At 68.2% G+C, this 56,587-nt stretch carries 47 protein-coding genes, 1 tRNA gene and 1 riboswitch (1 of these 49 running past the window's edge); of the genes, 21 read left to right on the top strand and 27 right to left on the bottom strand.

Translation table 11 applies throughout. The features are described 5' to 3' along the window. The 8 genes from R5O87_RS10200 to R5O87_RS10165 all read right to left on the bottom strand — a co-directional run. On the bottom strand, positions 1-1,026 hold the 5' portion of the coding sequence (locus R5O87_RS10200) for a hypothetical protein (RefSeq protein ID WP_410555199.1). Its footprint begins 390 nt before the window's first position; only the first 1,026 of its 1,416 coding nucleotides appear in the window; it begins with the start codon at positions 1,024-1,026; its stop codon lies off the left edge, out of view. After that, complete coding sequence (locus R5O87_RS10195) at positions 1,023-1,676, bottom strand: DUF6084 family protein (protein WP_410555198.1); 654 nt, start codon at positions 1,674-1,676, stop codon at positions 1,023-1,025. The genes R5O87_RS10200 and R5O87_RS10195 overlap by 4 nt, the downstream gene beginning before the upstream one ends. Next, positions 1,673-2,317, bottom strand: a complete 645-nt coding sequence (locus R5O87_RS10190; RefSeq protein WP_410555197.1) for a DUF5947 family protein — start codon at positions 2,315-2,317, stop codon at positions 1,673-1,675. The genes R5O87_RS10195 and R5O87_RS10190 overlap by 4 nt, the downstream gene beginning before the upstream one ends. Positions 2,318-2,450: 133 nt before the next feature. Next, positions 2,451-3,710: a NifU family protein gene (locus R5O87_RS10185; RefSeq protein ID WP_410555196.1), complete on the bottom strand. Its 1,260-nt coding sequence runs from the start codon at positions 3,708-3,710 to the stop codon at positions 2,451-2,453. A gap of 3 nt (positions 3,711-3,713) precedes the next feature. After that, a complete protein-coding gene (locus R5O87_RS10180; protein WP_410555195.1) occupies positions 3,714-5,507 on the bottom strand; it encodes a nickel-dependent hydrogenase large subunit in 1,794 nt (597 codons plus the stop codon). A gap of 28 nt (positions 5,508-5,535) precedes the next feature. Continuing rightward, positions 5,536-6,594 carry an NADH-quinone oxidoreductase subunit B family protein gene (locus tag R5O87_RS10175; protein WP_307025352.1) on the bottom strand — a complete coding sequence of 353 codons (1,059 nt, stop codon included), beginning with the start codon at positions 6,592-6,594 and terminating at the stop codon, positions 5,536-5,538. Positions 6,595-6,624: 30 nt separating this feature from the next. Then, entirely contained in the window at positions 6,625-7,536 is a 912-nt protein-coding gene (hypB, locus tag R5O87_RS10170) for a hydrogenase nickel incorporation protein HypB (RefSeq protein ID WP_410555194.1), read from the bottom strand. A 3-nt stretch (positions 7,537-7,539) separates the two neighbouring features. Then, on the bottom strand, positions 7,540-7,869 hold the full coding sequence (locus R5O87_RS10165) for a hydrogenase maturation nickel metallochaperone HypA/HybF (protein WP_410555193.1): 330 nt from the start codon (positions 7,867-7,869) through the stop codon (positions 7,540-7,542). Positions 7,870-8,040: 171 nt separating this feature from the next. On the opposite strand from R5O87_RS10165, the gene R5O87_RS10160 reads away from it, so the two are divergent. Next, entirely contained in the window at positions 8,041-8,346 is a 306-nt protein-coding gene (locus R5O87_RS10160; protein ID WP_410555192.1) for a hypothetical protein, read from the top strand. Positions 8,347-8,363: 17 nt separating this feature from the next. On the opposite strand, the gene R5O87_RS10155 is transcribed toward R5O87_RS10160, so the two are convergent. Beyond that, entirely contained in the window at positions 8,364-9,008 is a 645-nt protein-coding gene (locus R5O87_RS10155; protein ID WP_410555191.1) for a DedA family protein, read from the bottom strand. Between the two features lie 74 nt (positions 9,009-9,082). Here R5O87_RS10155 and R5O87_RS10150 point away from each other — a divergent pair, with 74 nt between their 5' ends. Continuing rightward, positions 9,083-9,613: an O-acetyl-ADP-ribose deacetylase gene (locus R5O87_RS10150; protein ID WP_410555190.1), complete on the top strand. Its 531-nt coding sequence runs from the start codon at positions 9,083-9,085 to the stop codon at positions 9,611-9,613. On the opposite strand, the gene R5O87_RS10145 is transcribed toward R5O87_RS10150, so the two are convergent. After that, entirely contained in the window at positions 9,610-10,560 is a 951-nt protein-coding gene (locus R5O87_RS10145) for an RluA family pseudouridine synthase (protein ID WP_410555253.1), read from the bottom strand. The genes R5O87_RS10150 and R5O87_RS10145 overlap by 4 nt on opposite strands. Positions 10,561-10,747: 187 nt before the next feature. Here R5O87_RS10145 and R5O87_RS10140 point away from each other — a divergent pair, with 187 nt between their 5' ends. Together R5O87_RS10140 and R5O87_RS10135 are read left to right on the top strand one after the other, a co-directional pair. Beyond that, positions 10,748-11,377: a helix-turn-helix domain-containing protein gene (locus R5O87_RS10140; protein ID WP_410555189.1), complete on the top strand. Its 630-nt coding sequence runs from the start codon at positions 10,748-10,750 to the stop codon at positions 11,375-11,377. Next, positions 11,370-12,062: an SRPBCC family protein gene (locus R5O87_RS10135; RefSeq protein ID WP_410555188.1), complete on the top strand. Its 693-nt coding sequence runs from the start codon at positions 11,370-11,372 to the stop codon at positions 12,060-12,062. Before R5O87_RS10140 ends, R5O87_RS10135 begins: the two co-directional genes overlap by 8 nt. A gap of 24 nt (positions 12,063-12,086) precedes the next feature. Here the strand turns inward: R5O87_RS10135 and R5O87_RS10130 are convergent, their stop codons facing one another. Beyond that, positions 12,087-12,662, bottom strand: a complete 576-nt coding sequence (locus R5O87_RS10130; RefSeq protein ID WP_410555187.1) for a WHG domain-containing protein — start codon at positions 12,660-12,662, stop codon at positions 12,087-12,089. Positions 12,663-12,770: 108 nt separating this feature from the next. On the opposite strand from R5O87_RS10130, the gene R5O87_RS10125 reads away from it, so the two are divergent. Then, positions 12,771-13,289, top strand: a complete 519-nt coding sequence (locus R5O87_RS10125; RefSeq protein WP_410555186.1) for a DUF4188 domain-containing protein — start codon at positions 12,771-12,773, stop codon at positions 13,287-13,289. Between the two features lie 200 nt (positions 13,290-13,489). Here R5O87_RS10125 and yczR read toward each other — a convergent pair whose 3' ends face one another. Beyond that, positions 13,490-14,971 (bottom strand): MocR-like transcription factor YczR, encoded by a 1,482-nt coding sequence (gene yczR, locus R5O87_RS10120; protein ID WP_410555185.1) that lies wholly within the window; start codon positions 14,969-14,971, stop codon positions 13,490-13,492. A gap of 60 nt (positions 14,972-15,031) precedes the next feature. Here yczR and yczE point away from each other — a divergent pair, with 60 nt between their 5' ends. Next, entirely contained in the window at positions 15,032-15,715 is a 684-nt protein-coding gene (yczE, locus tag R5O87_RS10115) for a membrane protein YczE (protein ID WP_410555184.1), read from the top strand. Between the two features lie 117 nt (positions 15,716-15,832). On the opposite strand, the gene R5O87_RS10110 is transcribed toward yczE, so the two are convergent. The 4 genes from R5O87_RS10110 to R5O87_RS10095 all read right to left on the bottom strand — a co-directional run bounded on the left by R5O87_RS10110 (position 15,833) and on the right by R5O87_RS10095 (position 24,250). Continuing rightward, a complete protein-coding gene (locus tag R5O87_RS10110) occupies positions 15,833-16,750 on the bottom strand; it encodes an Fpg/Nei family DNA glycosylase (protein ID WP_410555183.1) in 918 nt (305 codons plus the stop codon). Then, a complete protein-coding gene (locus R5O87_RS10105; protein ID WP_410555182.1) occupies positions 16,743-21,875 on the bottom strand; it encodes an Lhr family ATP-dependent helicase in 5,133 nt (1,710 codons plus the stop codon). Before R5O87_RS10105 ends, R5O87_RS10110 begins: the two co-directional genes overlap by 8 nt. A gap of 50 nt (positions 21,876-21,925) precedes the next feature. Next, positions 21,926-23,416: an FAD-dependent oxidoreductase gene (locus R5O87_RS10100; protein WP_410555181.1), complete on the bottom strand. Its 1,491-nt coding sequence runs from the start codon at positions 23,414-23,416 to the stop codon at positions 21,926-21,928. Positions 23,417-23,575: 159 nt separating this feature from the next. After that, positions 23,576-24,250 (bottom strand): DUF4232 domain-containing protein, encoded by a 675-nt coding sequence (locus R5O87_RS10095; protein WP_410555180.1) that lies wholly within the window; start codon positions 24,248-24,250, stop codon positions 23,576-23,578. Between the two features lie 456 nt (positions 24,251-24,706). Between R5O87_RS10095 and R5O87_RS10090 the strand changes: the two genes are divergently transcribed. From R5O87_RS10090 to R5O87_RS10080, 3 genes are read left to right on the top strand one after another with little or no spacing between them, the layout of a single operon-like run. Then, the gene (locus R5O87_RS10090; protein ID WP_410555179.1) at positions 24,707-27,880 is read left to right on the top strand and encodes an efflux RND transporter permease subunit; all 3,174 of its coding nucleotides are present in this window, start codon (positions 24,707-24,709) and stop codon (positions 27,878-27,880) included. Further along, positions 27,877-28,329, top strand: coding sequence for an efflux RND transporter periplasmic adaptor subunit (locus R5O87_RS10085; RefSeq protein WP_410555178.1), 453 nt, complete (start codon positions 27,877-27,879; stop codon positions 28,327-28,329). Before R5O87_RS10090 ends, R5O87_RS10085 begins: the two co-directional genes overlap by 4 nt. 1 nt (position 28,330) lies before the next feature. After that, on the top strand, positions 28,331-31,468 hold the full coding sequence (locus R5O87_RS10080; RefSeq protein WP_410555177.1) for an efflux RND transporter permease subunit: 3,138 nt from the start codon (positions 28,331-28,333) through the stop codon (positions 31,466-31,468). Here the strand turns inward: R5O87_RS10080 and R5O87_RS10075 are convergent. After that, positions 31,458-32,045 (bottom strand): SRPBCC family protein, encoded by a 588-nt coding sequence (locus tag R5O87_RS10075; RefSeq protein WP_410555176.1) that lies wholly within the window; start codon positions 32,043-32,045, stop codon positions 31,458-31,460. The genes R5O87_RS10080 and R5O87_RS10075 overlap by 11 nt on opposite strands. 124 nt (positions 32,046-32,169) lie before the next feature. On the opposite strand from R5O87_RS10075, the gene R5O87_RS10070 reads away from it, so the two are divergent. Continuing rightward, on the top strand, positions 32,170-32,535 hold the full coding sequence (locus R5O87_RS10070; RefSeq protein WP_410555175.1) for a hypothetical protein: 366 nt from the start codon (positions 32,170-32,172) through the stop codon (positions 32,533-32,535). A 191-nt stretch (positions 32,536-32,726) separates the two neighbouring features. Here R5O87_RS10070 and R5O87_RS10065 read toward each other — a convergent pair whose 3' ends face one another. Beyond that, positions 32,727-34,118, bottom strand: a complete 1,392-nt coding sequence (locus R5O87_RS10065) for an MFS transporter (RefSeq protein ID WP_410555174.1) — start codon at positions 34,116-34,118, stop codon at positions 32,727-32,729. 172 nt (positions 34,119-34,290) lie between these two features. Beyond that, a complete protein-coding gene (locus tag R5O87_RS10060) occupies positions 34,291-35,496 on the bottom strand; it encodes a PucR family transcriptional regulator (protein WP_410555173.1) in 1,206 nt (401 codons plus the stop codon). A 233-nt stretch (positions 35,497-35,729) separates the two neighbouring features. Between R5O87_RS10060 and R5O87_RS10055 the strand changes: the two genes are divergently transcribed. Both R5O87_RS10055 and R5O87_RS10050 read left to right on the top strand, forming a co-directional pair. Next, positions 35,730-36,668: an NAD(P)-dependent oxidoreductase gene (locus R5O87_RS10055; protein WP_410555172.1), complete on the top strand. Its 939-nt coding sequence runs from the start codon at positions 35,730-35,732 to the stop codon at positions 36,666-36,668. Between the two features lie 4 nt (positions 36,669-36,672). After that, positions 36,673-38,187, top strand: coding sequence for an aldehyde dehydrogenase family protein (locus R5O87_RS10050; protein WP_410555171.1), 1,515 nt, complete (start codon positions 36,673-36,675; stop codon positions 38,185-38,187). 218 nt (positions 38,188-38,405) lie between these two features. Here R5O87_RS10050 and R5O87_RS10045 read toward each other — a convergent pair. Next, positions 38,406-38,495: transfer RNA gene (locus R5O87_RS10045), tRNA-Ser, on the bottom strand. 137 nt (positions 38,496-38,632) lie between these two features. Here R5O87_RS10045 and R5O87_RS10040 point away from each other — a divergent pair. Genes R5O87_RS10040 through R5O87_RS10025 form a run of 4 tightly spaced genes read left to right on the top strand, consistent with a single transcriptional unit; the run spans position 38,633 to position 42,458 of the window. Then, complete coding sequence (locus tag R5O87_RS10040; protein ID WP_410555170.1) at positions 38,633-39,691, top strand: zinc-dependent alcohol dehydrogenase; 1,059 nt, start codon at positions 38,633-38,635, stop codon at positions 39,689-39,691. Positions 39,692-39,694: 3 nt separating this feature from the next. Continuing rightward, on the top strand, positions 39,695-40,093 hold the full coding sequence (locus R5O87_RS10035) for a 6-pyruvoyl trahydropterin synthase family protein (protein WP_410555169.1): 399 nt from the start codon (positions 39,695-39,697) through the stop codon (positions 40,091-40,093). Between the two features lie 7 nt (positions 40,094-40,100). Then, entirely contained in the window at positions 40,101-41,231 is a 1,131-nt protein-coding gene (locus R5O87_RS10030; RefSeq protein WP_410555168.1) for a glycosyltransferase family 4 protein, read from the top strand. 3 nt (positions 41,232-41,234) lie between these two features. Beyond that, a complete protein-coding gene (locus tag R5O87_RS10025; protein WP_410555167.1) occupies positions 41,235-42,458 on the top strand; it encodes a DNA glycosylase AlkZ-like family protein in 1,224 nt (407 codons plus the stop codon). A gap of 9 nt (positions 42,459-42,467) precedes the next feature. On the opposite strand, the gene R5O87_RS10020 is transcribed toward R5O87_RS10025, so the two are convergent. Continuing rightward, entirely contained in the window at positions 42,468-42,983 is a 516-nt protein-coding gene (locus tag R5O87_RS10020; RefSeq protein ID WP_410555166.1) for a nucleoside deaminase, read from the bottom strand. Between the two features lie 60 nt (positions 42,984-43,043). Between R5O87_RS10020 and R5O87_RS10015 the strand changes: the two genes are divergently transcribed. The 4 genes from R5O87_RS10015 to R5O87_RS10000 all read left to right on the top strand — a co-directional run bounded on the left by R5O87_RS10015 (position 43,044) and on the right by R5O87_RS10000 (position 45,727). Next, positions 43,044-43,877: a phosphatase PAP2 family protein gene (locus R5O87_RS10015; protein ID WP_410555165.1), complete on the top strand. Its 834-nt coding sequence runs from the start codon at positions 43,044-43,046 to the stop codon at positions 43,875-43,877. 12 nt (positions 43,878-43,889) lie between these two features. Further along, positions 43,890-44,525, top strand: a complete 636-nt coding sequence (gene upp, locus R5O87_RS10010; protein ID WP_377991127.1) for a uracil phosphoribosyltransferase — start codon at positions 43,890-43,892, stop codon at positions 44,523-44,525. 98 nt (positions 44,526-44,623) lie between these two features. Continuing rightward, positions 44,624-45,001, top strand: a complete 378-nt coding sequence (locus R5O87_RS10005; protein ID WP_410555164.1) for a VOC family protein — start codon at positions 44,624-44,626, stop codon at positions 44,999-45,001. A gap of 45 nt (positions 45,002-45,046) precedes the next feature. Further along, complete coding sequence (locus R5O87_RS10000; protein WP_410555163.1) at positions 45,047-45,727, top strand: HAD-IA family hydrolase; 681 nt, start codon at positions 45,047-45,049, stop codon at positions 45,725-45,727. A gap of 73 nt (positions 45,728-45,800) precedes the next feature. Here R5O87_RS10000 and R5O87_RS09995 read toward each other — a convergent pair whose 3' ends face one another. From R5O87_RS09995 to R5O87_RS09970, 6 genes are all read right to left on the bottom strand, one after another. After that, positions 45,801-47,867 (bottom strand): ArnT family glycosyltransferase, encoded by a 2,067-nt coding sequence (locus tag R5O87_RS09995; protein ID WP_410555162.1) that lies wholly within the window; start codon positions 47,865-47,867, stop codon positions 45,801-45,803. 6 nt (positions 47,868-47,873) lie between these two features. Beyond that, a complete protein-coding gene (locus R5O87_RS09990) occupies positions 47,874-50,006 on the bottom strand; it encodes an ArnT family glycosyltransferase (protein WP_410555161.1) in 2,133 nt (710 codons plus the stop codon). Continuing rightward, the gene (locus tag R5O87_RS09985) at positions 50,003-51,475 is read right to left on the bottom strand and encodes a bifunctional glycosyltransferase family 2/GtrA family protein (protein ID WP_410555160.1); all 1,473 of its coding nucleotides are present in this window, start codon (positions 51,473-51,475) and stop codon (positions 50,003-50,005) included. Before R5O87_RS09985 ends, R5O87_RS09990 begins: the two co-directional genes overlap by 4 nt. A 236-nt stretch (positions 51,476-51,711) precedes the next feature. Further along, positions 51,712-52,545, bottom strand: a complete 834-nt coding sequence (locus tag R5O87_RS09980; protein ID WP_410555159.1) for an aggregation-promoting factor C-terminal-like domain-containing protein — start codon at positions 52,543-52,545, stop codon at positions 51,712-51,714. Between the two features lie 5 nt (positions 52,546-52,550). Next, positions 52,551-52,714: riboswitch (cyclic di-AMP (ydaO/yuaA leader) on the bottom strand. A gap of 94 nt (positions 52,715-52,808) precedes the next feature. After that, positions 52,809-54,431, bottom strand: a complete 1,623-nt coding sequence (locus tag R5O87_RS09975; protein ID WP_410555158.1) for a HAMP domain-containing sensor histidine kinase — start codon at positions 54,429-54,431, stop codon at positions 52,809-52,811. A 3-nt stretch (positions 54,432-54,434) separates the two neighbouring features. Then, on the bottom strand, positions 54,435-55,175 hold the full coding sequence (locus R5O87_RS09970; RefSeq protein ID WP_410555157.1) for a response regulator transcription factor: 741 nt from the start codon (positions 55,173-55,175) through the stop codon (positions 54,435-54,437). A 683-nt stretch (positions 55,176-55,858) separates the two neighbouring features. Here R5O87_RS09970 and R5O87_RS09965 point away from each other — a divergent pair. After that, complete coding sequence (locus R5O87_RS09965; RefSeq protein ID WP_410555156.1) at positions 55,859-56,524, top strand: hypothetical protein; 666 nt, start codon at positions 55,859-55,861, stop codon at positions 56,522-56,524. Positions 56,525-56,587: the final 63 nt, after the last annotated feature.

Below are 56,587 nucleotides of genomic sequence, written 5' to 3'. Positions count from 1 at the left end.
CTGCCGGAGGTCCTCCGGCGACATTGCCTCGCAGCGGTCGATAACGGCGGCAGCCCGCGGGTCCGTCGCCCGCGCCTCGGTCTTTTCCTCGTCGGTCAGCGTCAGCACCCGCAGCGTGAGGATCTCGTCGATCTCGGTGGAGTCGTAGAGCGCCACCGAACTTTCCGGGGCCACGGCGGGGTGGTCGTAGAGAATGATGGGCGAGATCAGCAGCACGTCGGTTTGGCCTTCGGGGCCGGCCAGCACGGGCCAGCAGCGGTGCTGGGAACACAGTCCGGCTGCCGTCTGCGCCCACGGCGGCGGGTCCAGCAGGGAGATGAAATCCCCGTCCCGCACACCGAGCAGCAGGTGCGCCCCGATGAAGGAGGCCGCAATCGCGTCCTGCCGGTTCCCGGCCGGCAGGGCATTGGCAGGCCGGCCACCGGACGGCACGGGATTGGCTGGCACGGGACCGGCCGTGTTGGCAGCGGTGACGCTGAGCCGCAGCAGCCCGCCGGTAGCTTCGGCGGCGTTGAGCCGCAGTTCACCGCGAAGAGCACGACGGCGGCGCACCAGTCGGCCGGCCGGACGCCCGCCGCCGTCCTTGAGTTCCTCGACGTCGACACCCTCCGGAACGTCCACGGTCAGGACCAGTCCGGCCCGGAGCTGGGCCGCGGAGAACGGGCCGAAGACCTTTTCCTGCTCGACTGCCTCGTCCCAGCTCAGCCAGTTCGCCCCGCCAACGGCGAGGCTGTCCACGGGAGTGAACCCGCCGCCGTCGTCCGCTATTTCTGCCGTGCGCGTCTGCAGCTGCAGGAAGCGGAAGTGGATGTCCAGCCCGACCCGGGCTCCGGGGGCGAGCAGGCAGTCGGCGGACATGGACGGTTCCTCCCCGCTGCCGTCCGCCGCGGCGCCCGGGGGACCCAGGATCCCGAACTGCCAGCGGGCCTGGTTCTTCTGGGAGGAGGCGCGGTAGGGGTAGAGCAGGTAGCCCTCGTAAAGGACGGCGTCGGCGACTGCGCGGGCTAGGGCCAGACCGGTGTTCATGGCCGATCCCCGGATACATCGGCGGCGGCCTGGGCGAGCAGTTTCTCCATCGTGGCTTCCCAGGACGTGAGGCCCCGTGAGGACTTGTACCGGGCGAGGGCGGCCAGGACGTCGCGGTCCAGGCGGATCCATCCCGCATTGGGGAAATACTGGTCCATCAGGCTGCGCCAGGCGGCGACAGGCAGCCGGTAGGACGCCTCGAGGTCCCACGGCACCTGTTCCACCGTGAACCCGGTCTGCCCCTTGGTGAAGACGGTGCCGGAGAACAGCAGCTCCAGCGGTATCTCGCCGTCGTGCAGGGCGTGCAGGTATTTGGCGGCGGCCACGTCGAAATCGAAGGTGCAGGGCAGCGGCAGGTCCACCTCCGTGCTGCCCGTGAAGCCCTGCACCATGGTGCTGCACTGCAACCAGACGAACGACTTGAGCGTGGTGGGCCAGCGGCCGCGGTCTCCGAAGAGGTCCAGGAGGCCGGTCTCCTCCCCGGGCGCGTAGCCGCGGCGCTGGGGCAGGATCCGCACCTGGCAGCGCAGCGCCACGGCGTGCACCACCGCACCGGTGCCTTCCGTCACCTGCAGCCTGGCCGTCAGCTGCGGGGCGGCGGCGTAGGGCTCGGGCCGGATCTCCAGGACGGCGAAGGAAAGTTCGGTCACCTGTAGCCTCCAGTGCCGGGTGATGCCTCGTTGCCGGAAGCAGTACTGCCGGAAGCCGCTGCGCCGGAAGCGGGTGCGCCGTCGGAGTCTGCCGGGGCCGGAACACTGCGGCGGCCAATCCTGTCGAAGAAGGCGGCGAGCTCATCACGTGCCTCCTGGCCGCCGTCGAACCCCCGCCAGAGGCGGCGCAGCCGGCCCACCAACTCGTAGCAGGCATCCACCGGAACGAGGTGGCAGTCCGCTGCGGACCTGCCCGGACCCGGACCGCGGATCAGCAGCGCCTCGGTGTCCGGCGCCGCCAGGCCGAGGGCCGGGCTGCAGGCCAGCACCGCGTCCCACGCCGCGAGAGGCAGTTCCGATTCCGTGGCCCCCGCCGGACCAGGGTAGAACGCCACCGTGCGGCCGAGTTTGGAACTGCGGAAGAAGAAGGCAAGGCCCACCGGAATTTCCAGTTCGTCCCACTGCCCCGGGCCGAGATCGAAGTCGGGGAAGGAGAGGTACCTATCAGGCACCGAGCGGTAGCGCATGTGCGCGGTGGCGTCTGTGAAGAGGAGGTAGCAGGGCCGGCAGGTGCACATCATCGCGTGGCTCTCCAGGTCCACCACGTGCTGGTGCGCGTCGGGAATCGGTTCGCCGCACATTTCGCAGCATTCCCCGGCCGCGGGAGCGGGCCGGTTCGCGGAAATCCGCCGCAACAGGGCCACCGGCAAGGCGCCGCTCGCCTGGCCGGTTCCCGCACCGCGACCTGTACCTCCTCCGTTCCCCACGCTCATCTCAGCGGTCCTGTCCCGCGGCTGCGTGCGGTGCCGGAGCTACGGCGGCCGACTCTGAGGCCGCTTCCGGCGGCGCAGAGTCTGCCGCGACCGCTCCCACAACGGACGCTCCCACAACGGACGCTGCCACGACTGACGCAGCCGCGACGGAGGCTGCGGCCACAGATACTGCAGCAGGCTCCCTGGCCGGCGGTCCGGGCTCTGCAGGTTCGGGCTTCGGCGGACTGTCCAGTCCGGCCGGTGTCACCACCGGGAGTGCCTGCACCGGGGTCACGGCCGCCGGCGTCAACGGGACCGGTGGAACCGGCAGCGGCACGGACTGCACGGACGCCGTCGGGACCGCCACGGACATCACGCCGTTCCGGACCAGCAGCGGAAGCGGCTCCAGGTGCAGGCCCTTGTCCTCGAGGCACATCCCCGCCCGCCGCACATCAAAGTGGCCGCGGCAGGTGGGGCAGGTGAGCAGGCCGCCGCCAACCGGCGCCGCGAGGGCGCGCTGCAGCACAGCGCCGGCCATCGAGCCGGTGCAGCGCGGGCAATAGTCCCGGTACGCGTAGATGTCCTGACCTGTCCGGCAGGCCAGCACGGCGTAGCCGCCGACGAGGAAACCTGCCACCTCGCCGGGTTCGAGCCCGGCGATCTCCGGAACGGGTTCCCACGTGCCGCCGGACATGTCGTGCCACGATTCCGCGGGCGTGCCGCCCGCCGGATTATTCACCCGGACCAGCAGCGAGTCCACCGGAATCAATGCCGGCGCACCCGGCTGCTTTTCCGCCTCGACGACGTCGATCGCCGTCACTTCCGGGGCGGCGTTCTGGATGGCCTCCTCGACGGCGTACTTGAGGGTGACGGACGACGACGGGCAGCCCTGGCAGGTGCCCAGCAGCTTGAGCCGCACCACGCCGTCGGGGCTGATGCCTTCCAGCTCCACGTCGCCGCCGTGGGAGCCCAGGTAGGGCCGGACGCTGTCCAGCGCCGCGGCCACCCGCGCCTCCATCGAATGGGGGTGCAGCCCGTGGATCACCAGGAGCCCGGCCACCAGGCTGTCCGCGGTCAGCGCTTCCAGCGTGTCGTCGTCGAGCTTTCCCTGGGCCTGCAGGATCTCCATGATCCGCTGCAGCCCCGCCCCGTAGAGGTCTGTCACCTGCCGGACCAGGTCCTCGGCACGGCCGCGGGCCACCGCCCCGCCGGAGCCGAGGGCATCGAGGAGTGTGCCGATCTGGTCGCCGTTCTGCAGCGGCGGCCGGTCCCCGCCGGGCATGGCCTACTCGCCGGTCAGGGTCTGGGTGGGGGAGTGCAGCATGTCCAGCGTCTGCCCGTTGCCCAGGTACATGTGGACACCGCAGGGCAGGCAGGGGTCGAAGCTGCGGACGGTGCGCATGATGTCAATGCCCTTGAAGTGCTCCCGGTCGTTCTCCTCGAAGATCGGCTGTCCCTGGACCGCGTCCTCATACGGACCGGCCACGCCGTTGGAATCGGTGGGGCTGGCGTTCCAGGGCGTGGGCGGGTAGGGGTGGTAGTTGGCGATCTTGCCGTCGCGGATCACCATGTGGTGGGACAGGACACCGCGGACCGCCTCGGTGAAGCCGCAGCCGATGCCTTCATCCGGGACCTCGAACGTTTCCCAGGTCTTGGTGCGGCCGGCGCGGATTTCCTCGAGGGCCTTTTCCGCGAAGTGCAGCGCAGCGGCCGCGGCGTAGGCCTGGAAGTAGGTGCGGGCGCGGTTGCGTTCGAGCGTGTTGCTCCACTGCGGGATCTTCCACTCGAAGGTGACAGGTCCCTTCAGCGCGGTCTTTGGCAGGTTGATCTGTACGCTCGTGCCGGTGGCCTTGATGTAGCCGATGTCCACGAGTCCGGCGAGCGCCGTGGCCCAGAGCCTTGCAAGCGGGCCGCCGCCGGTGTCCAGTGCGAGGTTGTCCTGTCCGTCGAACCAGCGCGGGGACATGACCCAGCTGTACTTGTCTTCGAGGTCGCGCTTCTGCGGCCGCGGGTTGGTGTGCTGGTTCCAGGGGTGCCTGCGGTCCACCGGGTTGCCCAGCGGATCGTGCGTGACGAACATTTCCTGGCCTTCCCAGTCCTCGTAGTACGAGGAACCGAGCATGATCCGCAGGCCCAGGTTGATGCGCACCAGGTCGGTGGTGACCAGCTGGCCGTCCACCACCACGCCGGGCGTGACGAACATCTTCCGGCCCCACTCGGTCATGTCCTTGTACTCGAAGTTGCAGTAGTCCGGGTCCTGCAGTGATCCCCAGCAGCCCAGCAGCGTCCGCCGCAGCCCTACCTGTTCGTAGCCCGGCAGAGCCTCGTAGAAGAAGTCGAACAGGTCGTCGTGCATGGGGACGACCTTCTTCATGAACTCGACGTAGCGCATGAGCCGGGTGAGATAGTCCGTCATCAGCTGGATGGTGGCTACTGTTCCCACGCCGCCCGGGTACAGCGTGGAGGGGTGCACGTGGCGGCCTTCCATGAGGCAGAACATTTCACGGGTTGCGCGGCTGACCTGCAGGGCTTCCCGGTAGAACTCGCCGGTGAACGGGTTCAGCGAGCGCATGATGTCGGCGATGGTCCGGTAGCCGTGGTCAGCCTCGTGCGGTGCCCTGGTGTTTTCCGCCTTGGCCAGGACACCGGGGTTGGTTTCGGAGACCATCTTTTCGCAGTAGTCCACGCCGACCAGGTTCTCCTGGAAGATGTTGTGGTCGAACATGTACTCGGCGGCCTCGCCCAGGTTGACGATCCATTCCCCCAGGTTCGGGGGCTTGACGCCGTAGGCCATGTTTTGCGTGTAGCAGGAGCAGGTGGCGTGGTTGTCGCCGCAGATCCCGCAGATGCGGCTGGTGATGAAGTGGGCGTCCCTCGGGTCCTTGCCCTTCATGAAGAGGGAGTAGCCGCGGAAGATCGAGGACGTGCTCTTGCACTCCACCACCTGGTTGTTTTCGAAATCGATCTTGGTATAGATGCCGAGGCTGCCGACGATCCTGGTGATCGGGTCCCAGTTCATCTCCACCAGGTTGTTGTTGCCCGTTCCGCTTCCGGAACCCATGGGAATTGTTGACGTCATTGTCTTCGCCTGTCTGGACGTGGGTGGGTTACCAGGTGCGCCGGGCCCCGGTGAGGAGCTCAGGTCCGGGCCGGCGCCACTTGGGCTCCTGGTCCAGGGTGTGCGTTGTGATGCCCCGCAGGGTCCGGATGGCGGAGCCGTAGGGCCTGATGGTGCTGGTGGAAAACTTGCCGCCGGGAGGCTCATCCATGAACGGCATGAACTTGTCCGGGAAGCCGGGCATGGTGCAGCCGATGCAGATGCCGCCGACGTTGGGGCAGCCGCCGATGCCGTTCATCCAGCCGCGCTTGGGCACGTTGCACTTCACCACGGGACCCCAGCAGCCGAGCTTGACGATGCACTTGGGGGAACCGTACTCGGTGGCGAAGTCGCCCTGCTCGTAGTAGCCGGCCCGGTCGCAGCCCTCGTGGACCGTCTTGCCGAACAGCCACGTGGGGCGCAATGCCTCATCCAGCGGAATCATTGGTGCCTGGCCGGTGGCCTGGTAGAGCAGGTAGGTCATGGTTTCGGAAAGGTTGTCAGGCTGGATCGGGCAGCCGGGCACGCACACGATGGGAATGCCGGCCTTGGACTTCCAGTCGTAGCCGAGGTAGTCCGGCACGCCCATGGCGCCGGTCGGGTTGCCCGCCATGGCGTGGATGCCGCCGTAGGTGGCGCACGTTCCGGCGGCGATGATGGCCGTGGCCTTGGGAGCCAGGCGGTCCAGCCACTCGCTGGTGGTGATCGGCTGCCCGGTCTCGAGGTCATTGCCGAACCCGCACCAGTAGCCGCCGGGGTCATGGAGTTTCTCGTTGGGGATGGAGCCCTCCACCACCAGCACGAACGGCTCCAGTTCGCCGCGGTCCGCCTTGCGGAACCATTCCAGAAAATCGTCGGCCCCTTCCTGCGGGCCACATTCAAAGTCGATCAGTGGCCAGTGCATGGCGATCTTCGGCAGGCCGGGCAGCGCCCCGAGGGCGATCTCCTCGACGCTCGGCTGGGTGGCCGCGGTCAGCGCCACCGAGTCGCCGTCACAACTGAGCCCTGCATTGATCCACAGCACGTGGATGAGGGCTTCTTCGGCCTTAAGGGAAGTTTCCGTAGGCATCGTTGCCTCTTTCAGTGCCCCTTGCGGGGTTCAGTGTGCTTCTGTCAGGGAACCGGCCAGGGGTTCAGGCCGGGAGGCCCCGGGGGTTGGCGCCGCCGCGGAGGAGGTGGCGCCGTCGAGCCAGCCGTACCAGGCGGCGAGGCCTTCGCCGGTGGTGGCGGACAGCGTAAGGAATTCGGCCCGCGGATTGATCTGCCGGACGCGCCGCAGGCACTGGTCGATGTCGAAGTCAACGTAGGGGAGCAGGTCCGACTTGTTGACGATCACGAGGTCGGCTGCCATGAACATGTGCGGATATTTCTGGGGTTTGTCATCACCTTCCGTTACCGAGACGATCACCACCTTGGCCGTTTCGCCGAGGTCAAAAAGCGCGGGGCAGACGAGGTTGCCCACATTTTCAATGAAGACCGTTGAGCCCGGTTCCGGGGACAGCGCATCAAGGCCGTGCCGGAGCATGTCGGCGTCGAGGTGGCAGCCCGCTCCGGTGTTGATCTGGATGACGGGGCGCCCGGTGGCGCGGATGCGGTCCGCGTCGAGGGATGTCTCCTGGTCACCTTCGATGACGCCCGCGTTCAGGCGTCCGCCGAGCTCCGTCAGGGTGCGGACCAGGAGGGTGGTCTTGCCCGCGCCCGGTGAACTCATGACGTTGAACGCGCGGACTCCCCGGCCGGCAAGCCAGCCGCGGTTCGTGGCGGCCAGCAGGTCGTTCTTGGCCAGCAGGTTCTGTTCGAGCACGATGGTCTCCGTGCCCGGCTCCGCATGACGGTGCCCGTTGGCCTGCCCGTGGTGGTGGTCAGGGGAGTCTGCGTGCTCGTGGGTATAGATGCGCCCGTGCTCGTCGGCATGGCTGTGCACGTGCCCCGGCCCGGGTGTCTGCAGTTCGCCTGCAAGGTTTGAGATGCGGGTGCCGGCCTCGTCGCCGCAACCGCATGTTGTACACATGTCCTATGCCACCTCCACGGACATCAGCATCAGCTCACGGCCGCTGAGGACTTCGACGTCCGCGCTTCCGCAAGGGCAAAGCAGTATGAGATCGCTCAGGGAAAATTCGTCCTGGCAGCTGCGGCACCGCCCCCGGCCCTGCGGTTCATCGATGTGCAGCCGCGCGCCGGCCAGCGGAGTGCCCGCCGCCGCCACGTCAAAACAAAAGCGCACCGCATCAGCCAGTACGCCCGAAAGGGGGCCGATCCTCAGGTTGACCGCCGTGACCGTCCGTTCGCCTGTGCGGTTGAGAACGGCGTCGACAAGGCCCTGCGTGATGGAGAGTTCGTGCATGATCGCGCCCCTTCCTGCCAAGATAGGCTCGCGCCAGACAAAACGCAACCGCCCAAACCCCGCCCGCCGCTCCCCGGCGCGAACGTACAGTTGAGGCCCCTGGGCGCCGGAATTTGGGGCCTCAAGTGCCGTTCGCGCTGTGGCTGCCACACCCGGCGCTAGGGTTGGAGGATGCCGTCCTTCCAGACCAGACTCAAGATCACCGGGCTGAAGCCGGGCAACCCTCCCGAAGCCGTGATGGACACCGCTGTGGAGGTGCTGGGGTCGCGGCACCATGTGGAGTCGCACCAGCTGGAGCTGGCCGGCGGCGTGCCGCAGCTGAACCTGCGGTTCCTCGTGGAGCCCGCCGAATACAACAGTGAGAACAGCGCGGCGTTGGAATCGGCAGCCGTGATGCGCGACGCCGTCGAACGCGTTGCGCTGACAGGCTCGCTTTCGGTGCTCCGCCGCAGCCGCGGCCGCTGGGCGCCCGTCTAACCTTGGGTGTTGAAGGCTCAGGCGCCCGGAGCCTGGGTGCCCGGCTCGGGGGCGCTGCCCGGTTCGTCCACCGGGGACCTGTCGCCGCGCCGGCGGGTGACGATCAGGCCCACGACGGCGCCGATCACCAGGCCGACAGCCACCCCGATCAGCGAACTCGCCCAGAACGGCAGCCGCGTGGTGGAGCCCGTGAAGTAGCCGAGGCCCACGAGCCACGTCGCCCACAGCACGGCCCCCAGCCCGGCGCACAGGCTGAAGCCCCGGGTGGAGACGTCGGCGATGCCCGCGGCGGCCGACGTCGCAAGCCGCCCTCCCGGGATGAACCGGGCGCCGATGATCGTTCCGTAGGCGGAGGACCGGCCCGCCTTGGCGATAGCCTCGTGGATGCCGCGGTGGACTTTCCGGCCCCAGGTCCAGCGGTCCAGGATGTGGCTCAGCCGGCGCTTGAACAGCTGGAACACCACCATGTCGCCCAGCCATGATGCGGTGGCGGACAGGGCGCCGACCAGGAACAGGTTGGCCCGGCCCGCGGCGGACAGGGCACCGCCCGTGATCAGCACCATCTCGGACGGGATCGGCGGAAAGATGGCATCGCCGAGGACAGCGGGAATGATCCAGAAGTAGATCGCAGTGCTCCACGTGTCCGGATTGCCGAAGTCCATCTGCACAACGTACCGCACACGGAACGCCGGCGGACCCTCTACGCCTGGGCGGGGGACAGTGCCACACTGGCTGCATGCGGATAGAGATCGTTGAGGGTGACATCACCGGACGGCCAGTGGACGCGGTGGTGAATGCGGCCAACTCCTCGCTGCTGGGAGGCGGCGGCGTGGACGGGGCGATCCACAGAGCCGCAGGGCCGGAACTGTTGGCCGCCTGCCGCGAGCTGATGGCGACGACGCTCCGGGACGGGCTGCCGGTGGGGGCTGCCGTGGCCACACCCGGGTTCGGCCTGCCGGCACAATGGGTCATCCACACCGTCGGCCCCAACCGCAACGCAGGGCAGACCAACCCTGCGCTGCTGGCATCGTGCTTCACCGAGAGCTTGCGGGTTGCAGAGGGCCTCGGGGTCCGGTCGCTGGCGTTTCCCGCGGTGAGCGCCGGGGTCTATGGGTGGGACGCCCGCCAGGTGGCGCAGGTTGCTTTCGACGCTGTCCGGTCCTATGGCGCCCGCTCTACCGAAGGCGGCGTGGAGCTCGTGGAGTTTGTGCTCTTCAGCCCGGAAACCGTGGCGGTCTTCCGGGATGTCCTTGAGGGTGCTGGCTAGCGGACTCCGCTCAGCTGGAGCCGGCTGCGGTACTCGACCGGCGCCTTGGTGATGGGGTCCACGAACCGGATGCCGCGGGCCAGCAGCTGGAGCGGCTTCGTGTAGTCGTCCGGCGCCTTGTCCAGCAGCTCGGGATAGAACGAATCGTGCAGGATGCCCAGCCCCAGCGAGGCCATGTGCACCCGGAGCTGGTGCGTCTTCCCGGAGTGCGGTTCGAGCCGGTACAGGCCAAGGCGGCCGGCCCCGGCTGATGTGCGGCGGGGATCACCTCCGTCGAACGTCCGCAGCAGGTCGATGCGGGTCTCCGCATTCGCCTCGCCCTCGATCACCTCCGCCAGGAGATAGCTGCGGGACTTGGTCATCCGGTTGCGGACCACCACCGGGAAGCCGACGGCGGGATGCCCGGCGGCCGGTTCTGCGGCGGACACGCACTCGTACTCTTTCTGGACCTGGCGCTTCTCGAACAGCACCTGGTACTTACCGCGGGTCTCCGGGTTCGTCGACAGCAGGAGGATGCCGGCGGTCATGCGGTCCAGGCGGTGCATGGGGATCAGGTCCGGCAGGTCCAGCTGGTTCCGGAGCCGGACGAGGGCGGATTCCTGGATGTAGGTGCCGCCCGGGGTGGTGGGCAGGAAGTGGGGCTTGTCCACCACGAGGATGTGCTCGTCCTGGTGCAGGATGCTCAGCTCCACGGGCAGCCGGGTTTCCGGCGGGAGCGTGCGGTAGTACCAGATGAAGGTGTGGTCCTCGAGCCTGGTGCCGCGGTGCAGGGGGATGCCGCCCTCGCCCACGATCTCGCCGGCGTCGAACCTGTCCTCGATGCCCTGGGGGTCGATGTGGCCCCAGCGGTGCATCATGTAGTCCATTGCGGTGTCCCACGGGCCCTCGTCCGGGAGGCGCAGGCGGGTCGCGTTCACGCCGTCGCGCACGGGAAGGGGGGATTGCATCACCGGTCCATTCTACTTTGCGCCCGGTTCCTGCTCGCTTCCCGGCCCCCGGCCCGGTCCCCCCGTTTCGACGGTTCCCTGCGCATACGACGGTCCGTGCCGTCGTGCGGGCAGGGAACCGTCGAAACGGCAACGGATGATAAAAAAGTTCTTGACAAATAAAATTGTCGGTGAAGATACTTGAAGCATGTTGGACATCGAAGTGATCGAGGACCCGGCGGCGGCGGAGGCTTCGCTGGATCCCATCCGGACGCGGATCCTCCAGGAGCTGGCCGAGCCCGGCTCGGCCACGCAGCTCGCCGCGAAGGTGGGGTTGCCGCGGCAGAAGGTGAACTACCACCTCAAGGCACTCGAGCGGCACGGCCTCGTGGAGCTGGTGGAGGAACGCCGGAAGGGCAACGTCACCGAGCGCGTGCTGCGGGCCACCGCTGCCTCCTACCTCATCTCCCCGGTGGCGCTTCAGTCGGTGGCGCCGGACCCGCGCCGTTTTGCGGACCGGTTCTCGGCCTTCTGGCTGCTGGCGCTCGCCGGCCGCATGGTCCAGGAAATGGGGAAGCTCATTGCCGGTGCTGCTGCCGCGCGGCAGAAGCTGGCCACGTTCGCCATCGACGGCGAAATCACCTTCCGCACGGCCGCGGACCGGGCCGCCTTCGCTGAGGACCTCGGCGTGGCGGTCACCCGGCTCGTGGACAAGTACCACCATGCCGGTGCCGGCGGACGGAAGCACCGGCTCGTCGTCGCGCTTCACCCGGCACTCAAGCCGGAAACGCAAGACTCAACCAAAACCATCCCAGCCAAGGAGCAGGACAATGACTGACGACCGGAAATTCGAGATTGTTTTTGACACCGAGCTGCCAGGCACCCCGGAACGGGTCTGGGAAGCCGTCACCAAGGGCACCCCGGGCTGGATGTTCCCGACCGACCAGTGGCCGGACGTGAAGACCGTTGAGGAGTATCCGCACCACCTGGTCTCGCGGATGGACGGTCCGGACGGCTGGTTCAATCAGCTCGAGCACGTGCTGGAGCCGGTCGACGGCGGCCGGGCCAGGCTCCACTACGTCCACAGCGGCATCTTCGCGGACGACTGGGATCAGCAGTACGACGGCGCCAGCAAGCACACCGAGTTCTACCTCCACACCCTGGGCCAGTACCTGCAGCACTTCGACGGTCAGCCTGTGGTTTTCACGGACATCCAGGCGCCGGCCGCGTCGCAGACGCCTGACGGCTTTGCCCGGCTCAAGAAGGCGCTCGGCGTGGACGGCGCGTCCCAGGGCGACGCTTTTGATGTGGAGGTCGACGGCGTTGGGCGGCTCACGGGGCAGGTGGACTTTTCCAACGCGAACTTCCTGGGCCTCCGGACCGTGGACACCCTCTACCGCTTCTTCGGCCGTAATGCGTTCGGCGCACCCGTCGGCATGACCGTCCACGACTTCAGCGGCAGCGGCGATTCCGGGGCCACCGCCCAGGCCTGGGGTGCGTACCTCGGTAAGGTCTACGCCTAGTCCACTGGCTCAGGGTCCGCTGGCTCAGGCCGTCCAGCCGCGGATCATCGCGTCCAGCGCGGAGGAGTACGCCGCCGGCCAGTCGGTTTCCGGTGGGCCGACGCGCGCCAGTTCCAGGCTCACGAGGCCATGGACCTGTCCCCAGATGGCCGTGGCAACTGCTTCCACCGGTGCCTGCAGCAAGGTGCCGGCGGACTGTGCCGACGCCACCGCCTCAACCAGCGGCGCCATGGCACCGGCGGCGACCTCGGGGCTTGGCTGGCACTCGGTGTAGGCCGCCATGGCACCGCCGAACATCAGGCGGTACAGCGCCTGGTGCTCCAAAGCCCAGGTCCGGTATGCGACTCCGAGGCTGCGGAGTCCGCCGGGTGCGGCGGCTTGCTGGGAATCGTGGAAGGACTGGAATCCATGGTCCATCACGGCGGTCAGGAGCTGGGATTTCCCGCCGAAGAGCGAGTAGATGGCGGTGGTGGATGTCTGCGCGGCTGCTGCCACGTCGCGCAGTGTCACCCGGCCGGGCCCCTCGCTGGCGACGAGGTCGGCCGTGGCGGTGAGAAGCTCCTCCCGGAGCGCCTCGTTATGAAGTACAGGTCTTGCCATGGGTTCCATTGTTTCATAACATCGTTTCGTAACAAGGTTATAAAACGTTGTTATCTAGCATCGACACACCATTCCAGGGAACGTGGTTCCGGAAGTGAGAAAGTCCCCATGAGTCAGAACGCATATCCGGGCCGCTTCACCGCGGACGTCCAGCGCGGGTCCGTGACCGTCTTCCTCATCGGCATGCGTGCGAACCGGTGGTGGAAGGTGGGAACGGTGGCCAAGGTCGCCGCGGCAATGCCCCGGATGCTCCGCGACCTCGCCGGGAACCCGGCGTCGGGCATGCTGGGGTGCGAACAGTGGTTTGGGCGCACCACCGTCATGGTCAGCTACTGGGAAAGCCCGGAGCACCTGCAGAAGTTTGCGGCGGACCGGGACTCCCCGCACCTCGAGCCGTGGCGCCGGTTCATGAAGGAAGTGGCCGGTTCGGGGGATGTGGGCGTGTGGCATGAGACGTACCACGTGCCTGCCGAGGGGATCGAGACCATCTACAACGGCATGCCGCTCTTTGGCCTGGCCAAGGCCACGGCGCAGGTGGCCGTCGGCCCTGGCACCAACACGGCGCGGCAGCGCATCGGGCGGCCGGCGGCACCCGGCGCAGGCAGACGGCCGGCCGGCACGGCGTGAACTGAGGCAGCTTCCCGCCCTGCGACGCGCTATCCGCCGGGCGACGCGCATCTTGCCGCGGGACACCCGAATTCCCGTGTCGCCGGGCGCTTTTCGCGTCGCCGGGCCCTTTCGGTGTCGCGAGGCACTATCCGAGTCGTGGGGGCGGAAGTGTGTCCCCAGTCCCCGCCGACTGTCACTAACGCCTGTGGTCAATACACCTAGGCGATGGCGGCGGCGGGGGAGTCCCTGAGGGTCCGCCGCAGCTGCGGGGCCGCATCCAGCCTCTCGTGGGCAGCCCGCAGCGCGAGGACTGCGGTTTCCAGTTGCTCCGGCGGCAGTGTGAACGGAATACGGAGGAAGTTCTCGAACACCCCGCCCATGCCGAAGCGCGGCCCGGCAGCGAGGCGGATTCCGAAGTCCGGGGCGATTACCGTCAGGGCCGTGCTGCTGGGTGAGGGCAGGCGGCACCAGACCGCCAGGCCGCCGTCGGGCCTTTCCGCCTCCCACCGCGGCAGGTGGGCCTTGAGCAGCTCCAGCAGCGCGGAACGGTTCTCGCGGAGCGCGGACAGGCGGGCGGGCAAGGGGTCGGCCAGGTTCCGCACAAGGTGCGCCGCCGCAAGCTGCTCCACCACAGGACCGCCCAGATCCATCGTGGTCCGGACCGCCGCGAACCGCTGGACCAGACCCTCCGACGCACGGATCCAGCCCGTGCGCATGCCCGCCCAGTGGGACTTGCTCAGCGAGCCGATGGATACCACCGACGAACTGAACGAAGCCAGCGGAGCCGTTGTGCCGCCGTCGAGATTCAGCGCACGGAGCGTCTCATCCACCACCAGGACCGTGCCCGACGCCGCGGCGGCGCGGACCAGCCGGCGGCGCTGCGCGTCCGGCATCAGCCGGCCGGTGGGGTTGTGGAAATCCGGGACCGTATAGAACATGCGGGGGCGCTGCTGCATCAGGGCCGACTCGATCGCGTCCAGGTCCCAGCCCCGCTCGGGTGCGGGCGGAAGGGGCGCCGGCATCATGCGGCAGCCGGTCGAGCGGATGGCGTCGAGCGCGTTGGGGTAGGTCGGCTGCTCGACGAGGACCTTGTCCTGCTTGCCGACCAGCGCCCGCAGCACGATGTTGAGGGCATGCTGCGCGCCGGACGTCACCAGGATCTGCCCGGCCGTGGTGGGCACGCCGGCGTCGGCATAATCGCCGGCAATCGCCTCCCGAAGTGCCGGCACGCCGAGGGCGTCGTAGCCGAAGCCGGGCAGCAGGGCGGGCAGTTCGGTGATGGCCGCGGCGAAGGCCTGGTGGACCGCCTCACCGCTGGCGGGGAGCGACGCGTACGCCAGGTCGATGACGCCGTCGGGGACAGCCAGGCCCGGAGCCCCCAACAACGCGGCCCGCGAGTCCCGCCCCTGACCCGCCGCGTATGCCGTCCGCGGCAGGCAGGTGCGGCCGCGCGTTCCCTGGCCACTGCTCAGGAACCCCTGTTCGCGCAGGCTGGAATATGCCGCCGTCACGGTGGTGCGGCTGACGGCGAGGGTGGCGGACAGCGTCCGTTCGCTGGGCAGTGCCGTGCCGAGCGGGATGCGCCCGTCAAGGACCAGAAGACGCACGACGTCGGCGAGCTCGCGGTAGGCGGGGGCGTTGCCGTGGTGCCACTGGCCCAGGAGACGGGCGAGGGCGGTGGGCGTGAGTGATCCGGACATGAGGCCAGTATTTCAAACTGGCCATGGAAAACAAGGCCAGTTCTGCCGCAGGATGGTTCAATGATGATCCGCAGACTCACACAGCTCTTCACCGGCCTCGCCATGTACGGCATTTCGCTGGCCCTGTTCATCCGGGCCGGGCTCGGGCTGGACCCCTGGGACGTGTTCCACCAGGGCGTCGCCGGGAAGACAGGCCTGAGCATCGGCGTCGTGGTCATCATCGTCAGCTTCCTGGTGCTCCTGCTGTGGATTCCGCTGCGTCAATGGCCGGGTTTCGGCACACTCTGCAATGCCATCCTGGTGGGCGTGTTTGCCGACGTCGGGCTCGCCCTGATCCCCGCGTTCTCCCACCTTGGCGGCCAGATCGCGATGCTGGGCGGTGCGGTGGTGCTCAACGGGATTGCCTCCGCGTGCTACATCGGCGCCCGCTTCGGCCCCGGCGCCCGCGACGGTCTCATGACCGGCCTTGCCCGGCGCACGGGCTGGTCCGTGCGCCTGTCGCGGACACTAATCGAGGTGGTGGTGCTCGGTGCGGGCTGGCTCCTGGGCGGCTCGGTCGGCGTGGGTACCGTGGTCTATGCCCTGGCGATCGGCCCGCTGGTCCAGCTCCTGCTGCCGTACTTCATGGTGCCTGCCCGGGAACCGGCGGCCGCCGGAGGAACCTTGAGCGGCACCGGCAAAGCCGCCGATCCAGAGTCCGCGGACCGAGAGGACCAGCCGGAGGAACGTGTCGCCGCCTCCTGACGCGCATTTTCTCTGTGGACGCGCAAACGGCACGAGGACGCTCACATGTGCGCGTCCTCGTGCCGTTTGTGTGTCCCAGAGCCTCGGGCGTGTCCTGGTGCCTCATCAACCTCAGGCTTAGGCGCCGTCCAGCAGGGGCTGGCACTTGGGGCAGAAGTAGATGTCGCGTTCCTCGGTGACCGCGGGCGTACTTCCCGCGCCCGGGCCACCACGGCTCTCCGCCGCGGCCATGCCCGCACCACTGTTGCCGCGTGTGCCCGGCACGGTCTTCCCCAGCACGCCGTGCCGGATGGGGGTCCGGCAGCGCAGGCACGGCTGGTGCTCGCGCCGGTACACCCAGTAGCCCGGCCGGCCGGCTGCCCGGCCCACGGGGGTTCCGCGGGCGTTGAGCAGGGTGGTCCTGCGGCCCGGTCCGAGGTTTGCCTCGAGCAGCTGCTTGGCGTCCGCGAACATGGCCGGCCAGTCCTTCACCGCGGAGGCGGGCGACGCCGGGTGGATGCCGGCCAGGAAGCACACCTCGCAGCGGTAGATGTTCCCAATGCCCGCGAGGTTGCTCTGGTCCAGCAGGGCCACGCCCACCGGCACGTCCGGTTTCGCCGACACGCGCCGCTCCGCCTCGGCCGGGTCCCAGTCCGGACCCAGCAGGTCCGGGCCAAGGAAGCCCACAGCCTTGTCCTCCTCGCTGGTCTTGATCACCTCAAGCAGGCCAAGGGAAAATCCGACGGCGTCTGCCGCGGCGGTGCGAAGCACGCACCGGGCCGTGAACCCCGCCTTCCGCCACCGGCCGCCCGGCGGGTAGACCTGCCAGCTGCCCTCCATCTTCAGGTGCGAGTGGATGGTTAGCCGCTCCTGGGCGGGTCCTGCCAGCCGCATCAGCAGGTGCTTGCCGCGGGGGACAACCTCCTCCATGGTCCAGCCGGCCAGGTTCAGCGTGGCGAAGCGGGGCACGCGGAAGTCGGAGGCGAGAAGCTTCTGGCCGGCGAGGGCTGTGTGCAGCTGGTTGGCGGCCCGCCAGACGGAGTCGCCTTCAGGCACGGATCCTCAGCCCCTTCGGCGTGGTGTAGGCGCCGGCGGCCGTCAGGGCCGACGCTGTGGGGGTGTCGAGGATGTCATGGCCGTTGACCTTTTCCATCACGAGCTTGTCCACGGCACCCCGTTTCACCACGTCCACGACGGCGCTGGCCGCGGCGGCGAGGACTGACTCGTCCTCGGTGAACACCAGCAGTGTCTTGCCGCCCCGTTCGACGTACAGCACCAGCGCGCCGTCGACCAGCACCACGAGGGCGCCGGCCTTCCGCCCCGGCCGGTGCCCGCTGCCGGCTTCGACATTGCCGGCAGGCCACGGCAGGGCAGCGCCGTAGGGGTTGGCCGGGTCTGTTGCCGCGAGGGCCAGTGCCACGGGGTCCGGCTTGGCCAGCTGGGCGTCCTCGGTGTACGAGCGCAGCCGGTCGACGGTTGCGGGCACGGCGAACTGGGCGGCGCCGAGATGCTCGATGAAGTACCCCCGCCGGCACCGCCCTGCCTCCTCCAGCCGGGCCAGGACCTTGTACATGAGGCCGAACCCGCCCAGGATGTTCTCGGCCATGACGGATCCGCGCGTGACCACGCCGTACCTGTCCAGGAGCAGCTCCGCGGTGGCACGGGCGTGGATGGTGGGATCAAGCTCTGGCGTCGGCAGCGCAGACCACCGTCCTGCAGCGAGCGGCGGCGTGGGCACCGCGCCACCGGCAGAGCCGTACCGTCCGGCGGAAAGCCCCGGCGAACCGAGCAGGCCCGTGCCGTGCGACCGTCCCAGCCGGCTGAGGCGCGGCGCCCTGGCCCGCGGTGCCCGTGCAACCTGTTTGTGGGCGGTGTGCCCGCCGGCGATCAGGGCCCGGACCGGGGCGAACGTGTCCCCGGTGACCCGGCCGGCCCACGCCAGATCCCAGATGGCGGACACGACGTCCTGGTCGCCCAGTACCGCGTCCATGCCGCCGGCAATGTCCGTCAGCTGCCGGAAGAAGTAGCCGCCGCCGTTGGCCTGCAGGTGGTCCAGCAGCCGCCGCTGGGCGTCGCCCGGTTCAAAGTCGGGGGCAGGGTTCAGCGTCAGTTCCACCGAATCCGCCAGGTGCAGGCTGATCCAGCCGTCGTTGCCCGGCAGTGCACCGGCACCCGACCAGAGGACCTCGCCGGCGGCCATGAGCTCGTCCAGCATGGCGGGCTGGTAATTGGACACCCGGCTGGCCAGCACCAGCGGTTCCCAGGCCGAGGCGGGGATGGGCACGCCGGAGAGCTGGTCCACGGCGGTGATGATGCCGTCGAGTCCGCGCAGCGCCGGCTGTCCCCGCCCCGCGCCGGGCGTGCGGACATTCTGCCACGACGGCAGGAACCTGCCGTAGGCCGTGATGTCCACAGGCTCCACCTCGGCCCGCAGCGCGGCGAGCGAGCGGCGGCGGAGTTTGCGGAGGACCTCGGCGTCGCACCATTCGCTGCCGGAGAGGGACACTGCGGCAGCGGCGACTGCCGACGCGGCCGCCGCTTCCGCGACGGGGTCAAGACCGGAATCGGAATCGGCTTGGTGCGTGGCCGTTGCCGGACCTTCGCCGGCGGGCTCCCCGGCAGCCGTCTCGGCGTGGGGCCGGAACTCGCCTTCCACCACGCGGCCGTCGGCCGCCAGCCGCTTCAGTGCGGTTCCGACGACGGCGGCACCAAGTCCCAGCCTCGCCGCGGCTTCAGTGGCGGTGAACGGGCCATGGGTGCGGGCATAGCGTGAGACGAGGTCGCCCAGCGGGTCGGCCACCGGCTCGATGAAGGCAAGCGGAACGCCCATGGGCAGCGGGACACCGATCGCGTCGCGCAACCTGGCGGCGTCCTCCACCGCGGCAAAGCGTTCGACGCCGGCGATGGTCACCTTGATGGCCCGGTTGGCCCGCTGCAGGGCGGCAAGGTGGGCGGCGGCCTCTGCAACTGTCGCCTCGGAGGGCGTGGTTTCGACGGGCTCGGTTTCGAGAGACTCAACCAGCGGGGTTCCCTCGGTTTCGACAGGCTCAACCAGCGGGGTTTCGGCGGGTTCCGCTGGCGGGGCGAGGCGGGCCGCGACCTCCCCGGGGTCCAGGGGACCGAGCAGCCGGAGGAGATCCGCCACGCCCTCGAGGCCGCGGACCTTCCGGTCGGGGGCAAGGCGCTGCAGTTCGCGTTCGGTGGCGTCGATGACCCGGGCGTCCAGAAGCTCCCGCAGCTCCACACGGCCCAGGAGTTCATTGAGCAGCGTGGAGTCCAGCGCCAGTGCGGCCGCCCGGCGTTCGGCAAGCGGTGAATCGCCCTCGTAGAGGAACTGCGCCACGTAGCCGAACAGCAGGGACTTGGCGAACGGGGACGGCTGCTGCGTGGTGGTCTGGACAATCCGGAGCTCGCGCCGCTCCACCGAGGCGGCAATATCCTTCAGCGCCGGAAGATCGTACACATCCTGCAGGCATTCGCGGACGGTTTCCAGCACGATCGGGAACGATGGGTACTTCCGGGCCACATCCAGCAGCTGCGCGGACCGCTGGCGCTGCTGCCACAGCGGCTGCCGCTTGCCGGGGGTCTGCCGGGGCAGCAGCAGGGCACGCGCGGCACATTCGCGGAAGCGCGACGCGAACAGGGCACTGCCGCCCACCTCGGCGGTGACGATCTGCTCCAGCTCCTCGGGGTCAAAGAGGAACAGTTCGGCGCCGGGAGGTTCGTCCTCCATCATGGGCACGCGGAGCACGATGCCGTCGTCGGCGGCCATGGCCGACCCGTCCAGGCCGTACCGCTGGTGCAGCCGCTGGCCCACCGCGAGGGCCCACGGCGCGTGGACGGGCATGCCGAAGGGACTGTGCAGAATGACCCGCCAGTCGCCCAGTTCGTCGTGGAACCGTTCCACCACGAGGGTTGTATCGCTGGGGACCACTTCTGTGGCCAGCTTCTGTTCGGACAGGTACTGCAGGAGGTTGTTGGCGGCGAAGTCGTCAAGGCCGCTGGCCTTGCAGCGATCGGTGGCAGGGCCGGCGTCGGACGCTGACAGTTCGCGGACAAACGCGCCAAGGGCGCGGCCCAGGTCCACGGGGCGCCCCAGCGAGTCGCCTTTCCAGAAGGGCAGCTTGCCGGGCTGGCCGAAGGCGGGGGAGACGAGTACGCGGTCGTGCGTGATGTCCTCGATCTTCCAGCTGGTGGCGCCCAGCGCAAAGATGTCGCCCACGCGGGATTCGTACACCATCTCCTCGTCGAGCTCGCCGACCCGCCGGCCGCCCTTGGCCGGGGCCGTGCCTGAACCCTTGCCGTCAGAGGCGCCCGTAGGCGAGGCCGATCCCTCCGTCTCCGTGCCGATGATGTAGACGCCGAACAGTCCGCGGTCCGGGATGGTGCCGCCGGACGTGACCGCCAGCCGCTGGGCGCCCGGCCTGCCCTCGATGGTCCCGGCGTTGCGGTCCCAGACGATCCGGGGGCGGAGTTCGGCGAATTCATCCGAAGGATAGCGCCCGGCCAGCAGGTCCAGCGTGGCCTCGAAGGCTGACCGGGGGAGCGTGGCGAACGGCGCCGAGCGGCGGACGGTGGAGAACCATTCCTCCACATCGATGCTGCCCAGCGCCGTGGCCGCGACCGTCTGCTGGGCCAGGATGTCCAGGGGGTTGGCCGGAACGCTCAGCCGCTCGATCTTGCCGTCCAGCATGCGCTCAACGGTGATGGCGGTGTGCACGAGGTCGGCCCGGTGCTTGGGGAACAGATAGCCCTGGGAGATCTCGCCCACCTGGTGCCCGGCACGGCCCACCCGCTGCAGCCCGCTGGCCACCGACGGCGGCGACTCGACCTGCACCACGAGGTCCACGGCGCCCATGTCGATGCCGAGTTCCAGGGATGACGTGGCAACCACGCAGCGCAGCCGGCCGGACTTCAGGTCATCCTCGATCAGGGCGCGCTGGTCCTTGGACACGGAGCCATGGTGGGCCCGGGCCAGCAGCGGATCTGCCCCCGCGGTGCTGCCCGCCTGCGCCATCATGTGCGCCGGCGTGGCGGTCGACGCCGGAACACCGGCGGACGGCGGTGGAGCGGGGTCATCCCAGCCGCCGCCCACTGTCAGGAGCTGGCGTTCCGCGTGGATCTCGTTGAGCCGCGCGGTCAGGCGTTCCGCCAGCCGGCGCGAGTTGGCAAAGACGATGGTGGACTGGTTGGCGAGCACCAGGTCCACGATCTTTTCCTCCACATGGGGCCAGATGGAGGCCTGCGGCTGCAGCCCGGAGGCCGGCCCGGAATCGAAGGCTCCGGCGGCGCCCTGCAGATCGGACATGTCCTCCACCGGGACGGACACCGTGAGGTCCCAGTTCTTCCGCGAGGGAGGGGCCACGATCTCCACGGGTGCCGAACCAGCCAGGAACTGTGCCACGAGTTCCCGCGGCTCGACCGTGGCAGAGAGCCCGATCCGCTGCGCCGGCGCGGGCAGCAAAGCGTCGAGCCGTTCCAGCGAGACGGCGAGATGCGCGCCGCGCTTGGTGCCGGCCACGGCGTGGACCTCGTCCACGATGACGGTGTCCACCTCGCTGAGCGTTTCCCGCGCCCTGGACGTGAGCATCAGGAAGAGGGACTCGGGTGTGGTGATCAGGATGTCCGGCGGGTTGCTGAGCAGGGCGCGGCGGTCCGAGGCGGGCGTGTCGCCGGACCGGACACCGACGGTGATCAGCGGAGCCGGCAGGTCCAGCCGCTTGGCCGTTTGCGTGATGCCGATAAGGGGCGAGCGGAGGTTGCGTTCGACGTCGACGCCAAGCGCCTTGAGCGGGGAGATATACAGTACGCGGGTTTTCCGCTTGGGCTTGCGCGCCCGGGACTGTTTGGCCTTGGCGCCGGCAGGTGCCTCTTCGAGGCCGGGCAGCACCTCGGCGCTGGCCCCCGCCGGCTCGGGCAAAGCGGCAGCCGGTGCAGCAGACCCCGACATCAGGAGCCGGTCCAGCGCCCAGAGGAACGCGGCCAGGGTCTTGCCGGAGCCGGTGGGCGCAACTACGAGGGCATGCGAGCCGGACGAAATCGCGTTCCAGGCGCCCTGCTGGGCGGGCGTGGGCTCGGAAAACGCACCATGGAACCACTCCCTGGTGGGCCGGCTGAACTGGCCCATCGGGTCCCCGGCGGACGTGCCGGTGGAGGTACCGGCGGGCTCCTGCGACTGCATGCCTCCATCATGCCTCACGGCACTGACACCGGCAGAAGCACCAGAACGCCCTACCCTGCCGGGGGAAGGTCGCGGGTGGCCGGCCCCTCCAGCACCTGGCCGTCACTGCTGAACCGGGAGCCGTGCAGGGGACAGTCCCACGACTTCTCGTTGTCATTCCAGTGCAGGATTCCGCCCAGGTGCGTGCAGACCGCGGACAGGCTGCACGTGGTTCCATCGACGGTGGACGTGGCCACGGGCTTCCGCCCGCGCATCGTCACTGTGCCCGTGCCCTCTGCCGGAGCCGCGCCGTCCGACGGCGGCAGCTGCCGCACTCTGCCCCAGTCCTTCGCCAGCGTGGCGGCCACGCCGGCGTTGAGGCTGACGGCCGAGGCAGCGCCCGGAGGCGACGTCACGCGCCGGTGGATGGTGTTGGCCCACGGCAGCTGGCCGCCGAGGATGTCCGCCGCGATGCCCAGGGAGGCCGCCACCGCGTTGGTCATGCCCCACTTGTTGTAGCCCGTGGCGAAGAGGATGCGCCCGCGGCCGCGGGGGAGCTTGCCGAAGAACGGCATGAGGTTGGTGGCCTGGTAATCCTGTGCGGACCACGTGTGGGTGACGGTGGCGCCAGGGAAATGCTGCTGCGCCCATGACAGGACGTTCTCCAGGTGCGCCTGTTCCGAACGTGCCCTGCCCACCGGGTGCCCGTTGCCGCCCACCAGCAGGAGGTTCCGGCCGTCCGCCGGGTAGTCCCGGATGGAGCGCACGGGCTGTTCCACGGAAATGTACATGCCTTCCGGGGGCGTCGCGTTCCCTGCGAGCTCCAGTGCCGCGGCGTAGGAGCGGTTCGGCTTGAGCTTGGCGAAGTAGAGGCCGCGGTTCAGGATGGGGCTGCCGGTGGCCAGCACCACGGAGTCGGCCTGGACCGATCCGCGGTCAGTGTGGACGGTCGACGGCGCCGCGCCGGTGACGTTCCGGACCCTGACCCCGGTGACGATGCGGCCGCCGTGGCTCCGGACGTCCTCGGCCAGGGCAGTGAGCACGTCCATGGGGTTGATCTGGGCCTGCCCGCGAAGTCGAACCGCTCCCCGGATGGGAAACGGCAGCCCCGCATCGCGCACGTAGTCCACTTCCAGGTCGGCGGCGAGGGCAGCCGTAAGCTCCCCGCGGACTGCCTCAGTGCCCTGCTGCGTGGCGGCATAGGTGTAGGCGTCGCGCAGCTGGAACGGCACCCCGCGCTCCTCCATGTACCGCAGCAGCCACGCCTGCCCCTCCCGGTTGCCGGACACATAGGCGTCCACCACCTTCTGGGGGTACTGCTGCCGGAGGGCGGAAAGCACGGTGCCCTGCAGCAGGGTGACTTTGGCGGTGGTGTTTCCGGTGGCCACGGCGCCCAGTTCGCGTGCCTCCAGGACAAGCACGTCCTGTCCAGAGCGGGCCAACAGCAGGGCCGTGGTCAGACCGGTCAGGCCCGCACCCACCACCACGGTGTCGAAGGACTCACCGGGGGTGAACGGATCGCCGGTGAAAGTGTCGGTACGGTCCAACCAGAGTGACGTCACGTGTCTCAACCTGCCTTTGGCCTGCGTCTTTGTCGCGGGGCGCTCCCGCGGCAGGCCCGGCGCTGCCAGCCAGGACCCCGACGTAATCGCAAGTGTACTTACGGAGTTGGGGCCCGAACAGGCTTGGGGCAGGGCAAGTTGCTCGGGGCAAGCTTTGCGCTAGCGGGCCTGGAATGCGCCGATGGTCAGGAGCTGGATGGACGCGTTGCTGCAGGCATCCGAGGGCCGCGCCACGAACAGCGACGCCGTGTCCTCCGGCGGGTAAACCCGGAATCCGGCGGCAGCCGTCTTGGTGCAGTCCGGGTAGTTGCCCGCCTGCGTGTAGCGCAGCACCGCGGTGCCTGACTTCCCGGGGGCCAGCAGGACGTCCTGGACGGCCACCGAGGTGTCGCGCTGGGCCGGGGCGCCGATCGGCTGGCCGTTGGGTCCGGTGGTCAGGGACACGCCCGCGAACCCTTTCAGGTGGCAGGGGGCCTTGCCGGTGTTGGTGAGGATCAGCTCCATGTAGACGCTGCCGGCGGCACCGCCGCCTGTGGCGTCCGTGGTGGCCTTCAGTCCTGAGGCCTTGCATAGCTGGGTGCCGGCAGCGGTGGATTGCGGTGCCGCTGACGTCGTAGTCGGCGAGGCCGCCTGCGATTGGGAAGGTGAAGCAGGGGACGACGGCGGGGCGGACGTTTCAGGGGCCGCGTACGTACTGGGGGTGGTTGAGCCCGGCGCCGGTTCGGTTGTCCCCTGAGTGGCGGGCTGGCTTGGTCCGCAGGCGGTGAGCAGCAGCGCCAGTGCGGCAGCCGCCGTCGTGCCTGTTAGTCCGTTTTTGATTCGCTGAGGCCTCATGGGTTTAACTTTGCTGGCGTTCCTGCCGGAGTCAACGAAGGCGCGGCGGAGACCCCGATTTGATGCCCGGATTGTGACATCGGAGGCGGGGAGATTCCCGTTCGGTTAGAAATGATTCCGATCGACGTTGATGCAACGATAAACCAATTTTGTAGCGCAGAATTAGTCAATTCGGGCGGAAAAGTTGCGTTGATCTGCAGTTTTCGGTGTGACAAAATGAACTTGGTCTCACTTGTCCACACCTTGTAGGAAATCCAAAAGCCCGCAAGGAACTACTGCTTGTAGTCTGGCCGCGGTCCATCATCACTCCCGCTGCCGGAAGTGTCCTCCAAGAAGGAGGATGCGCAGGGTTGAGGGGAGACAGCTCGGCACTCGTCCGTGGCAACGCCGCCGCGGACGTACCTGAAGAGGCGCATCAGTCATTGGTTTCCGGCAACGCCGCCGAAGCCAATAACGATGGGGGCTGAGGTTATGACCGGTTGGCTTGTCCGCTGGAGTCTTAAGTTTCGATTGATCGTTTTAGCCGCTGCTGCCGGCATTCTGGGGTTCGGATTAACTGCCCTGCCGTCCATGCCAGTGGATAATTTGCCAGAATTCTCTCCGCCGCACGTGGAGATCCAAACCGAGGCACTGGGCCTGTCCGCCGTCGAGGTCGAACAGCTTATTACCTCGCCCATGGAGGCCGACCTGCTGAACGGGGTCGCCTGGCTCGACGAAATCCGTTCGAAGTCAGTTCCGGGCCTCTCCTCGATTGAGATGGTTTTTGAACCCGGCACCGATATTCTCCGCGCCCGGCAGCTCGTTGCGGAGCGGCTGACGCAGGCTTTCGCGCTGCCCAACGTGTCATCTCCGCCGGTACTGATGCAGCCGCTCTCTTCGACCAGCCGCGTCATGATGGTGCAGATGACCTCCCAGGACGTGTCGCCGATCGACATGTCCGTCCTGGCCCGCTGGGACGTCAAGCCGGCGCTGATGGGTGTCCCGGGCGTGGCCAACGTCTCCATCTACGGCCAGCGTGAACAGCAGCTGCAGGTTCAGGTGGATCCGAAGCAGCTCCGCGCGAAGAACGTCACGCTTAATCAGGTGGTGGAGACTGCAGGCAACGCCGTGTGGGTGTCCCCGCTGAGCTTCCTGGAAGCATCAACCCCGGGCACGGGCGGCTTCCTCGAGTCCGCCAACCAGCGCATCGGCATCCAGCACGTGCTTCCGATCCGGACACCAGCAGACCTCGGCAAGGTCAGCGTCGAAGGCGCCACCGACAAGTCGCTGACGCTGGCTGACGTCACCACCCTGAGTGAAGACCACCAGCCGCTGATCGGCGACGCCGTCACGGGCAAGACGCCCGGCCTGCTGCTGGTCATCGAGAAGTTCCCGGATACCAGCGTCGCCGACGTGACGCAGGGTGTTGAGGCCGTACTGGACGGCCTGCGTCCGGGCCTGTCCGGAATCACGGTGGACTCCACGGTGTTCCGCCCGGCCTCATTCGTTGAATCCGCCGTCGGCAGCCTGGGCCTTGCCCTGCTGGTCAGCCTCCTGGTGGTCACCGCGGCTATCGGCATCGCATTCCGCTCCTGGCGGTACGCCGTGCTGGCCCTCGTGTCCATTTCCGTGGCGGCCATGGCTGCGGCGCTGGTGCTGCAGTTCCAGGGAGCGGTCCTGAACGTCATGGCGTTTGCCGGCCTGGTCCTTGCGCTGCTTGTTGTGATCGGCGATGTCATCACCGACCTGCACAGCTTCCGGCGGGAATCGGCCGATGACCGCGTTTCGCGTGAGGCCCTGCTGGCCCACGGGCTGCAGCGGTCCCGGGTTCCTGTCCTGTTCGCCGGACTGACCGCGCTGCTTGCCCTGGCACCGGCGCTGTTCGTGCCGGGCGTGGAGGGCGCTTTCCTGAAGCCCCTGGTGCTGTCCTACCTGCTGGCCACGGCCGTGGCAATGCTGGTCGCGCTGACAGTCACGCCCGCCCTCGCGAGCCTGCTGCTGCGGGGTCACCGGCGTCCCCGGCGCAGCCTTTCCGTGGTCCGCAAAGTGCGGCTCGGCTACGAGCGTTCGGCGCGGGCCTTCACCGGAACGGTGGCCACGGTGTTCGCCCTTGCGGCGGCGGCAATGGCCATCGCAGCACTTGCCATCGTCCCTGCCGCCACGAAGGAACTTCCCGTTGTGGCCGCTGTTCCGGACCGGACCCTCCTCGTGGAATGGGAAGCGGCGGCAAGCACCGGTACCGACGTGATGAACAGGGTCATGACCAACGCCAGCGAAGAGCTCAGCGGCATCCGCGGAGTCTCCTCCGTGGGCGGCCACGTGGGACGCGCCATTACCTCCGATACCTCCTCCGATGTCAACGCCGGCGAGCTCTGGGTGACCATGGAGGACGGCGTCAACATCAGCAGGGTGCGCTCTGAAGTGCGGGAGATTGTTGAGGGATACCCGGGCCTGACGGCCAAGGTCACCACCTACCCGGAGCAGCAGGTTGCTGCTGCCAGCGCTATCGACAACAGGCAGTTCAGGGTCCGCGTTTTCGGTGTGGACCTGGACATCCTCCGCCAGAAGGCAGAGGAAGTCCGCGGGATCCTGTCGCGTACAAACGGCGTGGTTGACCCTCAGATGGACGTCACCGTAGACCAGCCGGTTGCGGAAATCGAGGTGGACCTGGCCAAGGCGCAGAAGCAGGGGATCAAACCCGGCGACGTCAGGCGGGCGGCGGCCACCGTCCTGCAGGGCATCGAGGTGGGATACCTGTTCGAGCAGCAGAAGGTCTTCCAGGTGATCGTCAAGGGCACGGAAGCCACCCGTAACAGCCTGAGCAGCGTTACCGACATGATGGTCGACAAGCCCGAAGGCGGACAGGTCCGGCTGGGTGACGTGGCCACGGTCACGCTTCGCCCCAACCAGACGGTGATCCACCATGACGACACCTCCCGGCGCATCGACGTCGTGGCCAACATCCAGGGCCGCAACCTGGGTGATGTCACCCGGGACGTCCAGGCCGCCATCAAGGGAATGCAGTTCCCGGTGGAGTACCACGCTGAGATCCCGCCGCAGTACGCCGAAAAGCAGGCCGCCGGTGCGTTCATATGGTGGCTCGCCCTCGCGGCGGCGGCCGGCATCCTGGTCCTGCTGCTGACGGTCCTGGGCAACTGGCGCCTCGCCGGGCTGGTGTTCCTGCTGTTGCCCGTGGCACTGTCCGGCGGCATCCTCGCCGCAGACCTGGGCGGCGGTTTCGGCTCCGTCTACGTGCTGGTGGCCCTGGCGGCGGTGCTCGCCCTGGCTATCCGGGACGTGGTCATGCTGATGGGAACATACCAGTCACTGCAGTCCCGCGCCCCGTCGGATTCGCCGGCTCATCTCATGCGTCAGGCGGCCGGGGAGCGGCTTCTTCCAACGGTTCTGACCACCGTGATCACCGGACTGGCACTGGTGCCGCTGGTGCTGCTCGGCGGCCCGGTCGGCGGGGGCATGATCCTTCCGCTGGCACTGGTTGTGTGGGGCGGGCTCATCACCTCTGCCCTGCTGACCCTCTTTATTCTGCCGATCCTCTTCCTCCGCATTGGTCCGCGCTCCAACACGGACTGGGGGAGCTCATTGGTGATTAACAACGGACCGGTTCTGGCAGAGAGGTCGGAATTGTCATGAAAAGCAATAGTGGTTTTGGGGTTTGGCGCCCTGTTCTCGTGCTGGCCTGCGCAGCGTCTATGGGACTCTCCGGGTGCGCGACGGTAAAAACGACGGCGGCGCCCGCCGGGCAGGCAGCGTCCACCATGGAGAAGGCCGGCCCTGACCTGAACCGGCTGACCCTCACGGACAAGGCAGTGGAAAGGCTGGGTGTCACCACGGTCAAGGTGGCCAAGGGTGAAGGCAGCCCGCTGCAGGTGCCGTACGGCGCCCTGGTCTACGATGCCAACGGCAAGACCTGGGTTTACACGAATCCCGAGCCGCGGACGTACATCCGGGCCGCAGTGACGGTGGACAAGATCGCCGACAACAATGTGCAGCTCCGGTCCGGTCCGCCGGCAGGAACCGATGTTGTCACCGTTGGTGCCGCGGAGCTGTTCGGCGCCGAATTCGGCACAAAGGGTCACTGACATGCGCCGGATTGTCGGGTTCAGCCTGAAATTCCGCGCCTTGGTGGTGGCCATCGCGGTGGCAATGATGGCGTTCGGCGGCGTCCAGCTCAGCACGGCCTCGGTGGATGTGTTTCCCGAATTCGCCCCGCCGAAGGTGGAGATCCAGACCATTGCCATTGGCCTGACCGCCGCCGAGGTGGAGCAGCTGGTGACCGTTCCGCTCGAAGACGCCCTCAACGGCGTCGAGGGCCTGGACGAGATCCGCTCCAAGTCCGTGGAGCAGCTGTCCTCGATCGTGCTCATTTTCGCCCCGGGGGCGGACCTGCTCAAGGCCCGCCAGCTGGTCTCGGAGCGGATCGCCACCGTCACGCCGTCGCTGCCCACCTGGGCGGCGCCGCCGGTGATGCTGCAACCGCTGTCGTCCACGAGCCGGGTCATGAAGATCGGCCTGACGTCGGACCAGCGGTCGCTGATGGAAATGTCCATGATCACGTACTGGAAGATCCGCGCCCACCTGCTGCGGGTCCCGGGCGTGGCCAACGTGGCCATCTGGGGCGAGCGCCTGCAGATGCTGCAGGTGCAGGCCATCCCGGAGAAGCTGAAGGCGAACGACGTCAGCCTGAACCAGGTCATGGAAGTCACCGCCAATGCCCTTGACGCCGGCCTGCTGCAGTACTCGCCGGGTTCCGTCATCGGCACCGGCGGCCACATTGAGACGCCCAACCAGCGGCTCAGCATCCAGCACGTGCTGCCGATCACCACTCCGAAGGACCTCGCGGAGATCACCATCGAGGAAAAGAACGGGAAGCCGCTCCGCCTCGGTGATGTGGCCAACGTCGTGGAAGACCACCAGCCGCTCATCGGCGACGCCGTGATCAACCAGGGCGAAGGGCTGATGCTCATCGTCGAGAAACTTCCGTGGGGCAACACCCTGGAAGTCACCAGGGGAGTGGAAGCAGCTCTGGAACAGATGCAGCCGGGACTCAGCGGCATCACCGTTGATACGGAGATCTTCCGGCCGGCAACGTTCATCGAGGAGTCCCTCAACAACCTCAGCCGCGCGCTGATGCTGGGCTGCATCCTCGTGGTGCTGGTGCTGGGCGCGTTCCTCTTCCAGTGGCGCACGGCGCTGATCAGCCTGATCGCCATCCCGCTGTCGCTGGTGACGGCGGCGTCGGTCCTCTACCTCACGGGAGCATCGGTGAACACCATGGTCCTGGCGGGGCTGGTGATTGCCGTCGGGGTGGTGGTGGATGATGCGATCATCGACATCGAGAACATCATCCGAAGACTCCGGCAGCACCGGGCTGAAGGCGGCACAAGATCCACGGCATCGGTGGTCCTGGAGGCCTCGCTGGAGGTCCGCGGGCCGATCATCTACGCCACATTGATCATCATCGCCGCGGCGGTGCCGATCTTCTTCCTCCAGGGACTGACCGGAGCCTTCTTCAGGCCGCTGGCCATCTCCTACACCCTGGCCGTGCTGGCGTCGATGCTCGTGGCGCTGACCGTTACCCCCGCGCTGGCCCTGATCTTCATGCGGAAAGTTCCGCTGAAGGAGCAGGAACCGCCGCTGGTGAGGGTGCTCAAGCGGGGTTACCGTGCGGTGCTGAGCCGGATGGTGAGGCGGCCCGTGGCCGGGTACGCGACCTTCGGCGCCATGGCGGCCATCGGTGCTGTCACGGCACCGCTGCTCGGGCAGTCGCTGCTGCCTGACTTCAAGGAGCGCGACTTCCTGATGCATTGGCTGACACAGCCGGGCACGTCGGTTTCGGAGGAGTACCGCGTCAGCCAGAAGGCCTGCGAGGAACTTCTGACGATCCCCGGGGTCCGGAACTGCGGCTCGCACATCGGGCAGGCCTTCAACGCGGATGAAGTGGTGGGTGTGTACTTCGGTGAGAACTGGATCAGCATCGACCCGGCAGTCGACTATGACAAGACGCTGAAGTCAATCCACGAAGTGGTGGACGGCTATCCCGGCATCGTCCGGGACGTCCAGACCTATCTGAAGGAGAGAATCCGTGAGGTTCTCACCGGAGCCAGCAACGCCGTCGTCGTCCGGCTTTACGGGGACGACCTGGCGCTTCTGCGCTCCAAGGCGGCGGAAATCCACTCCATCTTCGACGCCACCGAAGGGGCCGTTGACGTCCAGACGGCGCTGCAAAAGGACATCCCGCAGCTCAACATCGAGGTGGATCTGGCCAAGGCCCAGAGCTACGGGCTGAAGCCGGGCGACGTCCGCCGGGCCGCGGCCTGGCTGGTGGCCGGCGAGGAAGTCGGCGACGTCTACCGGGGCGGCAAGGCCTACGACGTCCAAGTGTGGAGCCCGCCGGAGGTCCGTTCGGATATCAGCAGCATCAGGAACCTGCCGATCGATACACCGAGCGGGCAGAAGATCCTGCTGTCCGATGTGGCGAGCGTCCAGGTCAAGCCGACCCCCAACGTCATCCAGCGCGATGCGCACTCCCGGCGCATCGACATCCAGGCCAACGTGAAGGAAGGCACCCTGGGCAGCGTGGTTGCGGCCATGGAGGAAGGGCTCAAGAAAGTGGAGCTGCCTCCGGGGTTCCGTACCCAGATCCTGGGTGAGTTCCAGGAGCGCCAGGCGGCGACCAACACCCTGCTGACACTCGCCATCGGGGCGCTGGCCGTGATCTACCTGCTCCTGCAGGTGGCCTTCGGCAGCTGGCGGCTGGCCACGCTGGTGATCCTCACCCTCCCGATTGCGCTGGTGGGCGGAGTGTTCGCCGCCTTCATGGGCGGAGGTGTCCTGTCTTTGGGGTCCATTGTGGGCTTCCTGACGGTCATGGGCATCGCGGCCCGGAACGGCATCCTGCTCATCAACCACTGCCAGCACCTGGAGAAGTACGAGGGTGAAAAGTTCGGTCCGGAACTGGTCCTGCGGGGCGCCGGGGAACGCCTCTCGCCGATCCTCATGACCACCCTGGCCACGGGGCTTGCCCTGGTGCCGCTGGTGGTCCTGGGGAACATCCCCGGCCATGAGATTGAACATCCCATGGCCCTGGTGATCCTCGGCGGGCTGGTCACGTCCACCCTGCTCAACCTGTTTGTGGTTCCGTCGCTGTACCTTCGGTTCGCCAAGCCGAAGGCCCAGCGGCACCAGGCGCCGCCTGAGCCGGTCCTGGCTAACGCCTAGCCGCCAACCTGCTGGTCCGTCCGCCGCCCACGCCCCGCAACCCGCGGAACGTGGGCGGCGGTGGTGCGGGGACGGGATCCGTACTGGTCCCGGCACGGCGGCGCCGCAACTCCAGCGCCAGGCTCTCCTGGCCGCGGGCCATCGCCCAGCGGTGGTTGGCGGAGAAACCGGGTTTCAGCAGCCAGCTGAGCCGCCTGAGCAGCGGCTTCGTGGCGCTGACGCGCCAGTCATAGGTGATCACGACCTCCGGGCCGTCCTGTTCGAACGTCCAGCGGCCGGTCCCGTCCAGGTCCCCCGTGGCGCGGATCGCGAAGCCCGTGCTGGTGATCGGTTCCGTGACGGTCAGGGTCCAGCGGAGGGTGTAGGGGAGCCAGCCCTTGGTGTGCAGTTTGGCCATCCGCCCCACGCCGTTCTCCGTGCCCGGATGGATGAGGTCCACCCGGAGGTAGACGGACGGCCACCACCGGGCCAGCCCGACGGGGTCGCCCAGGATCTGCGCGACGTCGTCAGCGGTCCCGGCCACGCGCCAGACCGTGAAAAAGGTGTAGTCCGTGCTCTTGGTGCCCTTGGCGTTCATGTGTGCCTCCTGCTTTCTCCTGGCCGCTTCCGCCGCGCAAAGATCTGCAACCATTCAAGCGCGTGCCGCCCGTCCGCCATAGACTGCAGGCGTAAGTCACCACCCCCAAAATTGAGGAGTAGCGATGAACTACAGCGGAAGCCAATATGAGAAGGCCGTGACGGCGGGGGACCTTGACCGCAGCCACGTCGGCCAGACGGTGAGCTTTCAGCCGAACGATTTCACCGTGGTATTCGGCAGGATCGCCGGAATCGCCCGGACCGACGCTCAGGTGTATCTGACCCTGGATGGCGTCGGCGGCGGCACGCACCTGAAGGATGAGTACGACCTGCCAGTTGCGCACGAGGTGTATGTGCAGCTGGACCCGCTGAGCACGGCGGGGAAGACCATTTCGGACGCCGAGCGGGTCATCAAGGAGAAGCTGGACGAGCTCAAGAAGAACCTCCTCGACCGCGAACCGAAGTCCGGCCCCGGCTCCGATACGGAGTAGCGGCGCCCGTTGTCCCTCAAATAGCGAAGAACCCCGCTGCACCGGAATGCAGCGGGGTTCTTCTAGGCAACCGCTCCGCATATGGGGGAACACGGAGCGTTCCCTTTCAAACTAATGGAAAGCTTGCTTAGGTTTCAAATCGGCGCCGCCTTTCCCCGCCCTGCGCAAAGCCTGAAGGGGCGGCTTGGCAGTCAGGGTCGGTCAGACTGCGATGCTGCAGCAGGCACATTCCGGGCCGGCTGGTCGGGTTGCCTGGCCGCTGCCGGAGTCAGTTTGCCGGCATCGTGAAGTGCCAGCCCGCGGGTTTCCGGTGCCCACAACACTGATGCCAGGAACCCGGCGAATGTAATGGCCGCGCCGATAAGCATCGTCGCTCCGATGCCAAGCTCGGCAAGGGAAATGGGAATCAGGTAAGTGCCGATGGCTGCTCCGATTCGGCTAAGCGACGACCCCACGCCCACTGCCGTTCCGCGCACTTCGGTGGGAAACAATTCGTTTGGGTAAACCCAGGTGAGGATCTGCGTTCCGCCCAGGAAAACCGCGTAACCGGCGAAGAAGGCGAGGATCACGAGGGCGTTCGCATTGGGAAAGAAGCCAAGGCCAAGCAGCGCAATGCCCGAGAGCAGAAAGCTCCAGATAACCAGAGGGCGGCGTCCCATCCGGTTCACGAGCAGAAGCGCCACGACACATCCGATAAGGAACAGCAGACTGATGAACGCCGACCCCACGCTCTCCGCGCCGTCCAGGTGGAGAGCCGCCAGGATCTTCGGGCCGAACGCATAGACGCCAAAGAGCGGAACGATTGCGCACGTCCAGAAGATGGTGACGTAGGTGATCCGGCCCAGGTATCCGCCGCGGAAGAGAACCCGAACGTTGAGGTTTTCTTTTTCCTCCGGTTCCCCCTCCAGATCTGCAACACATGCCTGTGGACCGTAGTACTCCTTGATAATTGCGTCGGCCTCGTTCACCCGGCCCTTCTTGAGCAGCCAGCGCGGGGACTCCGGCGTCCCGAGACGGAGCAGCACGAAGATCGTCGCAGGAATGGCCGGGCTAAGCAGCATCCACCGCCAGCCATCCGGGCCTATCGCCAGGAGCAGGTCACCAACGAAGAAGGCCGCGGTGGCGCCCACGAACCACATGACGATCAGGCCGCCGAGGAAAGGGCCGCGGTATTTCCGCGGCGTGAACTCAGCAAGAAGCGAGGTGGCAATCGGGTAGTCGGCTCCCACCGCCATGCCGATCAGCAGGCGCAGGATGAACAGCCATACGACGTCGGTGGCCCAGAACTGAGCGACCGAACAGCCAATGATGGCAATCAGGTCGACGGTGTACAGCACCTGGCGTCCGAACCTGTCTGTCAGGTAGCCACCAAGCGCACCGCCGAGGAAGATGCCGATAAGCGCGGAAGCGCCAAGGAGGCCCTCCCACATGGGGGTCATGTTGAGCTGAGGTGTGATCTGCACCATGGCGATGCCGATGATGCTGAGAATGTAGCCGTCCAGGAGCGGGCCGCCGGAAGAATACAGGGCCAGCTTTTTATGGAAACTGGTGAGGGGAGCGTCGTCTAAGACGTGGTTTGACATCGTGTCCTCCTGGGAGAATCTGCTTGGTTCGTCGACTGTGACGAGCCTCACTCACGACTGTAGGTGGGGCACTCCCGTGCCTATATAGACTGCGGTTCAGTACTGGCGAGGGCACTTTGAACACGTGCCCAAATGTTGAAGGCATCCCCGACGCAGGTGCAGCCAAGGCCCATTAGAAGTCTTTGCCCAGGCCCGCCAGTTTGGCGAGCTGGAGCCCGGCGTGGAGGCGGAACCGGCTTTCCCCGTCCCCAAGTTGTATGCCCAGCAGCTCCTCGGCCCGGCCCAGCCGGTAATAAAGGGTGCCGCGGTGGATATTCAGTCGCCCAACCGCTTCCTGGACGTCCCCGGCACACTCGAGATAGGTCCACAGTGTCACTGCGAGGGGGCTTCGGTCGTCGTCAAAGAGACTGCTGAGCCCGGGTTGCACCATGTCGACGCCACTGGGCGTCCACGGAATCTCGGCGAACATCCGGAACGTCCCAAGACTGTCCCAGGCCCTGCAGCCCTCTTGGGGAGTGAGTCGCTCGGCAACACGGGCACAGTAGCGGCCCTGCCGGTATGAATCGGCCAGTCCATCGACGCCACACACCGCGGATCCGAACCCGATCCCGGCAAACCTCAGCCCATGACGGGCAGCCACGGCCCGTACCGCGTGAGCATGACGCTGTGCAGCAGCAATCACGTCGCCCTTGGCCGGGACCAGTGCCACGAGTTCCGGCGCCCACGCCGCAGGGATCATGGCTGTGCCGCCGGACGTTGTCCCCAGTTCCGCTGCGAATGACTCCAGTGCATCCGCAGTTACGGGCTCTCCAGTTGACGCGACGGTTATTCCCCTTGCCACGAGAACGACGATGGGGGCGTCCGCCGCGGCGTCGTGCCGACGGAGAGCTTCATCAAGAACACCCTGGCGGCCCGCCAAATCCTCGCGGAGCAAGATTCTGAGGGCGGATTCGTCCGCGTCGGCCCGCTCCTGGACCTTCTCGTCGCGCCGGAAGAGGATACGGCCGATTGTCCGTGACGCCCGGTCGACGGCGATATCGTCGGCCTCGCCAATGGGAGGATCGGCGTCGATCAGCCAAATGTGGGCAAAGAGCCGGCCGTTGTGGCGTACTGGATAGACCACGCGAGGCAGGAGGCCCAAAGCCTCATTTGCCGGGATGTGGACCGGCGCGTCCGCGGCATCGAGTCGCCATGGCTTGTAGTAGGCCATCAGCTCGGGGGACTCCGTGCGTGACAACAGCGCGTCGATCCGAGCTTGGTCGACTGCGCCGTAGTGGGCACTTACAGCCAAGGGAATGTACCCCGGCGCCTCGATGTAGACCGAACGGTTGAGCTCGGCGGCTAGCGCCTCGGCCGAGGTCTGTAGTTCATCCTGCATCTGGAACCTTGTGTTGAAGCTGCCCGCGTTGAGCGGCGTTCCATCAGATTACGCCCGTAGTTTGCGCCTTGTGGCACGTCCGATGCCGCAGCAGCACCACGTCCAGCACGTTTTGATCATCTGTTCAAACGGGCCTGCCAAAGTCGCTACGCGGGTCTAAAGCTTGGCGTCCGAAGGATCCATAGGCTCTAAACCAATCATCCGAAGCAGTGACAACAAGGGGGTTGATCTCCATGACAACGATTGGATTCATTGGACTCGGCAACATGGGAGGCCCGATGTGCCACCGCCTCGCCGAAGCAGGCTACGAGGTGTATGCCTTCGACCTCGACAAGGAAAAGCTGGGCGAAGCTGTTGCCCGCGGCGCGAATGCCGCTGATTCAGCGTCAGATTGCGCCGGGAGAGCGGACTTCCTGCTGACTTCGCTTCCCCGCCCGGACCACGTAGAAGCGGTAATGCGGGGAGCCGGGGCGCTGAAGGCCCTCCGTCCGGGAAGCATCTGGGTGGACCTGACCACGAACCGCAAGGAGCTGGTCGCTGAGCTGGCTGCCGAGGCCCCCGAGGGCGTGAACGTGGTCGATTCCCCGGTCACCGGCGCCGTCGACGGCGCCCGCAACGGCCGGCTTACCCTGTTCGCCGGCGGAAAACCTGAACACCTGCAAAGGGTTATCCCCATCCTGGAGACGCTGGGCACCGTCATCAGCTGCGGCGGTTTGGGTACCGGCAACGTGGTCAAGCTGGTGACAAACCAGCTGTGGTTCATCGCATCAGCAGCGATTGGTGAGGGCTTCGCAGTCGGCATGCGCCACGGCGTTGAACTGGATGTGCTGTGGTCGGCGATCGGGCAATCCGTAGGCGATTCCTTTGTGGTGCGCCACGACGCTCCCTCGATCTTCGCCGGACACTACGACCCCTCGTTCTCCCTCAATCTATGCGTCAAGGACCTTCGCCTCATCGGCGAACTCCAGAGCGGTCTTCCCGAGCTTCCCATGACGGACGCCGCCCGGTACGCCTTCAACCGCGCCACCGAACGCTACGGCGCCGATGCCGCAGAACTGTATGTGGCCAAGCACATTGAGGACGATGCTGGTCTTTCCTTCAGGCTCGACGGCGACTGGACCCCGCCGTGGGAGGTCACCGATCCGCACGCTGAACTCACTTCCGAGAGGTGAACCAATGACAACTATCACCCAAAGTGTCCGCCAAGACACCGTCAAAGGCCTGTACATCGGCGGCGCCTGGGAGCAGGCGTCCGACGGCGGCACCTCCACTGTGCGCTGTCCGGCGGACGGGCGTGAGGTGGCGGTGGTCGCCAGGTCGACGGCGGAGGACGCGGAGCGGGCGATCGCCAGTGCGCGGGCCGCGTTCGACGACGGCCCGTGGCGGCGGCTGACGGACATCGAGCGGGGTGCGGTGATGCTCCGCGTTGCCGATCTGCTGGAGCGGGACAAGGCTGCGTACGCCAGGGCCGAGGCGCTGGACACGGGCAAGCGGTTTGTCGAAGCCGAGTACGACATCGATGACATTGCCGCGTGCTTCCGGTATTACGGCAAGGTTGCGGGCCTGGACGCCGGCAGGGTGATCGACACCGGCCGGGCGGATGCCATCAGCCGCGTGGTGTACGAGCCGCTCGGGGTCTGCGCCCTCATTGCGCCGTGGAACTATCCGCTCCTTCAGGCCGCCTGGAAGGTCGCCCCCGCACTGGTTACGGGGAACTCGTTCGTGCTCAAGCCGAGCGAGCTCACGCCGTCCACCTCGATCCTGCTGATGGAGACCCTCGCAGAAGCCGGGGTCCCTGCCGGCGTCGCCAACCTGGTCACCGGCACCGGGTCCAAGGTGGGCGGCCCGCTCAGTTCCGACCCGCGCGTCGACCTCGTCTCGCTGACCGGGAGCCTGGCCACGGGGCAGACGATCATGGCCGCGGCCGCGGAAACGGTGAAGCGGGTGGCGTTTGAGCTGGGCGGGAAGAACCCGAATGTCGTGTTCGCGGACGCGGACTGGGATGCCGCTGTTGATAACGCCCTGACCGCGGTGTTCCTGCACTCGGGCCAGGTCTGCTCGGCAGGGGCGCGGCTGGTGGTCGAGGAGACCATCGCGGAGCGTTTCGTGGCCGAGGTCGTGGAGCGGGCGAAGAAGATCCGGATGGGCGGCCCCTTCGATCCGGCCGCCGAGACCGGACCGCTGATCTCGGCCAAGCACCGGGACCAGGTCCACGCCTACGTCCAGGCCGGCATCGCGGAAGGCGCCGAACTGTTGTGCGGGGGCTACATCCCCGACGAGGGGCCGCTCGCCGACGGGTACTTCTACCCGCCGACGGTGCTTGGCAACTGCCGGTCCGGGATGAGCGTGCTCCTGGAGGAATCCTTCGGCCCGGTGCTGACCGTGGAGACGTTCCGGTCCGAGGCCGAGGCGGTCGCGATCGCGAACGACACCGAGTACGGCCTGGCCGGGGCCGTGTGGACCTCGGACGCGTCCAAGGCGCAGCGGGTCGCGGGGGCGCTGCGGCACGGAACGGTGTGGATCAACGACTACCACCCGTACGTCCCGCAGGCGGAATGGGGCGGTTTCGGTAAGTCCGGGATCGCTCGTGAGCTCGGCCAGGCAGGCCTGTCCGAGTACCGCGAGGCCAAGCACATCTGGCAGAACATCGCCCCGGCCCCCAGCGGCTGGTTCGGCGGTATCGCCGGCTAGTTCCCGGCCGCCGTTCCGCACAGGAAACGCCGGCCCTCTGACTATCCCCTCCAGATCAATGGACGGGGAGTTGGAGGGCCTGCCTTTGCTTTTTCGACTCTCCAACTGGCGTCCCCGAGACCCGGCGCGTGTCGCAATGGCAGACGGCGCGACTCCAGCCGCAAAGCAAAAGACCCTGGGTCTCCTTGTAAACAAGGAGACCCAGGGTCTTCGCTACGTGGCGGTGACGGTGGGATTTGAACCCACGTTGGCTTTTACACCAAACAACATTTCGAGTGTTGCACCTTCGGCCGCTCGGACACGTCACCAACCTGAATAGGGTACCGGAGCAATGCCCGCATCCCCAAAACGGCATGCTTCGCACGCACGGGGACGCGCTCCGGCGCGGCCACGCCGGGCCGCATCTTCCCGGAAATCGCGGCCGGGCACTAGATTCATAAGCAAGATGAGTACTTCCCAGCAGCACACCGAAGCAACCGCATATTGGACCGTGGGCCCGGGCCAGGGTGAACTGCGCAGCGAGAAGCTGCCTGCCCCAGGCCCGGAGGAGGCGCTGGTGCGCTCGCTGTACTCGGGCATCAGCAAGGGCACCGAACTGGTGGTCCACCAGGCCGCCGTTCCGCCCTGCATCGCCGAGGAGATGCGTGCCCCGCACCAGGAAGGCTCCTTCCCGTCTCCGGTGAAGTTCGGCTACCTGTCCGTGGGCGTGGTGGAGCAGGGTCCGGCGGACTGGGTGGGCCAAACCGTGTTCTGCCTCCATCCGCACCAGGATCGCTACGTGGTGCCGGTGTCCTCGCTCACCCGCGTTCCCGACGGCGTCCCTCCCCGCCGCGCGGTCCTCACCGGCACCGTGGAAACGGCCGTGAACGCGCTTTGGGAGGCGGGGCCACGGCTGGGCGACCGCGTCGCGGTGATCGGTGCCGGGCTGGTGGGCGGGATGGTGGCCACGCTGCTGCGCACGTTCCCCCTCGGCCGGCTCCAGCTCGTGGACCTCGACCCCGCCCGCAAGGACCTGGCGGACGAACTGGGCGTGGACTTCGCGCATCCGGACGACGCCCTGGACGACTGTGACATCGTGTTCCACTGCTCCGCGTCCGAAGGCGGCCTGGAACGCAGCCTGAAGCTGGTGGGGGACGAGGGCGAGATCATCGAAATGTCCTGGTACGCCGACCGGAAAATCACCATCCCGCTCGGCGAGGACTTCCACGCCCGCAGGCTCTCCATCCGCGCCAGCCAGGTGGGCGCCGTGGCACGGGCCCGCCGGCACCGCCGGACCACCACGGACCGGCTGGAACTGGCCGTGTCCCTGCTGCAGGATCCGGTGTTCGACGCCTTCCTCACAGGCGCCTCCAAATTTGCCGAGCTGCCTCACGTGGTCCAGGACCTTGCGGCCGGCCGGCTCGAGGCTCTCTGCCACGTGATCGAATACCCCGCCGCCGGCTCAGCCGCAGCCGGTCCCGGCTCCGAAAACCACCACACCACCAGCACAGAAACCGCGAGGTAACCATTGTTCAGCCTGACCGTACGCCGCCACTTCATGATTGCCCACAGCCTTCCCCGGGAGGCGTTCGGGCCGGCCCAGGGCCTGCACGGCGCAACCTTCGTGGCGGAGGTGACGTTCCGCCGTCGTGCCCTCAACGACGACGCCATCGTGCTGGACATCGGCGCCGCCGGCGGAATGATCGAGGAGGTTCTGGCCGGCCTCAACTACCGCAACCTGGACGAACACCCGGACTTCGCCGGGAAACTGAGCACCACGGAGGCGCTGGCGCAGTACATCGCCGGCGCCGTCGCGGAACGCCTGCGGGACGACAAAGACGGCCGCGAGCTCGCCGGTCTGGATGTCACCCTGCGCGAGAACCCCGATGCCTGGGCGAGCTATGCCCTCGAGTTCGACCGCCGCTAAGACTGCCATGCCGCCCCCGCCGCCGGCCATCCGGCTCCTGGTTCCCGGAAACATCCGCCACAACTCCGGCGGCAACGTATACAACGCCGCCCTGGCGCAGGGCCTCGAACAATTGGGTGCGGAGGTGACCATCCAGCCGGTCGCCGGCTACTGGCCGGTGGGCAGCAAGGAAGAACGACGGCGGCTGGCCGGCTTGCTCACGGCAGGAACCACCGCAGGAACCAACACCGTCACCATCGTGGACGGACTGGTCGCCTCCGGCGCCCCTGACGCGATGGAGGAGGCGTCCGCCTGTGGCCGCGCGCCATGGGTCCTGCTGCACATGCCCCTCGACGAACACCCGGACCTGGAGGTCCGGGCACTCCGGGCGGCTGCCGGCGTGATCTGCACCAGCGGTTCGGCCGCCGCCGAGATCACCCGGCGGCACGGACTGGCCGGCGTCCGCGCGGCGCTGCCCGGAACCAAAAAGGGCCCGGTGGCCGCCGGATCCGAGCCGCCGCGCCTGCTCGCCGTGGCGGCACTGCTCCCCAACAAGGACCAGCTGGTCCTCCTCGAGGCGCTTGCCCGGCTGCGGGACCTCGAATGGACGGCAGCCCTCGTCGGATCGGCCACGGCGGACACCGGCTACGCACGCCAGGTGGCAGCCGCGGTGGAACAACACGGCCTGGGCGAGCGGGTGCAGCTCCCGGGCGAACTGACCGGCGAAGCGCTGGAGCAGCAGTGGCACGCCGCCGACCTGAGCCTGCTGATCTCCAGGGTGGAGGCTTTCGGCATGGCAGTCACCGAATCCGTGGCCCGCGGGATACCCGTCATCGTCCGGGCCGGCACCGGCGCGGTGGAGGCGCTGGGGCTCGGCGTGGAAGCCGCCCCGGGACCCAGCGAAGGGGAGACGCCCGCCCTGCCCGGCGCCGTCGTCGAACTCGAAGACTCTGCCGAGACGGACCCCGAGCCGCTGGCGAACCTGCTGCGCAGCTGGCTCACGGACCCCGCATTAAGCGCCGAATGGCGCCGGCGTGCCCTCGCCGGCCGGGAGCTCCTGCCCGGCTGGGAGGCCACTGCCCGGCAGGTGCTCGGCTACGTAGGGCCGAAAGCATCGCCGGGAGGCCATTCCTCGCAACCGCCTGCTGATGGAGAATGAGGCATGACCAGCCACGTCCCGTCTGCCGCCACCCTGGAAAACGCCACGGCCCTCACCCCGGAGTTCCTCCGTGGCTGGGCCTGGCACCGGCAGGGGCTGGACGGCACGCTCGACGGCCGCACGTCGCAGGAGGTGCTCGCCACGGCGGGCTGGGCGCGGTCCGTAGGAGGCGCCAACCCGTATCTCACCCTTTTCGCCCGCGCCGGAATCCGCCGCGGGCAGGTGGACGCGGACGTCCGCGAGCTCAGGATCCACGAACTGCCCACCGCCCGCGGCTGCACCTACGTGCTGGGCCGGGAGGATTTCGACTGGGCGCTGAGCCTGGGCAAAAGCGCCGAGGAGGCCTTCCGGGTCCTGGCCCGGCTCGGCGTCGACCGCGGTGAGATCACGTTGCTGGAGGAACAGATCCTGCACGTACTCGGCGAGGCGGACGGTCCGCTGGACCCCAGGCAGCTCAAGGACGAGCTGGGGGAGTCGGTCCGGAACCTCGGCGAAGAAGGCAAGAAAAAGGGAGCCGCCACCACGCTTCCCACGGCATTGGGTCTGCTGCAGGCGGACGGCCGGATCCGCCGCGTTCCGGTCAACGGGCGGCTGGACCAGCAGCGCTACGCCTACACGCCGTGGGGCCTGCCGCCCAGCCGCCTCAGCCCCGAAGGCGCCCGCGAGGAACTGATCCGCCGGTATCTCGGCTGGACGGGCGGCGCCACAATCAAGCAGTCACAGTGGTTCACCGGCTTCACCCTCACCGACAGTAAGGCGGCGCTCGCCGCCGCCGGAGCCGTGGCGGTACCCACCGCCGCCGGCGACGTGCTCTGGATGCTGCCGGCCGACGTCGAACGCCTCGCCGACTTCAGCCCCCCGGAAGGGGAACAGATCCAGCTGCTGGCCGGCACCGATTCGCTCGTGCTGCACCGCCGGAACGCGGGTGACCTCTTTGCCGACGAGGACAGGGACCGGAAGCTGCTGAACACCACCCTGGCCCTGCAGGCGGACCTGCCGGACCACCCCATCTTCGACCGCGGCCGGATCATCGGACTCTGGCAGTATGATCCCGGCAGGGAAAGGATCGCGGCCTGGCTCTTTGCCGGCCGGACGCCCGCCGTCGAACAGCGCATTGCCGAAGTGGAGGCGTGGATCCGGGAGGACCTTGGAGACTTCCGCTCCTTCAGCCTCGATTCGCCTGCGTCCCGGCAGGAGCGGATCGACGCCCTGGACGCCGCCCGCTAAACGGCGAAGTTAGCTGGGCCGGCTACCGGTGCGGTGCGCCGCGAAGAACTCCCGCAGCATTGCGCCGCATTCGTCCTCCTGCACGCCCGCGTAGACCTCCACCCAGTGGTTCAGGCGGCGCTCGCGGAGGATATCGAACACGGAGCCCGCCGCACCCGCCTTCTCATCCCAGGCCCCGAACACCACACGGTGGATCCGGGCCAGGACGATGGCCCCGGCGCACATGGCGCAGGGTTCCAGGGTCACCACCAGCGTGCAGTCCTCCAGCCGCCACCCGTCGCCGCCGCCGCCGTCGAGCGCCGCGCGTTCCCGGAGCCGCGCGGCGGCCTCGCGGATGGCCACCACCTCGGCGTGCGCGGTGGGGTCGCCGAGGGCCTCGCGCTCGTTGCGGCCGGTGCCCAGGACCGTCCCGTCCGGCCCAACTACGACGGCGCCAATCGGCACATCCTCGGTTGCCAGGGCCCGCCGGGCTTCTTCGAGGGCAAGGCCCATCCATTCCAGGTGTTGCGGATCTGCGGGGGCCATGGGTCAATGATAGTTTCGAAGGGTACTTACCAACGGACAACGCGAGCGCCGGGAGTAACGATGAAGTCCCTGACTGAGCGGTACGGCAGGTGGCTCGGGCCTTACGCGGCCCTGTGGATCACCCTCGTCATCGGCGGCTTCCTGGTGGTGGTCCTGACGCTGCTGAGCGCCGAGGTCTACGACAGCGTCGTGGACCAGAACGGCGTCTCCGGACTGGACAAGCCCGCCCTCCAGCTGGCCAAGGAATACCGGAACCCCGGACTCGACTCGGCCGTCACGGCCTTCACGAACATCGGCGGCGGCATCGGCATGCCCATCCTGGCGAGCATCCTCGTGGCCTGGCTGATCTATGTCAGCCGCAGCTGGCGGCCGCTCATCCTGGTGGGCGGCGCAGCGGCGGTCTCCGTCACCGCCACCAGCGTGGGCAAGACCCTGCTGGGCCGCACCCGGCCTGACCACATCGACGCCGTTCCGCCCTTCGAGTTCTCGCCGTCCTTCCCCAGCGGGCACACGCTGAACACCACCGTGGTGATCGGCATCGTCGTGTACCTGGTGTGCCTGCAGTTCCGGAAGGCGTCGGCCCGGACGTGGGTGGTTGTCGCGGGGGCCGTGTTCATTCTCGCCATGGGACTGAGCCGCGTGTTCCTCGGACACCACTGGCTGACGGACGTGATGGCCGCCTGGCTGATCGGGGCGGCCTGGGTGGCCGTCGTGATCCTGGCCCACCGGCTGTTCCACGTCATCCGCCGACGGGAGCATGCAGGCCCCGCGCCCACGTTCGAGCATCCGGCCCACATCAAGGGCAGCAAGGCCGAGCGGGCGGAGCGTCTCCAGGGGACTCCCGGTGCCGGGGGAGGAGCCGGAAACCGGGGCGGGGAGCCAAGCCCCGGGTGATAGTTTTGACCCATGCGCACACTCGTCGTGGACCATCCGCTGGTCGCCCACAAGCTCACCGTCCTGCGGGATAAGAACACCCCCTCGCCGGTCTTCCGCCAGCTCACCGAGGAACTGGTCACGCTCCTCGCCTACGAGGCCACACGCGACGTCCGCACCCAGCCGGTCACCATCGAAACGCCGGTTGCCACCACGGTGGGCACCGCGTTCACCAAGCCCACTCCGCTGGTGGTCCCCATCCTGCGTGCCGGGCTGGGAATGCTCGAGGGCATGACCAAACTTGTCCCCACGGCCGAAGTGGGTTTCCTGGGCATGGCCCGCGACGAGGAAACCCTGGACATCATCACCTACGCCGAGCGCCTGCCGGACGACCTTTCGGGCCGGCAGATCTTCGTCCTGGATCCCATGCTGGCCACCGGCGGCACGCTGCGTGAGGCCATCAAGTTCCTGTTCAAGCGCGGCGCCGCCGACGTCACCTGCATCTGCCTGCTGGCCGCGCCGGAGGGCCTGGCCAAGCTGGAGGAGGAACTCAAGGACGCCAACGTCACCATCGTCCTTGCGTCCATCGACGAGAAGCTGAACGAGAAGGCCTACATCGTCCCCGGCCTGGGCGACGCCGGCGACCGGCTCTACGGCATCGCCGGGTAAGGCCGCGCCGAAGTCCCGCACCACCAAAGTCCCGCGCCGCCAAAGTTCACCGGCGGAGGTCTTCCGGACGGCAGTGCGCCCCGGCTAGCCTGTGCACCATGGACTGGAAACTTGAACTCGTCTTCGTCCCCGTGTCCGATGTGGACCGCGCCAAGGACTTCTACGTCAACAAGGTCGGTTTCAACGCCGACTACGACGAGCGGCCCATGGACGGCATCCGCTTCGTCCAGCTGACCCCGCCCGGGTCGGGCTGCTCGATCGCCATCGGGGAAGGCCTCAACGATGCTCCTCCCGGCACGGCGCCCAGCCTCCAGCTGGTGGTCAGCGACATTAACAAGGCCCACGACCAGCTCAAAACGAACGGCGTGGACGTCAGCGACGTGGACGTCCAGGACTGGGGCCATTTCGTCTACTTCGCGGACCCCGACGGCAACAAGTGGGCGGTGCAGTACCTGCTCAACCGGCCGAACGGCTAATCCGGAACGGCGCGTCCGGGAACCGGATAAGGCAGGATGGAAGCCATGAGCCTTCCTGCCGAGTCCGCCACCATCACGCTGACAGCCCGTGCCGTCCTGTTCGACATGGACGGCACGCTCGTTGATTCCACGGCCATCGTGGAGCGCGTGTGGACAGAGTTCGCCGGCCGCTACGGCCTTGATATCGCCGAAATCCTCCGCACCTCGCACGGGGTTCAGGCGCTGGATACTGTCCGCCGCTTCGCTCCGGAGGGCGCCGATGTCCATGCCCTGGCGGCCGAGCTGGGACACATGGAACTGACCGAGACCGACGGCATCGTCGCGGTGCCGGGGGCGCTGCGGCTGCTCGAGTCGCTGCCGGCCGACGCCGTGGCCCTGGTGACGTCGGCGTCGCGGGACCTCGCCACCGTCCGGATGGCGGCGGCGGGGGTGGAGCTTCCGGCGGCGATGGTCACCTCGGAGGACGTGTCCCGCGGCAAGCCGCATCCCGAGGGCTACCTGCTTGGCGCGTCGCTGCTCGGGGCCGACCCGGCGCAGGCGGTGGTGTTTGAGGACGCCCCCGCCGGCATCGCTGCAGGAGTCGCCGCCGGCATCAGGACCGTCGCGGTGGGCCCGAACACCGGCGTCCTCCCCGACGGCGTCCTGCACATCCCGGACTACACCTCCGTCACCGCGGCGGTGGAAATCGGCGAGGACGGGCGCCGGGAGATCTCGCTGCGCCTGTAGCCTGCGCCGGTCTCGCCCAGTGCCCGGCTCGCCCAGTGCCCGGCCCGCCCAGAGGCCGGAGGGGCGGGCAGCCTCAGGACAACTCGTACACCGTGGCGCCGCCGATGGTTTCGGCCTGGAAGTTGGCGGCCACCCACTCCGAGATCCGCACCGCCGCGTCGGACCCTGTTTTACCCTGCATCATGCTTCCGCCGATGAAGTAGTGGATTTTGCCGTCCGCCACGAGCTGCTGGAACTCCTCCAGCGTGGGTGCAGGATCGGTCCCGTTGAAGCCTCCGACGGCCATGACCGGGAGTTCGGCGGCAAGCTGGTAGCCGGCCGCGTTGTTGGAACCCACGACGGCGGCAGCCCAGGTGTAGTTTGCCGCGTCCGTCTGCAGCGCGGTCACCACCGTGTCCGACGGCGTACTGGTACCCAGCAGGCCGCCCACGCCGCCTCCCCGGCCGCCGAATCTGCCGGGATTCGCGGGGGCGCCCGGCCCTGCGAGCGTTCCCTGCCTGCCAGAGTTCCCCAGCCTGCCAAAGGTCCCCGGCCCGCCGAAGTTGCCGCGGTCTCCCGTTGCAGCCGGCCCGGCGCTGACGATCGCGCCGGAATGCGCCGTGGCCGCGGTGGTGAGGGAGTAGGCCAGCGGCGCGGCGAGGGCCGCGGCAACCGCGGCAGCCGCCGTCGTGCGCTGCAGCGCCTTGCCAACCCCGCCGGCGGGAGCGAGCGGGAGCAGCAGCAGGACCACGGCCGCCAGCGCTGAGATCAGCACCACCCAGCGGAGCCACGGGACGTACGCGGGCGAGCGGCCCAGCAGCTGGAAGGCCATGGCCCCGGCGGCTGCCACCGCCGCGGCGAGCGGTACCGCGGCGGCCGGCAGGGAACGGCGCTGCCAGAGCAGGACGCCGCCCAGACCCGCGAGACCCGCGATTCCCGGTGCCAGGGCCACCATGTAGTACGGATGGATGATGCCGGCCATGAAGCTGAACGTCAGTCCGGTGACCACCACCCACAGGCCCCAGATCACCACGGAGGCCCGGACAGCGTCGGTCCGCGGCGCCCGCCGGCCGATCCACAGGAGGGCTCCGGCGAGGACCATGACGGACGGCAGCAGCCAGGCGATCTGCCCGCCGAACTCGCTGTTGAAGAGCCGCAGCAGCCCGGGCGTTCCCCAGCCGTTCCCGCCGCCGACGCTGCCGGTCTCGTCGCCGTTGAGCCGGCCCAGCCCGTTGTACCCGAGAGTCAGCTCAAGGATGGAGTTGGTCTGCGAGCCGCCAATGTAGGGCCGGTTCGCCGCGGGGATGAGCTCGACGGCCGCCAGCCACCACCCGGCCGACACCGCCAGGGCCGCTCCGGCGCCGGCCAGCTGAAGCAGGCGCTTCCCAAGGGTGACCGGGGCGGCAAGCAGGTAGCCCGCCGCGAGCCCCGGCACCACCAGCAGCACCTGCAGCTGCTTGGTCAGGAAACCGAAGCCCAGGAACACGCCCGCCAGCAGGAGCCAGCGGAAGCGCGCATCCTGGATGGAACGCAGCACGGCGTAGGCGGCCGCCGTCATGAGCAGGACCAGCAGCGCGTCGGGGTTGTTGAACCGGAACATCAGGGTGGCCACCGGCGTCAGGGCCATCACCGCGCCGGCCAGCAGGCCGCCGAGGTGGGCCAGCCGGTCGTCGCCAGCGGCGGGCCGGGCGGCGCGGCGCACGGCCAGGTAGAGCAGCCACGCCGTGGCCACGCCCATCAGGGCCTGGGGCACCAGGATGCTCCACGGGTTCAGGCCGAAGAGCCGGACCGAGAGGCCGGTGATCCAGAGGGCAGCCGGCGGTTTGTCCACGGTGATGGCGTTGGCGGAGTCGGACGAGCCGAAGAACCAGGCCGTCCAGTCCTGCGATCCGGCCTGGGCCGCCGCCGAGTAGAAGGCGTTGGCCCAGCCGGAGGCACCCAGGTTCCACAGGTAGAGGACTGACGTGCCGAGCAGCAGCGCGGTAAGTTCCAGCCGGGACCGCAGCACCCCCCGGGAAATCCGGGTCCGGCGGGCCGCTCTGTTCAGTCGTGGCTGTTGCGGTGTCCGTGGCTGGCGCGGGGCCTGCGGCCGTCCGGCGGGTTGTCGTGTGGGACCCTCGTTCGGGGCCCCGGCCGGGGAGCGGGGAAGGGTGTCGGTCATGATGGCCTACTTGGTCAGCTTGTAGACGGTGGAGTTGCCCACGGTCTGGGCCTGGAAGTTCGCCGCAACCCAGGTGGCCACCTCGGAGTTGCCGCCGCGGCCCCCGCCGCCGCCCATCCCGCCGCCGGAGATGAAGTAGCCGATTTCGCCGTTGTTCACCATCTCCTGGAACTGCGCGAGGGTGGGGTAGGGGTCGCCGCCGTTCCAGCCGCCGAGGGCAATCACGTTGGTGCCGGTGGTGAGTTCCAGGCTGGCTGCCTGGCTGGCGCCGGAAACAATCCCGGACCACTTCGCAGTGCTGGCCTTGAGCAGCGCGGTGAGTTCGGAGTTCGCAGCACCGGCGCCGTCGGGACCCATGGCACCGCCGGCACCGCCGGGGAAAGTACCGCCCGGCGCGGAACCATCGTTGCCGCCGAAAGCAGTGCCGCCGTCGGTTGAGCCGTTGGGTGCCAGACCGGAACCGTCAGCCAGCCCCGAGCCCGTGGTTTCCGGTCCGGCAAAGCCGGCGCGTCCGCCCAGTCCGCCCGGTCGGCCCATCGCGGACGCGGTGGGGCCCGACGTCGGGATCGATCCGGAGTGCGGCTGGGCTGCCGTGGTGAAGGTCCAGGCAGTGCTGCCCAGCCCGCCCGCCAGCAGCGCGACCGCCACGACGGTGGCCGTTGCCGCCTTGCGGAACCGGGCCGGAACCGCTTTGAGTGAATCGAGCCGGAGCAGGAGCGCGACTGCGGCCAGGACGCCGAGGATCACCACGGCCACCCTGATCCAGGGCAGCCACGTGGCGTCGCGGCCCAGGAGCACCGCGGACCAGACCGACCCCGCCAGGACCGTGGCGGCCAGGGTAATCCGGGCGGGCAGGTAGGCGCGGCCGCGCCACAGTTCCACGGCGCCGATGCCCACCAGTGCGGCTATTGCCGGGGCCAGCGCAACGGCGTAGTAGGGGTGGACAGTGCCGCTCATGAAGCTCAGGATGCCGGCGGTGACCAGCAGCCAGCCGCCCCAGAGGATTAGGGCCGCGCGGGTACGGGAGGTGCGTGCCTCGCGGCGCGTAAACCACAGGCCGGCGACCAGTAGGATCAGGGCCGACGGAAGCAGCCAGGACACCTCGCCGCCGAAGCTGGTCCCGAACATCCGGGTGATCCCGGCGGTGCCGCCGAAGCCGACGTTTCCGCCCATGCCCCCGCCGCCACCGCCGGGCATGCCGCCGCCCACGCCGCCTTCGGAGCCGGTGATGCGGCCCAGGCCGTTGTAGCCGAAGGTCAGTTCGAGGAAGCTGTTGGTCTCGGACCCCGCCATGTAGGGCCGGGCCGAGGCCGGCGTGAGCTGAAACAGCGCGATGTAGCTGCCGGCCACCAGCACGATGCCCCCTGCAGCGGCGAGCAGGTGCAGGAAACGACGTCCGAGCGTGGTGGGGGCGGCCCAGAGGTAGGCCAGCGCGAGGCCGGGAACGATCAGGAAGCCCTGGAGCATCTTGGTCAGGAAGGCCAGGCCGATCACTGCACCGGCCGCCGCCAGCCACTTCCAGCCGGCCTTTTCAATGGCCCGGGTGGTCAGGTAGGCGGCCAGCACCAGGCACAGGGTGAGCAGCGCGTCCGGGTTGTTGAACCGGAACATCAGCGCGGCCACCGGGGTCAGGGCCAGCACGCCGCCGGCAAGCAGTCCCGCCGCGGGGCCGGAGATCCGTTTGACCGTGAGGTAGAGGAGTCCGACGGCGGCCACGCCCATGAGTGCCTGCGGCACCAGCATGCTCAGCGGCGAGAAGCCGAACACCCGGCCCACAAGGGCCGGAATCCACAGCGCCGCCGGAGGCTTGTCCACGGTGATTGCGTTGCCGGCGTCGAGGGAGCCGAACAGCAGCGCCGTCCAGTCCTTGGTGCCCGCCTGGATGGCTGCCGCGTAAAAGGAGTTGGCGTATCCCGTGGCTTCGAGGTTCCACAGGTACAGCACAGCGGTGAACGCCAGCAGCGCTGCCGCCGAGGGCCGGATCCAGCGGGGCTGGTTTCCCAGCAGCAGCCCGGATGCCCTGCCGGCCCGGCGGGTCCGCTGCGGCGTGGGATGCTCGTCGGCCGTCGGCCCGAGCTCCTGGGCCTGATCCTGGGTCTGGTCTGTCGTCTGGTTTGGGGGAGTGGCGGTGGTGCTCATGACTGTGCCGTTTCTGTGGTTGTGTCGGACGCCCGCGGGCGGGAAGCCCCGGACGCGGCAGGATCTGCGGGAGCGTTGGTGGGGGACGCCGCGGGATCTGCGGGGGCGTTGGCGGGGAGTGGCCGCCGCCGGAAGACCCACAGCCGGAACAGCAGGAACTTCAGCGCGGTGGCCGCGAGGTTCGCGGCGGTGACGGTTGCGAGCTCAAGCCAGCGGTCCGGCGTCGTGCCTCCCGGCAGTGCGCCGCTGTGGACCAGGGCGAGCGCGCCGGAGGTGAGGGCGAGCCCGATCCCGAACACCAGCAGCCCTTCAAAGTGGTGGCGGGCAACATCGCTGCTGCCGGCGATGCCGAATGTGAAGCGCCGGTTCGCGGCGGTGTTGGCCACGGCCGTGGTGAGCAGGGCCAGCAGGTTGGCCAGCTGCGGGTCCATCAGGTTGCGGCAGAGGTAGAAGAGGACCAGGTACGCCAGGGTGGAGGCCACGCCGATGGTGCCGAACCGCACCAGCTGGCCGAAGAGGCTGCCGCCCGGGCTCTGCTCCTGGCTGCGTGAGGCGGCGGGAAGGGGGCCGCGGGCCAGGGCTGCGCGGAGTTCCGCGACGGGGATGCGGCCGGTAACCATGTCCTTGCTGAGCCGGGCCATGCCGCGCATATCGGCGAGGGCCGTCTGGACGATGTCCACGCTGGAGTTGGGGTCGTCGGTCCAGTCCACCGGCACCTCGTGGACGCGAAGGCCGCACCGTTCGGCGAGGACCAGGAGTTCGGTGTCGAAGAACCACGCGGTGTCCACGGTGTGGGGCAGGATCTGCTGGGCGATGTCGGCGCGGATGGCCTTGAAGCCGCACTGCGCGTCGCTGAAGTGGGCGCCCATCAGGGACTGCAGCATGAAGTTGTAGCTGCGGGAGATGAATTCGCGCTTCGGCCCGCGGACCACCCGGGAGTTGCGGGTGAGCCGCGTGCCGATGGCCAGGTCCGAGTGGCCGGAGATCAGCGGGGCCAGGAGCGGGCCCAGGGCGGCCAGATCGGTGGAGAGGTCCACGTCCATGTAGGCCAGGACCGGCGAGGGCGAAGCCAGCCAGACTTTCCGCAGGGCGTTGCCGCGGCCCTTCTCCTCGAGGTGCACCACGGTGACCTCGCGCAGTTCCCGGGCCACGCGTTCGGCCGCCTTGAGCGTGCCGTCGGTGCTCGCGTTGTCCGCAACCGTGATGCGGAACGAATGCGGGAACGTGCCGCGCAGGTAGGCGTGGAGCCGGCGCAGGCATTCCTCCAGGTCGCGTTCCTCGTTGAAGACCGGGATGGTCACATCCAGGACCGGTGCCGCGGTGGAGGTGTCGATGGGCGACCGCCGGGTGTGCCTGAGGAGGGTCTGCGCCGGGACGTGTCCGGCCGTGCCGGTTCCATGGGGCGCGTGCGGCTGGACGCGCAGAGGCGGGTGCGGCTGGGTTCCGGAGTCCTGGTCAGTGATGGTCATGCATCAACAGTGGCGGCCGCTGTTATGAGGGTTTTAGGGCGCAGCTGTGCGGGGGCTGTGGAAGTGTTTCCGCATGTGATTGCCGCATTTCTGCACCACTTTGCCCGCCGCGGGGAGAATGCGGACAGCAAAAGGGCCCCGGATCCTGGCGGATCCGGGGCCCTCGGCACTTAGGCCGGGCACCCTAAAGCGGTGCAGAAATGCTCGCCGTCAGCCGCTGTGGCTGCGGGAACCGGTCAGTACCAGTTGTTGGCGAGGTGGAAGTTCAGGGCGCCACACGGGGAGCCGTAACGCTCCTTGATGTAGTCCAGGCCCCAATTGATCTGGGTGCGGTAGTTGGTGCGGTAGTCCGCTCCGGCGGTCGCCATCTTCTCGGCGGGCAGTGACTGGACGATGCCGTAGGCGCCGCTGCTCGCGTTGGTGGCCGTCGTGCGCCATTCCGATTCCTTGGTCCAGAGCCGCTGCAGGCACTGCATCTGGTCTGCGGCCCAGCCGAAGGACCCCAGCTTGCTGGCCGCGTAGGCCTGGGCGCCGGCGGGATCGTTCAGGGCAACAGGCGCAGCAGCTTTTGCGGGGGCAACCTTGGCGGCCACCTTGACGGCGGGCGCGGGGGCGGCCTTGGCAACTGGAGCGGCCTTCGGCGCAGCCTTGGTGGCCGCCTTCGGGGCCGCAGCCTTGGTGGCCTTGGGAGCCGCAGCCTTAGGGGCAGCCTTGGCGGTCGCCTTGGTGGCGGACTGCGGAGCGATGGACGCGGCGGACGGGGCCGGCAGTGCGGAGATCAGCGTCTTGTCGAAGCTCAGCGTCTGCCCGGCGTCGGCGGTGGTGGCTGCGGATGTCTTGGCGGCGGAAGGTGCAGCCTGGTCGGCTGCGTGTCCTGCGGCGCCGACGCCAACGAGCACGGCCGCGGCAGTGGTCAGGACGGCTGCCCGGCGACCGAAGGACGGCAGGCCTGCAGCGAACCGGCCAAGTGCAGTCTTGGGCTCTGCCTGCTCGGCGCGGTGGCGTGAAATCGTGCGGCCAGACTTGTGCGAGGCGCGTTCAGGGCGCGCCTGAGTCTTAAATTCAGACATGGTGGATTGCCTCTCAACACCTGCGGAGTTAGCTGTCGGGTTCGGATGAGGTCATCCGGCCGCACGGAAAATTCACGTGTCGGCTTCACCCCAAGGGCTGATGCGGAAAGCCCGGGACTCTGGTTCCCCCGCCTCTGCCTGATGTAGCGGAATCCGGGAAGCGGCAGAGCTGGGCGTCAATCCGGACATGCGGCTCTAGTGGCGGCCGCACCATATCGACGGTACAGGAGGCTTTTGATTAAGTCACATTTAGGTAACGGGAATCACGACGACGGCGCGGCGCCTTGCACGGGCAGGCGAACGGCAAATTCCGTCCGGCCGGGCCGCGAGGTGACCTCCACCGTGCCGCCGTGCGCTTCCACGATGGACTGCACGATGGACAGGCCCAGGCCGCTGGTTCCCTCTGCCGGGGCGACGCCCGATTCTCCCTGTGAAGTCCCTGATTCTCCCCGCGAATCCGCGGTACGGAGGGCCGTTGCGCCTCCGGCGGCAGAGCCCTTCCCTGCTGCGGGTGCAGGCGCCAGGGGTGACGGAACGGGCGTCGCACGTGAGGCGTCTGCGCGGGCGAAGCGCGCGAAGACCTTGTCCACGAATTCGGGCGGGATGCCGGCGCCGTCGTCCGTGACAGTAATCACAGCGCTGCCGTCGGCCGAGCGCATCACGCCGGTGGTCACCGTGGTGCCGGGCGGGGTGTGTTTGCGGGCATTGGAGAGCAGGTTCACGAGGACCTGGTGCAGCTGGGAGGCATCGCCGCGGACGGACACCGGTTCCTCCGGAAGGTCGAGGCGCCACGCCCGGTCCGGCGCCATGACTTTCTCGTCGCTGACGGTCTCGATCACCAACTGCGTGAGGTCAACGTCGCTGAGTTTGAGCGGCTGGCCCTCGTCGAGCCGGGCGAGCAGCAGAAGGTCCTCCACCAGGGCGGTCATGCGCTCCGACTGGCTCTGCATGCGTGCCAGCGAGCGCTGGCCGTCCGCGGTGAACTTTTCGGTCATGCGCATCAGCTCGGTGTAGCCGCGGATGGCCGTGAGCGGTGTCCGCAGCTCGTGGGAGGCGTCCGCGACGAACTGGCGCACCTTCATTTCGCTTTCCTGCCGCGCCTCCAGCGCGTTGGAGACGTTGTCCAGCATCTGGTTCAGGGCGTGCCCCACGCTGCCCACTTCGGTTCCCGGATGGGCGTTCGACGGCGGGACTCGAACGGCGAGAGCCACCTCGCCGGCCTCCAGCGGCAGGCGCGACACCTGCGTGGCCACCTCGGAGAGCTGCTCCAGCGGCTTCATGGTGCGGCGGATGAGCACCGTCCCGGCGAGCCCGATCAGCACGAGTCCGCCCAGCGAGACGATGGTGATGGTCCAGACCAGCGACGTCAGGGTGCTCTGCTTCTCTGCCAGGGGAAGCCCGGTGACCATGACGTCCCCGTAGGGGGTCTGGGCGGCAACAAGACGGTAGGCCCCGGTGGACAGGGTGCGGTCGACGGGGATGCCGTCGCGGCGGAGCCCCAGAAGGGCCTCGTTGTCTGCGGCCGAGAGTGTCTTGCGGGTGGCATCGGAAGCGAGGAACCCGGCGCTGACTTCCCCTGACTGGATCCTGGCCACGAGGGTGCCCACCCGCTGGCCGCGGCCTTCGAGCGGATCCGGCTTGTTGCCGGGGGAGCCGAGCGGCGGCCGGCCGAAGTCCCGGGCCCTGTCAGCGGCTCCGGTGAGTTGGTCGTCGAGCTGGCGGGTCAGGAAGGAATCCATCGAGGCGTAGCTGAAGAGGCCGATGGCGGCGCATATGGCCACCAGCAGCGCCATGGCCACGAGGACCAGGCGGGTGCGCAGGTGCCAGGTGCCCGGTTTCAGCCAGCTTCGGCGCTGGGTACGGACTGCACCGGAAAGGTTTGCCACGGCCTACTCTGCCGGCTTGATGACATAGCCCGCGCCGCGGACCGTGTGGATCATCGGCGGGTGCACGGCATCCACCTTCTTGCGCAGGTAAGAGATGTACAGCTCCACGATGTTGGCCTGGCCGCCGAAGTCGTAGTTCCACACCCGGTCCAGGATCTGGACCTTGCTGACCACGCGCTTGGGGTTCTCCATGAGGTAGCGGAGCAGCTCGAACTGGGTGGCGGTCAGCTGCAGCCCGTCGCCGGCGCGGGTGACCTCGCGCGTGTCGAGGTTCAGGACCAGGTCGCCCACCACGAGTTCGGCGGAGTCCATGGCGGCCACGCCGGAGCGCTGGACCAGCCGGTGCAGGCGCAGCAGGACTTCCTCCATGCTGAACGGCTTGGTGACGTAGTCGTCGCCGCCCGCGGCGAGGCCCACGATGCGGTCCTGCACCGCGTCCTTGGCGGTGAGGAACAGCGCCGGGACCTCCGGCGCGAAGGCGCGGATCCTGCCCAGGAGTTCGACGCCGTCGAACCCCGGAAGCATCACGTCAAGCACCAGCACGTCCGGGCGGAATTCCTTGGCGAGTTTCACGGCCTCCGGGCCGTCGGCCGCGACGGCGACGGACCAGCCGGCCATGCGCAGGCCCATGCTCATGAGTTCGGAGAGGCTTGGCTCGTCGTCGACCACCAGGGCGCGGATGGGGGATCCGTCCGGGTGGGTCAACTGGGGAAGGTTGTTGGTCATGGAGTGCGAAGTGGCCATGTGACAACTCTCCGTTCTGGTGTTTAGCCGCCGCTTTGGCAACCCTGTGCGCCGGCTGTGAATCCCAGCCTAGCGAGCTGAAAGGCGCCGCGTCCCCGTTTTTCAGGTCACAGCCATGGCTCTTGCGCCGCACAGGCCAGACACAGGAAGGTTTTCCAGTCTGGAACGGACACTTCCGCATCCCTAAGGAGATAGCAATGAGCGGACAGCAGCACACACCTGTTCCAGAAACCACGCCCCTGCCTCCGGCGCCGCAGCCGGAAGGGCATTCGCCCGGCTGGGGCTCTGCCGGGGGAACCACGACGCCGGCTCCCACGAACGCTGCCCCGGCGCCTTCCGCTTATGCACCGTCCGCTTATTCACCGTCTGTATACGCACAATCCGCTTTTGCGGCGGACGACGATACGTACAACCACTATGCCGCCGGCCCCCGGCCAGCCGACCCCGTGCCAACGGAGCCCCGGTCAGGGGAGCCCGCAACCGAACCGGTAACGTCGCTGGGCACGTTCTCCTCGGGAAGCGCAGCTTCACATGCGGCACCGCACCCCGCGGTGTCGAGCTCGCCCGCCGGCGGCGCTGGAGCCGGCTGGGGAGGACCGCCGCCGGCGGGCGGCGCCGGCTGGGGCGTGCCGCCGTCGGCCGGTAAGGCCGGAGGACCGGCGGCTAACGGTAAGCCGTGGACCATGAAGCGTGGGCTGGTCGTGGCCGGCGCGGCCACAGTGCTGGCCGCCGGCGCAGGAGCCACCGTGTACGGCCTGGGCAGCAACGCTGCCGCCGCCGGCGGAACGGCTGCCGGAGCCCAGGGCGGACTGTCGCAGGGTGGAACGCAGGGCGGGTTGGGCCAAAGCGGTGCCCAGGGTGGCCTGCCACAGGACGGCGGGTCGCTAGGCGGTCCGGGTGGCATGCAGGCGCCGGGCAACGGAACCGTGCCGGGGCAGGGAGGCGACTTCGCCCCCAACGGCCTCGGCGGCATGGGCAGCGGCGTCTCTGCTGCAGTCCATTCGGAGTACGTCGTCGAGGAGAACGGGGAGTACGTCACCAAGGTGGCGCAGCTCGGCACCGTCTCCGCAGTTTCCTCCGGTTCCGTCACGGTGAAGAGCGCCGACGGTTTCACGCGAACCTACACGCTCAGCGGAGACACGGTGGTGGGCAACATGCTGCAGAGGCGCCAGCAGTCGGCCACGGGCGAGCTGACAGTGGCCGACATCGTCGCCGGAGCCACCGTGCGGATTGTGGCGGGCAAGGAAGGCTCTGCCTTTCCGGCGGAGAGCCTTCAGGTGAGCGGCATCACCGGAACCGGTGGGAGCACGCAGCCGGGCGGAACCAGCGGCACGGGCCAGACCAGCTGATCGTCCAGCCGGGCTGAGCACCTGGCCGGGCTGAACTGGTCGGGCTGCATGAGACGGGACGGC

Origin of the sequence: Arthrobacter globiformis, from assembly GCF_046536215.2 — a bacterium.
Classification (GTDB): Bacteria; Actinomycetota; Actinomycetes; order Actinomycetales; family Micrococcaceae; genus Arthrobacter; species Arthrobacter globiformis_E.
Note: the sequence above shows the minus strand (reverse complement) of the source record. Positions and strands in the feature narration are given on the sequence as shown.

Bases quoted from the DNA above. Each gene is read 5' to 3' on its own strand.
- R5O87_RS10005 (WP_410555164.1), top strand. From the start codon at position 44,624: ATGGACTGGAAACTTGAACTCGTCTTCGTCCCCGTGTCCGATGTGGAC.
- R5O87_RS10090 (WP_410555179.1), top strand. From the start codon at position 24,707: ATGGGGGCTGAGGTTATGACCGGTTGGCTTGTCCGCTGGAGTCTTAAG.
- upp (WP_377991127.1), top strand. From the start codon at position 43,890: ATGCGCACACTCGTCGTGGACCATCCGCTGGTCGCCCACAAGCTCACC.
- R5O87_RS10145 (WP_410555253.1), bottom strand. From the start codon at position 10,560: ATGCAATCCCCCCTTCCCGTGCGCGACGGCGTGAACGCGACCCGCCTG.
- R5O87_RS10135 (WP_410555188.1), top strand. From the start codon at position 11,370: ATGACTGACGACCGGAAATTCGAGATTGTTTTTGACACCGAGCTGCCA.
- R5O87_RS10085 (WP_410555178.1), top strand. From the start codon at position 27,877: ATGAAAAGCAATAGTGGTTTTGGGGTTTGGCGCCCTGTTCTCGTGCTG.
- R5O87_RS10150 (WP_410555190.1), top strand. From the start codon at position 9,083: ATGCGGATAGAGATCGTTGAGGGTGACATCACCGGACGGCCAGTGGAC.
- R5O87_RS09990 (WP_410555161.1), bottom strand. From the start codon at position 50,006: ATGAGCACCACCGCCACTCCCCCAAACCAGACGACAGACCAGACCCAG.
- R5O87_RS10000 (WP_410555163.1), top strand. From the start codon at position 45,047: ATGAGCCTTCCTGCCGAGTCCGCCACCATCACGCTGACAGCCCGTGCC.
- R5O87_RS10190 (WP_410555197.1), bottom strand. From the start codon at position 2,317: ATGTGCGGCGAACCGATTCCCGACGCGCACCAGCACGTGGTGGACCTG.
- R5O87_RS10040 (WP_410555170.1), top strand. From the start codon at position 38,633: ATGAGTACTTCCCAGCAGCACACCGAAGCAACCGCATATTGGACCGTG.
- R5O87_RS10130 (WP_410555187.1), bottom strand. From the start codon at position 12,662: ATGGCAAGACCTGTACTTCATAACGAGGCGCTCCGGGAGGAGCTTCTC.
- R5O87_RS10175 (WP_307025352.1), bottom strand. From the start codon at position 6,594: ATGCCTACGGAAACTTCCCTTAAGGCCGAAGAAGCCCTCATCCACGTG.
- R5O87_RS10070 (WP_410555175.1), top strand. From the start codon at position 32,170: ATGAACTACAGCGGAAGCCAATATGAGAAGGCCGTGACGGCGGGGGAC.
- R5O87_RS10025 (WP_410555167.1), top strand. From the start codon at position 41,235: ATGACCAGCCACGTCCCGTCTGCCGCCACCCTGGAAAACGCCACGGCC.
- R5O87_RS10050 (WP_410555171.1), top strand. From the start codon at position 36,673: ATGACAACTATCACCCAAAGTGTCCGCCAAGACACCGTCAAAGGCCTG.
- R5O87_RS10055 (WP_410555172.1), top strand. From the start codon at position 35,730: ATGACAACGATTGGATTCATTGGACTCGGCAACATGGGAGGCCCGATG.
- R5O87_RS10030 (WP_410555168.1), top strand. From the start codon at position 40,101: ATGCCGCCCCCGCCGCCGGCCATCCGGCTCCTGGTTCCCGGAAACATC.
- R5O87_RS10140 (WP_410555189.1), top strand. From the start codon at position 10,748: ATGTTGGACATCGAAGTGATCGAGGACCCGGCGGCGGCGGAGGCTTCG.
- R5O87_RS10020 (WP_410555166.1), bottom strand. From the start codon at position 42,983: ATGGCCCCCGCAGATCCGCAACACCTGGAATGGATGGGCCTTGCCCTC.
- R5O87_RS10095 (WP_410555180.1), bottom strand. From the start codon at position 24,250: ATGAGGCCTCAGCGAATCAAAAACGGACTAACAGGCACGACGGCGGCT.
- R5O87_RS10180 (WP_410555195.1), bottom strand. From the start codon at position 5,507: ATGACGTCAACAATTCCCATGGGTTCCGGAAGCGGAACGGGCAACAAC.
- R5O87_RS10080 (WP_410555177.1), top strand. From the start codon at position 28,331: ATGCGCCGGATTGTCGGGTTCAGCCTGAAATTCCGCGCCTTGGTGGTG.
- R5O87_RS09985 (WP_410555160.1), bottom strand. From the start codon at position 51,475: ATGACCATCACTGACCAGGACTCCGGAACCCAGCCGCACCCGCCTCTG.
- R5O87_RS09965 (WP_410555156.1), top strand. From the start codon at position 55,859: ATGAAGCGTGGGCTGGTCGTGGCCGGCGCGGCCACAGTGCTGGCCGCC.
- R5O87_RS10015 (WP_410555165.1), top strand. From the start codon at position 43,044: ATGAAGTCCCTGACTGAGCGGTACGGCAGGTGGCTCGGGCCTTACGCG.
- R5O87_RS10075 (WP_410555176.1), bottom strand. From the start codon at position 32,045: ATGAACGCCAAGGGCACCAAGAGCACGGACTACACCTTTTTCACGGTC.
- R5O87_RS09995 (WP_410555162.1), bottom strand. From the start codon at position 47,867: ATGACCGACACCCTTCCCCGCTCCCCGGCCGGGGCCCCGAACGAGGGT.
- R5O87_RS10160 (WP_410555192.1), top strand. From the start codon at position 8,041: ATGCCGTCCTTCCAGACCAGACTCAAGATCACCGGGCTGAAGCCGGGC.
- hypB (WP_410555194.1), bottom strand. From the start codon at position 7,536: ATGTGTACAACATGCGGTTGCGGCGACGAGGCCGGCACCCGCATCTCA.
- yczR (WP_410555185.1), bottom strand. From the start codon at position 14,971: ATGTCCGGATCACTCACGCCCACCGCCCTCGCCCGTCTCCTGGGCCAG.
- R5O87_RS10065 (WP_410555174.1), bottom strand. From the start codon at position 34,118: ATGTCAAACCACGTCTTAGACGACGCTCCCCTCACCAGTTTCCATAAA.
- yczE (WP_410555184.1), top strand. From the start codon at position 15,032: ATGATGATCCGCAGACTCACACAGCTCTTCACCGGCCTCGCCATGTAC.
- R5O87_RS10060 (WP_410555173.1), bottom strand. From the start codon at position 35,496: ATGCAGGATGAACTACAGACCTCGGCCGAGGCGCTAGCCGCCGAGCTC.
- R5O87_RS10185 (WP_410555196.1), bottom strand. From the start codon at position 3,710: ATGCCCGGCGGGGACCGGCCGCCGCTGCAGAACGGCGACCAGATCGGC.
- R5O87_RS10165 (WP_410555193.1), bottom strand. From the start codon at position 7,869: ATGCACGAACTCTCCATCACGCAGGGCCTTGTCGACGCCGTTCTCAAC.
- R5O87_RS10155 (WP_410555191.1), bottom strand. From the start codon at position 9,008: ATGGACTTCGGCAATCCGGACACGTGGAGCACTGCGATCTACTTCTGG.
- R5O87_RS10125 (WP_410555186.1), top strand. From the start codon at position 12,771: ATGAGTCAGAACGCATATCCGGGCCGCTTCACCGCGGACGTCCAGCGC.
- R5O87_RS09970 (WP_410555157.1), bottom strand. From the start codon at position 55,175: ATGGCCACTTCGCACTCCATGACCAACAACCTTCCCCAGTTGACCCAC.
- R5O87_RS10105 (WP_410555182.1), bottom strand. From the start codon at position 21,875: ATGCAGTCGCAGGAGCCCGCCGGTACCTCCACCGGCACGTCCGCCGGG.
- R5O87_RS09980 (WP_410555159.1), bottom strand. From the start codon at position 52,545: ATGTCTGAATTTAAGACTCAGGCGCGCCCTGAACGCGCCTCGCACAAG.